Source organism: Brasilonema angustatum (assembly GCF_059505445.1).
The window spans coordinates 126392-184062 of sequence record NZ_JCACKO010000129.1; the positions used below are offsets into that span (position 1 = coordinate 126392).

Genomic DNA, 57671 nt, shown 5'->3' on the forward strand with positions numbered 1-57671 from the left:
CAGAAAATTTACTAGAGTCAGTAGTAGACTCTTCCAGGCAAACAAACGTCTTTCAGTCGTTTCTTAAAAAGTTAGGTGGTTGGCTGCGTCTGATTCGGTCGTTCTTCCAAGGATTATTTAGTTTTGATCGAAGCAAAACTTAGTACGAGAAATCATAAAAAACACACTAATGACTGATGACTAATAACTTCGATTTTCCCCTGGCTTTTTATGAAACAGAACTAGGGAACAGTTTCATGAGCGAAGGATGAGTTTATTTTTTGTTAATTTTATTGTAAATATTTATTGTGAATATATTAAGTAATAAATACTAGTATCAATTAAGTATATTTTTTTGAAGTATCAGTAATTACCCAACTATAAATAGAGAAAGAAATTGAGTAGTACTGCGTCCACACTAAAATGTTGGATTGAAGTTGCAAGGGTGCAGGGGTGCAGAGGCACAAGGAATAAGAAAAACAGACTCATCAACCGATTAATTTTTAGCCAACAAATTAGACTAGACGCGATCGTAGATTAAATTTTGTTTTTGTTGATACTAGGAGAACCATCACATGACTTTACAATCACAAGCCTTTTCGTCTTTAGTGGAAACAGGTGTTGAGCTGACAGATGAGGACAAAGCTGTAGAGAAATCTCAGGGAAAGCTACGTCCAACCCTTGGAGATTTCAATAGTATTGTCTGTTTTAAGTCGGCAGTTATCGGAATAGAAAAAACTTTGGGTGAAAAGGCAGCTGCGATCGCCTTGACTGCAGCTGGGCGTCATCGCGGCAAAGATCTTGCACAAGAATTATGTTTCTCAGGATCATCCTGCTCCTTTGAGGATATTGGCTACAAACTCGAAACAGCTTTAGGTAAAGACGGTACTTGCTTGTGCATCATTAATAACGTCATAAGAGAAGACGATGTTATTCATGTTTACACTTCAGAAACCTTTTGCTCAGCGGGCGAGCCTCAAGGTTCCGAGCGTCAATGTACTTACACGCTCGGTGTTGTTTGGGGATTTGTAGAGCAAGTTCTCGGTAAGCGCTTGCAAGGTAAACACACGGAATCAGTGCTTCGTGGTAGTGATTACGATGTCTTTAAGTTTACTTTTTTGTGAGAGCTAAGAAGACTCACAGAATTTTTTTTCAAGCGCTTGTACTACAACGGGACGGACAGTTTCTCCCGCAGGGAAACCCTCCTCAGATAAGATTTACTTTATAAATGATCTCTGAGTAGGTTGGGATTAATTTTAGCGAAGCATATAACGTTTTGTCAGGGGAAAAGGAGAAGGTTAAAGGTTTTCCCCTTTTCCTTGCCCTTTTAGCGATTGCAATATAGTTCTGTTTCTTTACACCCATCTACTTAATTAATACTATTCTAGGTACAGCTTAACTATAATAGCGACAGCTGTAAAAAGTACTAAAACACCCTCGCTCACAATGGAAAGAGTTATGATTTACGTTTCCATGCTACAAGACGAACTGCAAAACTTTGTCTCAAGCAGCACTGGGGTTCAGGGTGCAATATTGTTAAGCCCTGATGGCTTAGCGTTGGCTTCTGTATTACCAGCAGGAATGGATGAAGGGCGCACTGCTGCCATGTCTGCATCTATGCTCTCGTTAGGCGAACAAATAGGATGCGAACTTGTTCGCGGTAATATTGACCGTATCTTCGTTGAAGGTGAGAAAGGCTATGGCGTGTTAGTTAGCTGTGGTGATGCAATTTTATTGGTTCTCGCTAATGCCTCTATTAAGCAAGGCTTATTATTTCTAGAAATCAAACGGGCTGTTGTTAAAATAACATCCTTAATGGGTTAAAGGTCAAGTAATGCAACCTGAATGACAAAAAGAAAGTCATGGATTATACTTAACATGATTCTGTACCCTGAACCAATCAATACCAGATTATCAGTGAAATTAGCATAAACATGAGTAAAATATGACAAAAATTATAGGAAATTTTAAGGGTAATTTCTGTCAGACAATAAATTCCACATAAACTCAACAGATAGAGGAAACGAAAAGATGATATCAAGTGAACAGACTTGTATGACTCAACAAATGAGCCGTTTGCGTCCGGAACTGGGTGATTTTAGCAGTATAATCTTTTTCAAAGCAATCCTTATTGGTATCGAAGAAACTTTGGGTGACAAAACGGCTGCGATCGCGATGATATCTGCTGGTCGTAGTCAAGGCAGAAATTTTGCTACAGATTTAAATTTAGTTGGCAATGAAACAATATTATCTGTTGAAGAAATCCACGACAAGATTAATTTAGTTCTGGGCAAAGAGGGAAATCGCTTGTGCCTGATCGAGAAGATAGAACAAGAAGGAGATATCTACAAAGTCTATGCCAAAGAAACTTTTTGCTCTGCTGGCGAAGCACAAGGATCATCACGAAACTGTACTTATACTTTAGGTGTTATTCAAGGCTTTTTGGAAGCTATTTTGAATAAGCGCTTGCACGGAAAACAAATTGAGTCTGTTTTGCGTGGTGGTACTTATGATTTGTTCCAATTTTTTGTTATATAGCTGTCGCCAACTCTATTAGGACATATAGCAAGGAACGCTTAACAGGGAACAGGGGTGTGAAAGTCTGGTGATATCCGTCGTATTTTCTCATTAGTTCATGTCCTAATCTACCTGGCAACGGCTATAGCTTACAGCGTTTTTCATCTATTTGAACCACAATCTTTCAAAGGAGCGCAAGGCATTGCGCCTCGGAGAGTGTGGTCTATTTACCCTAAAATTGCTGTAAACATAAGACAGTTATTAATTAAGGAGTCATAAATGATAAACCCCGCAGGTCTTTTGCTCAAACCCTGCGGGGTTTATCATAACCGTGGGATGAGTTAATCTTGATCAAATCTCTGCTGGTGCTGGCTTCCAGAGTTCTCCATATTGCTCCCGCAAAGTCTGCCAAGCCTCTACTTGTCCAGGTTCGTATTCTCCTGGTTTACCCCATTGTAGAAACAAACTCAAAGCTGGCTCTTGTTTGTCATCCAAAAACCGAATGGCATAGGTGGTAAAGTTACCTCGCTTGGCTTCACCCGTTTCAAATTTCACCTGCGTAATTTTATCCATATTCAAGTGAAATTCAAAACCTTCGGTGTGCATGTTGGCGTACTTGCCTTTTGGGAGTTCTGCATAAAACAGCTTTTCCACTCTACCGCGTGCTTCCAAAACAGCGGCGCTGCTTGTGACAATCAGACGTAGTGTTCCCAGAGTTTCGCAAGCTTCCAAAAATTCTTTTAGTGTTTTTGTCATTTGTCAATGAGAAGGGGTGTAAGGGTATAAGGGATATAAGGGTATAAGGGGAGCCAGTGCTGTGGGGAGCCAGTACTGCAGGAGGGTCTCCCTCCGTAGGTATCTGGCGTCCGGGTTCCCCGACTTGAGGCACAAGCGCGTTGTAGGGAATAAATCAGTGCTTGCTCTGACACCTTTGGTGCTTGCGGGGCTTTCTTGTACAAAAATATCATTCTTTCCCCCTACACCCCTACACCCTAGTTTTGGTCATTTTTTCATGACTAGGGACTATTTTTCATGTTGTTCGTATGCAGCGACTATACGCTGAACAAGGGGATGGCGGACAACATCTTTTTGAGAAAATTCGCAAAAGGCTATGCCTTCAACGTGTTTTAGAATTTGTGTAGCTACCGTTAATCCAGATTGTTGGTTGGCTGGTAAGTCGGTTTGTGTCATGTCACCTGTAATCACCATACGAGAACGGAAACCCAAACGAGTCAAAACCATTTTCATTTGAGCTGGTGTAGTATTTTGAGCTTCATCAACAATCACAAAAGCATTGTTGAGCGTCCGTCCCCGCATATAGGCTAAAGGAGCAACTTCTATGACGCCTCTTTCCATCAGTGATGGAACTTTTTCTGGATCAATAAATTCGTTGATAGCATCGTAGAGTGGACGCAAATAGGGATTGACTTTCTGCTGCAAATCTCCTGGTAAAAAACCAAGTCTTTCGCCAGCTTCGACAGCAGGACGAGTGAGAATCAGCCGTTCAAATTGGTTCGCTAGAAGTGCTTGTACAGCAACGACGACTGCGAGGAAAGTCTTACCAGTACCGGCAGGACCAGTGCAAAAAGTTAAATCTCGTTTACGTAGCGCTTCGATATACTGTCGCTGTCGGAAGGTTTTGGCGCGGACTTCCTCACTTTTACGCGTTTTAGCAATAATATCTCGCTGTAAATCTAGCAGTTCCCCTTCACGATGAGTGTCCAAGGCTTGGCGAGCTGTTAATATATCTGTACTAGAAATATTGTTGCCTTTGCCCCAAAGGTCTTCAAGCGATCGCACTAATCGATTTGCCAAGTCAACTTGCTTTTCTGTACCAGAAATATACAGTTCTTGTCCCCGCAGAACTATATTGGCTCCTGTTTGTCGTGCCAAAGTTTTGAGATTTTCTTCCCCTTCTCCTGCTAGTGCGATCGCACTTGGAAGATTCGGCAGTTCAATCGTTAAGGCACCTGCCATCATAAATTTCAAATATCCCCTTCACGCACGCTACTAAAGAACAGAATTCAATATTAAAAAAATAGTTAACAGACTTTAGTTGAACTAAACAATTTTGTTGTTTTCTTGATCTTAAGAACATTTCCCTTTGAATCGGACAAACTTCGGGAAAAGTAGAGGCGGGTGAAATCGCTGCTCTACTTTGCCTTAGTTTCATCTACAACTGCCTTTCAAACTTTAACGTTAATAGCTAGCTGGCATTGGTTAATCGCCATCACCAAAGATATGACTTTGATTTAGTAGCGACTACCTTTGCGTGCGGCTTCCGCTTTGCGCTTACGGCGCAGACTGGGTTTTTCGTATCTTTCCCGGCGTTTGACCTCGGATAAAATTCCGGCTTTTTGAATTTTCTTTTTAAAACGCCTTAATGCCGAGTCAATTGACTCATCTTCACCCAAACGGACTTCAGCCACTCCCTTGTTTCACCTCCTTACAGAGATTCTCTAAGTATCATCTAAAGACGTAGTCAACCGCTGCTTTTTATTTTCTGACTTCTGTGTGAGCGCTTTACTTAGTTTACGAGTGTTATACTCAACCGAGTAAGCGTAAGATAGTAGGAATCATGCTCGGCGCTTACACAACACCTTTGACGCCTTTGGGTAGACCGAATCTACTTTGTTTGCAACTGCGCCAAACCAAGCTATTGCTAACCGGGCTTTTTTTGAAATGCTAGCTTTTCTACTACGAACGCACTTCGGTACAAACTGTGACTTGAATTTCCTAAGTCGATAAAAGCTGCAGTTGCCTAAATACTGAGTGCTAGTATTTACATTTACTTTTTTTGTTACGGACTTGGTGTTAAACCTAGTGGGAGCGTATTCTGGCAATAGGTTTATCTTGTCCGTCTCCACGTTTTTCTCTGGGTTTTGGTGGCGGTAATCGTTCTTCCCTGTCTTCTTCAAAAGATGAGTCATCCCGATTACCAGCACTGCTGCCATAGATGTCCAGGTATACTGAGTGTCCAGCTGTTTGAGCTGCTGCAGTAATCACAGTGCGAATCGCTTGAATATTACGTCCACCTCGACCAAATACTTTTCCCTTATCTGAGCTTTCAAAGGCAATGCGAATCCAAGCACGGTTGAGGGTGTTAGACATTTCACAATCGATGCTTAAAGACTCAGGAGAATCTAAAAACGGTTGCATCAGAAACCGTACCAGTCCAACGTAGTCTGGACTGGTTGTGGGGGATTTTGTTCCGATTTTATGTTGAGGCTTTTCCACTGACCTGTTCAAAGACATTAGCTTTTTGCAGGATGTGACGTACGGTATCAGTCGGTTGAGCGCCTTGTTGTAGTCGCTTGACGATTCCGGGAACATCCAGTCGTACTTCATCAGTTCTGGGGTTATAAAAACCCAGTTCTTCCAACGGACGACCATCGCGGCGAGCGAGGTTGTTGATTGCGATTATGCGGTAACTTGGTTCTCGCTTTTTACCGTATCGCTTCAGGCGCAGTTTTATCATGGTTAAGAAATCATTCTCCTGTTTCTAGGAATCTGTTTGCAGTTAGTTTATTGGGAAGTTAGATGAGCGTGAAGTTTTCTGAAGGCAGTTCCAAGGGGAATATTATTCCTGTTGAAAGCCGTCCCATTGGGTAGGCAGTTTAACTTCTGGTGCTAAAATGCCTATTTTAGCACTTGCCAAGTGTTAGGTGTTAGTCGCTGTTTGTTATTTATGAATTGCGACTAATCACCCCTGAGTGGCTAAAGCGTACCGAAGCCTTTCTTCTTTTTGTCTTTCTTCGGCTTCTTTTTCGAGCCAGCGCCGCTATTATAACCCCGCCAACCAGGGGCAGCTGGACTGTTACCAGCAGCCGGACCACCCATTCCACCAAACATTCCTGGCATACCAGCGAACTGCCCTTGACCCATTTGCTGCATCATATTGCGCATTCTTTGGAAGTCACTGACCAGTTTACTAACGTCTGTCTCTTTATAACCCGCTCCATTCGCAATGCGTCGCCGTCTACTAGGAGAACTTGCCAACAAATCTGGGTTCTGGCGCTCTTGACGCGTCATGGAATTAATCATCGCTTCACAGCGCTTAAGCTGGGTTTCTCCGTGCTTAAGTTGGTCATCTGTTAGCTTGTTCATCCCAGGGATGAGCTTAATTATACCACCCAGTGAACCCATGTTCTTGAGCAGGCGCATTTGCTTGAGAAAATCAGTAAAATCGAAGTTCGCTGACAGGATTTTCTCCTGCATTTTCTCAGCATCCGCAAGGTCAATTTCTTCCTGAGCCTTTTCTACCAAAGTTAGAACGTCGCCCATGCCCAAAATGCGCGATGCCATACGGTCAGGATAAAACGGTTGTAAAGCTTCAACCTTTTCACCCACACCGACAAACTTAATGGGTGCTCCTGAGATATGCCGCACAGAAAGTGCTGCCCCACCCCGGCTATCGCCATCCAACTTGGTAAGAATTGCACCAGTAATCCCAATTTTTTCGTGGAAAGTACGGGTGAGATTGGCGGCTTCTTGACCCGTCATGGAGTCTACCACCAAAAGAGTTTCATTGGGTTGGACTGTTTCTTTGATGCGGGCTAATTCCGCCATCATGTCTTGGTCAATTTGTAAGCGACCAGCAGTATCAATAATAACTGTGTCAACCCCTTCTGCTTTGGCGCGTTCCACGCCCTGCCGTGCAATCTCAACTGGATCAGCATCAGATCCTAGTTCAAACACTGGCACGTCAATTTGCTTACCAAGTGTGATCAATTGGTCAATCGCTGCTGGACGATACACGTCCGTCGCGACCATTAAGCAGCTGCGTTCTAACTTACGTAGATGCAAGGCTAACTTGGCAGTAGCAGTCGTTTTCCCAGTACCCTGCAACCCTGCCATCAGGACAATTGTGGGAGAGTGATCAGCTTGTGCTAAAGGAACGTTCTCTTCCCCCATCACCTGCACGAGTTCATCGTGGACAATCTTGATGAACTGTTGGTCAGGTCGGACGCCAGTAATAACTTCCGCTCCCAGCGCCTTGGTTTCAACTTCGGTGACAAAATCTTTAACTACCTGGAGATTAACATCCGCTTCTAACAGCGCACGACGCACTTCGCGCAAAGCATCTTGAATATTCGATTCGGAGATTTTGTCCTGACCCCGGAGTTTCTTCCAGGCACCTTCTAAACGGTCAGCTAGTGCTTCAAACATAATCAGTTAAGTTACAGGTAGTTAGTCAGCAGAGTTTTCATGCCATATATACAGCTTAGTGTTTTTTCAGTTCGACTGTATTGGAATACAGTCAGAAGCGCTACAAATACAGTGAACAGTAAACAGTGAACAGAGGAAGCGATTTCTTGACCCCCCTTAACTTGGTAACTGATAACTGATAACTGATAACTGTTTTAAGAAGGGCGTGTCATCGCGCCCCCTTAAGCGTTGACAACCAACGGTGAGTGAATTTCACCCAGGAGTACTTCTTGACGCGCTCCGGTTGCGCTTGGTAAGTTGCCAGGAGTGCCCATAGAGCGCCAGTATGCCAAAACTGCAAACGCGATCGCTTCTTTGAAATCAGCACTCAAGCCAACTTCATCTGTGGTAACAACTGGCACAGATTCTAATAGCACCTGTAACCGATCCTTGAGATAGAGATTGCGACTACCTCCGCCACACAAGAGCACTCGCTGTGGCATTTGCGGTAAAAAAGTCCGGTAACTATGAACAATTGAAGCTGCGGTGAGTTCCGTAAGCGTCGCCAGCAAGTCGGCTGGACTGAGTTGGTAAGCTTCGGCGTCTTGTAAACATTGATGCAGGTAATCAACACCAAATAATTCTCGACCTGTGGATTTGGGTGGTGGTAGATGAAAGTAATCTTGGCTTAGCCAGTGCTCTACTAAGGGAAAACAAGGAGTACCACTCGCTGCCCAAGAGCCATTTTCATCGTAAGTTTTCGCACCATCCGTTAAATGCTCCACCGCCAGATCCAAAAGACTATTTCCTGGTCCTGTGTCCCAGGCACGAATTTTTTCTAGCCAGTTGTCACGACGGAGTGGTATATAAGTAACATTACCAATACCACCAATATTTTGAATACAACGTGCTTCTTGAGGATGACTGAGCAAAGCCGCATCAATTCGTGGTACAAGGGGTGCACCATGACCACCAGCTGCAATATCTGCTACACGTAGATTCGAGACTGTTGTTATACCTGTTTGATTGGCAATTGATTCACCACGTCCAAGTTGCAAACTATACCCGATTGGTGTGATAGGTTGTGATGGAGGTTTATGATATACTGTTTGACCATGAGAACCAATTAAAGTGGGTTTTTCGTGACCAATTTGGATATTTCGTGCGGCTTGGGCAAAAGTACAGGCGATCGCATCATCCAATTGAGCCAATTGGGCCATCGAAATAGCTGTCCCTGCACAAACCGCTAAAATGCGTTCTCTCAAATCTGGTGGATAGGGATATGTTGCACCAGCCACCAACTCAATTTTGATATCCAAATCTGTACCAGAAATATCTACTAAGGCAGCGTCTATACCATCTACAGATGTGCCACTTATTAAACCAATTACAAAAGTCATTTAATTTTAACCGCTGATGTTGACTCCCTCTGGGCAGCTTCCCGGAGGATACGCAGATAATTAGCGGTTACTATTTTAAATTAATCCATCGCTCAACGACTGGGAGTATTACTTTTCTCAGCGGAAATAATATGTAAATCAACGTTTTTCAGTAATCGTAGTAATTTATGGGTTAAAGCGCCTTTCAAGAGAATTTGCCAGCGCGATCGCTGAGTTGCCCCGATAACAATTTGAGTGATATGGTATTGTTCAGCAACTTCTGCGATCGCCTTGGCTATATCAGTGCCAGTGGTACGAATGAATGTACCATCAAATTCTTTGCAAAGTTTTTCACAAGTTTCGATGTACAAACTTTCCTCCTTGGTCAGGAAGCGGTCTGGATGAGAAATATATATGGTAAATAGAGGAGCACTCATATAACTCGCAATTCTCGCCCCCCGACGTAACAGTTGGATTGAGTTGGGATAGGTGGATACGCACACCAAAACTCGCTCGTGAATATTACAGAATTCACCTTGCGGGGTGGAAGCTAGGGCATCTTCCTCAACGTTATCTGCTACTTCCCGCAGTGCTAATTCTCGTAAGGCAATCAGATTGCGGCGTTGGAAAAAGTTATCCAGTGATTGTTGAATTTTTTGCGGCGCGTAGATTTTGCCTTCTAACAACCGTTCTTGCAGTGTTTCTGGTGTAACATCTATTACTACTACCTCCGAAGCTTCTTCTAAAATACGGTCAGGAACGCGTTCTCGCACGACCACACCAGTAATCCGTGCTACCAAGTCATTGAGACTCTCCAAATGCTGAATATTCATTGTGGAGTAGACATCAATACCTGCTGCCAAAATTACTTCTACATCTTGGTAGCGTTTTTCTCGTAGGGAACCTGGGACATTTGTATGTGCCAGTTCATCAATCAACGCCAGCTGAGGTAAGCGAGCAATGATTGCATTCGTATCCATTTCTGTTAGAGTTAACCCACCGCGAGGAATTTCCTTACGGGGTATTATTTCTAACCCGTTTGCCTTTTGCCCTGTTTCTTTGCGTCCGTGAGTTTCTAAAAGCCCAATAACAACATCAATTCCTTCGTCTTTGAGTGCATGAGCCTCTTCTAGCATCCGGTAGGTTTTGCCTACTCCGGGTGCCATACCTATATAAATTTTATGCTTACCTCGTCTTGCTGGACTTATGCCAGCAGGAAAGGGTGTAGGCATAGCCCAGGCTTGTTGTGTTTGAGTATTATCAAACATCTGTGTATGATGAATCCTGAGAGTATTTAGAAGTCAAAAATTAAAAGTCAAAAAACTAATAGCCTAAAAATAATTTAGGAGTCAGGAGAAATATAATTAATGTTTGTTGATTTTTTTATTCTGAATACTGAATACTGAATTCTGTCTCCTCCTCATGACTTATTTATTCTGTTGACGGTTAAACTCATCTAAAAAGTCCAAAGCATTATTCAATTTTAGAACATTAACTCCTGGCTCACCAAAAATACCTAAAAATCTTCCCTCTGTATACTTATTTATAAAAGGAAGTATCTCATCTCGTTTAAGTTTACGGGCACGAGCCACTCTATCCAACTGCTCCCGTACTGCTTTGATAGAGATATGCGGATCTAAACCGGAACCAGATGTGTAAATTAAGTCAGCAATAGGTTGAATGTCTTCGTCTTTCAGTAGATTTGCTTGTTCTACAATTCGCTTTAGCAATTGTGGACTGCTAGGAGCGAGATTGCTAGCTCCAGAAACTCCAGTAGGATTGCCTTGTTTTCCTTGGCTATATCTAATTGTACTAGGACGACCGTGAAAATACTGGTCAGATTTGAATTGTTGACCAATCAAAGCTGAACCGATGATTTCTCCTTTGATATTTGGTATGATGCTACCTTCAGCTTTGCCCTTAAGGAAGGGAACTTGAGCGACGAAAAGTATGAATAAAGGATAGATAATTGCCGTTAATAACCATAAGACGAAGGTGATACGAATTGCTTTACTAATTTCTTTATAAATAGACATATCAAACTACAACGGCCTCAGAAATTTACTGTTATGAGTAAAAAAAATGTGTCGGAATCGGGTTTGGTTTATGAATTTACTAGTTGAGCTAGGGAACAGGGAACGCTTAACAGGGAACAGGGAACGCTTAACAGGAAACAGAAACTATACCTAGTTTCGCAAAAATCAAAGAAGAATTCTAGATTACCTAATTAAAAACGTTCTGGCTGAAAAACGACAACAAACAAGTAAATGACAACTGCCTAGTGTTACTAATCCCAAAACACCAATTTTCCAAGCAGAAAAGCGTTCCAAAGTGCTGTCAACAGAATACACTGTAGGGGCAATCACCAAATTAAGGCACAGCAGACAACAATAGCGAAAGGCAACTTTTGAGAGCGCGATGCTCCCAAAGGGAGCCGCCCAAAGGACGATAAGCCAAAGGCTTGACGCTACGCGTATCGCAACCAAATAAAAGAAATTGCCTCAGCCACGTTTGTAAAAAAAAACTTACTGGATAGATGATTTTTTTGAGCATTTTTCTCCCCTTTTTCTGCGCTTAGTACGATTTTTTTTCTAAGCCAACCCCGCCAGAGTAATCAACACGTCAATCAATTTAATTGCGATAAACGGCGCAATCACACCTCCCAAACCATACATAAAAATATTTTGTTGTAAAAGCTGATTAGCCGTCAAAGGTTTAAATTTTACACCTGTTAGTGCCAAAGGAATCAAAGCTGGAATAATCAAAGCATTGTAAATCAAAGCCGACAGTACAGCAGAATTGGTACTCGTTAACTTCATGATATTTAAACTTCCCAAATTAACTGAGGTAAACAACACTGGGATAATTGCAAAATACTTGGCAATATCATTGGCAATAGAAAACGTTGTCAAAGCACCGCGAGTAATCAGCAGTTGTTTTCCAATAGCAATAATATCAATCAGCTTTGTGGGATCAGAGTCCAAATCCACCATATTGGCTGCTTCTTTTGCTGCCTGAGTACCAGTATTCATTGCTACTCCGACATTTGCTTGCGCTAGTGCGGGTGCATCGTTAGTACCGTCACCCGTCATCGCCACCAGTTTGCCCGCCGCTTGTTCGCGCTTAATCACAGAGATTTTATCTTCTGGGGTGGCTTCGGCAATAAAGTCATCGACTCCAGCTTCCCCCGCAATCACAGACGCGGTAATGCGGTTGTCTCCAGTCAGCATGACGGTACGCACTCCCATTCGTCGCAACTGCTCAAAACGTTCACGGATACCTGGTTTGATAATATCCTTAAGATAAATGACGCCGTAAATTTCACTATCAAGGGCTACTGCTAAGGGTGTCCCTCCCAGTTTTGAAATTTTTTCATATGCTGCATCGAGTACCGGCGTTGGCGTATCTTGTTGATTGCGAGAACGGACAAATCCCTTAATTGCCGACACTGCACCCTTACGCACTTGGCTACCATTGGGTAAGTTTGTGCCACTCATACGAGTTTTTGCTGAAAACTCTATAGCTTCAGCCCTGTTGCGGTCAAAATCAATGGTAGCCCCTAATTTTTCTGCCAGTCGAACAATTGATTTCCCTTCTGGCGTATCGTCAAAAATACTTGCTGCTAAAGCAACATTGGCAACTTGCTCTATGGAATACCTGTTGATGGGGATAAACCCTTCTGCCAAACGATTACCAAGAGTGATTGTACCTGTTTTATCAAGCACCAAAGTATTGACATCACCGCACGCTTCTACTGCTCGTCCTGATGTGGCAATAACGTTAAACTGGGCAACTCGATCCATACCAGCAATGCCGATCGCACTCAGTAATCCCCCAATTGTTGTGGGAATTAAAGCAACTAACAAGGCAACTAATATTACCACACTAACTGGACTTCCAACATAGCTGGCGATCGCAGGCAAAGTTACCACAACAAATAGAAACACCAAGGTTAGAACTGCTAGTAACACCGTCAGAGCAATCTCATTCGGTGTTTTTGTGCGTTCTGCCCCTTCCACCAAAGCAATCATGCGGTCAATAAACCCCTTGCCTGGATCTGCGGTGATCCGGATGATCAGTTCATCAGAAAGAATTCGCGTACCACCAGTTACGGAACTAGCCACATCTGAGCCTGTTTCCTTCAGGACGAGCGCAGATTCCCCAGTAATTGCAGACTCATCCACACTGGCTACACCCATAATCACTTCCCCATCAGCGGGGATCACATCACCAGCAGCCACATACACCGTATCGCCTGTCCGCAAGCTGGTGGAAGAAACTTCACTGACTGAACCATCAGAGAGAAGTTTTTTGGCAATTGTTTCTGACTTGGTTGTCCTTAAAGCATCAGCTTGCGCTTTACCCCGTCCCTCTGCGACAGCTTCCGCAAAGTTGGCAAATAAAACGGTGAAGAACAAAATTCCTGTAATCAATCCGTTGAAAAGTTGTAGATTCTTGCCTGGAACTGGACCAAACAAATAAGGGTTGATAGTAGCTACTAGGGTGATAATTGTACCAACCCAAACCAAGAACATTACCGGGTTTTTAATCGCGTTTTTAGGATTGAGCTTGACAAAAGCATCTTTGATCGCTCTGAGGTAAAGTCCTCTAGTGCTGACTTGCGATTGTTTACGTGCTTGGCGGCGATCGCTTTTGCGAGGAGAATAAGAAGGTTTGGGTGAAGGATTTGTGGATTCCATAATCAGCAATTCGCTCATTCGCTCATTAAAAAGCGGACACTTTGCTCAAGTCGGAGAACCCAATGCGAACGAGTGTCCTTTCAAAATTCAAAGTATGGCACGCAGGTGCCAGGCTACGCTATCAAAACCAGCGCTTGCTACAAGATTATTTGATGCGGCTGGCAAGTTTAATACTTTCGGCGATCGGTCCTAAAGCTAAAACGGGGAAGAATGTCAACACACCTAAAATCAAAATGACTCCAGCTGTAATGGCAGTAAATAATGTAGAGTCGGTTCTGAGGGTGCCTGGAGTTTCGGGTACTGGTTGTTTGCCTGCCATGCTTTGCGCTAAAAGCAAAATGCCAATAATTGGTATGTATCTTCCGATCAGAAGGCTAAAACAAGTACTTAAGTTCCACCACAAAGTGCTATTTCCCAATCCCTGCAAGCCAGAACCATTGTTAGCACTAGCTGAGGCGTATTCGTAAATCACTCGGGAGATATTGTGAAATTCGGGGGATTTCGTATATCCCGGCGGTGGAATGAAAAATGCTAAGGTATTTGGAAATGCTAGGCTAATGGCACTGGGAATCAATACAGCAATTGGGTGAACCAGCAGCACAACACTGGCAAGGACAATTTCTTTTTTTTCAATTTTGCGTCCTAAAAACTCTGGAGTCCGTCCCACCATCAGTCCTGTAAGAAATACGGTGAGAATTGAATAAATAAATAAGTAAGCGGTTCCAGTTCCTTGTCCGCCCCAAACTATCTGTAAAAACATATTCAACAAGGTGGAAAAAAGTCCTTGAGGCATCAAGGAATCATGCATCCCGTTTACAGAACCAGTCATAGTTCCAGTTGTCGTTATTGCCCACAACGCCGTTTGTGCCCAGCCAAACCGGAGTTCCTTCCCCTCTAAATTAGGGAAATCTAATCCCAAGGCATTATCAATAATGGGATTTCCTTGATACTCACCAATCGCTGTCACACAAATCAAAACTCCATAGATGGCAAATACCATCCAATAAAGTAGCTTTGCTTGCTTGGCGTTATTGGCAAAAATGCCATAGGTGTGGATCAACGCCGCTGGTATGCAAATCATGGCGATGATTTCTATGAGGTTAGAAATGCTATTGGGATTTTCAAACGGATGAGCAGAATTGGCACCAAAAAAACCACCACCATTCTCTCCCAATTGTTTGATGATTTCAAAAGAAGCAACAGGACCTCTGGCTATATACTGCGTTGCTCCTTCCAATGTTGTCAATTTCAAAGATCCATCTAACGTTTGTGGTACGCCCAGAACTAGTAGTGCGATCGCACCTACAATCGAAATTGGCAGCAATATGCGCGTTATAGAACGGGTAAGATCAACGTAAAAATTTCCCAATGGTCTACCTGTCAAACCTCTGATGAATGCGATTCCCACTGCTAACCCAGTTGCAGCTGAAGTAAACATCAAAAAAGTTAAAGCTGCTGTTTGGCTAAAATAACTTAAGGTTGTCTCACCAGAGTAGTGTTGCTGGTCGGTGTTTGTTAAAAATGAAATGGTCGTGTGCAGCGTGATGTCCCATTTAGGAGCTGCTAATCCCAGAGGATTCCAAGGTAAGAATTTTTGAAGACATATAAGCACAAACACCATAACACCCATGAGCATGTTGCTGCAAAGTACTGCTCTGGCATACTGCCAACCCATCATGTTATCTCTTGTGGGTATACCTGCCAATTTATAAATCATTCCCTCTACAGGGTTCATTATTAAGTCCAGCAGCGTTTTTTTTTCCAAAAACACACGCGCTATGTATCTGCCCAATAGTGGAGTGATTGCTATTACAATACACAACGTTACCCCAATTTGAAAAAATCCTTGTCCCATTTACCTAGCCAAAATTGTAGATAGATCTTGTTAAAATCTTTGCATTTTAAAATTGTTCAGCTATTTATTGATAGCTGAACAATTTTATCCTTTATAAGTTACGAGTTAGCAGTTATCAGTTAGCAGTTATCAGTTATCAGCTAGGAAACGGACTCGTCCACCCCTTGTTCACTGTTCACTGTTCACTGTTTACTGTTTACTGTTCACTGTTCACTGTTCACTGTTTGAAAAGTTGTATGTCGTTCTAGTGATAATCAGCAAATAATAATATGTTGTGTCCAACCTTAGCACAACATATTATTTATTTATTCTTTTTTAAGAGTTCTCATATTTATGGCGTTGTCAGCAATTCATTATTTGTCATAACTATTCTATACATGACATCGGTAAAAGCAAGTGTATATAGGGAGGATTCCAAATATTTAAATTCCTGGGAGCATCCCATTTTTGTAAATTGCCCACACCCTAGTACCGCAAGGCGGTAGTCAAAAGTCAATTGGAGTCAGGGGGTGTTGGTGAGTTGGCTTTGGTGCATCAGCTTTTTGATGGGGGTTGAGGTGAAAGGCGGAAGGCAGTTATGCTGAAGGCAGATTTGACGCGGTGTTCTCGTCCGCCTAGGATTTAAATCCCAGGCTCATAGGCGAAGTCCATTAAAATGGACTGAAACGGGAGGATGTTTGAAAAGTATTGGGCGAATATAATTCGCTACTACACAAGCAAAGTCCACCTCCGTGGACTCCTGAAAAATTAAGAGTTTCAGAACCTGCGGAGGCAGGTTTTGTCTGTATAGCCAAGCCAGTGCGTTGGGCGGCTCTGCCGACTTGAAGCAACTGGCGCGCGATTTCTAATCGCCAGGATACATAAAAATAAGCTTTTAAAACATCCTCTTAAAATTATGACTAGCAACCCAGAACCAAATATTGGGCAGCAAGCAGAAAACTCAACGCTTTCTGGTGGAATGCAAGCGATTCAAGGTGACAATAATATTCAACTTCAAGGAAATAGTAAATTAACTGTACAAAAAATCTTTGAGAATGTTCGGGCTGGTGGTGATATTACAGTCGGGAATATTAGTCAGGTTTACCAAACTGTAAACAATTTGAGTAAGATTCCTAAACCAACAGGTTTCCCCCAAAACATTCCTCCTAGTAACACAGATAAGTTTATCGGACGATCGCGTGAATTAGAACGCCTCCACCAACAGTTACAACGAAATAATGAAGTCGTCATCGCTGCTGTAGAAGGTATGGGGGGAGTTGGAAAAACAGAATTAGCAATCCAATATTCACTGCTACACTTACATTCGCACACTTACCCTGGCGGTATCTGCTGGCTACGCGCAAGAGAATCAGATATTGGTTTACAGATAATAGAATTTGCTCGAACAGATTTGGACTTGCAGCCGCCAGAAGATTTGGAGTTACCAGAACGAATACGCTGGTGTTGGCAGCGTTGGCACCAGGGAAACACACTTGTGGTTGTGGATGATGTTAAGGATTACAGTCAGATAAAACCATTACTACCACCACAACCATCCCAGTTTAAAGTACTAATGACAACACGACTCAAGTTAGATGATCGTGGTTCTCTGTTTTTGGAAGTTTTGCAGGAGGAGGATGCACTCTTATTATTGACTCAATTGGTTGGGGAAGCAAAAGTCACTCAAGAATCAATAAAAGCAAAAGAACTCGTTCAACGTTTAGGCTACTTACCTTTGGCGTTGCAATTAGTCGGGCGGTATGTGAAAAAGCGCAAGATATCTTTGGCAGAAATGCTGCGACGTTTGGAGGAAAAAGGGCTAGGGCATCCTTCTTTAATAGTGAATCAAAATGACTCCACTTGGACTCTCGATATCAAACGTGGAGTAGCGGCTGCTTTTGAATTGAGTTGGAAAGAATTAAGTGAGTCTGCCAAAGAGTTAGGTTGTTTACTAAGTTTATTTGCTAATGCTCCGATTTATTGGTTCCAGGTGGAACATGTTGCTGCGGATCTTGACGCAGAAGAACTGGAAGATGCAAGAGTAGAATTAGAAAACTTGCACTTGCTTACGGGCGAAGAGACTTATCTGTTACATCAGTTGATTCGAGAGTTTCTGAGAAACAAGCAAAAGAACTTAGCTTCAGGCGACGAGCATCAGTCTAGTTTTTGCCAAGTGATGGTAGAAGTGGCAAAGAAAATTCCTCAAAGACCTAATCAGAACGAAATCACTGTCTTAACTATTGTTATCCCACATTTAGTAGAGGTAGCACAAAATCTGATTGATGCAGTCAGTGATGAAAATTTACTTTCGGTTTTTGCTGGCTTGGGTAGATTTTATCAAGGACAGGGTTTTTATGCGTTGGCTCAACCGTGGTTCGAGCAATGTGTATCAGTCGTACAATCGCGTTTGGGTGAAAAGCATCCCGATGTCGCCGCCAGTTTCAACAACTTGGCTTTTCTCTACTATTTCCAAGGACGGTACACTGAAGCAGAACCTCTGCACAATAAAGCTTTGGAACTAAGGCGACGTCTGCTGGGAGAGGAGCATCCTGATGTCGCTCAAAGTTTCAACAATCTTGCTCTACTCTATCGTGTCCAAGGACGGTACACTGAAGCAGAATCTCTGTACAAAAATGCTTTGGAACTAAGGCAACGTCTGCTGGGAGAGGAACATCCTGATGTCGCCACTTGTTACAATAACCTAGCAGAACTCTATCGTGTCCAAGGAAAGTACAGTGAAGCAGAATCTCTGTACAAAAATGCTTTGGAACTAGGGCGACGTCTGCTGGGAGAGGAGCATCAGCATGTGGTCTCCAGTTTCCACAACCTGGCAGCACTCTACGAATCCCAAGGAAGGTACAGTGAAGCGGAATCACTGTACATCAAAGCTTTGGAACTATACCAACGACTGCTGGGTGATAAGCATCCCGATGTTGCCACTTGTTACAACAACCTGGCAGCACTCTATCGTGTCCAAGGAAGGTACAGTGAAGCGGAACCACTGTACAAAAAAGCTTTGGAATTATACCGACGCTTACTGGGAGATGGGCATCCCCATGTCGCCACCTGTTACAACAGCTTAGCGCAACTCTATCAGGCTCAAGGACGATACACCGAAACAGAATCTCTGTACAATAAAGCTTTGGAACTAAGGCGACGTCTGCTGGGAGATGAGCATCCTCATGTAGCCACCAGTTACAACAACTTGGCAGGACTCTATCATGCTCAAGGACGATACACCGAAACAGAACCTCTGTACATTAAAGCTTTGGAACTAAGGCAACGTCTGCTGGGAGAGGAGCATCCTGATGTCGCCCAAAGTTACAACAACTTGGCAACGCTCTACTCATCCCAAGGACGGTACACTGATGCAGAACCACTCTACATCAAAGCTTTGGAACTATGGCGACGCCTGCTAGGAGAAGAGCATCCGGATGTCGCCATCAGTTACAACAATTTGGCAGGACTCTACTCATCCCAAGGACGGTACACTGAAGCTGAACCTCTGTACAAAAAAGCATTGGAAATTGCTGAACACAGTTTAGGGGAAAATCATCCCAACACAATCACTTTCCGTGAAAATTTAAAATACTTGCGTGAGCATCTTTATTGATGGGGTTCCCCTACACCCCTACACCCTTACCCCCTGCCCGAAGGGCGTTGACGATGTGGTCTTATTTGTTGAAAATTAAACAAAATATCTTAACCAGGAATGAACGAGGACTGATTTACTGGTTGATCATCAGTGGATTTGCCATAGTTATAGCGCTAGAATACCTAACGCCGCCTGAGTATGTATTTGGTTACCTCTACACTGGAACGATTTTGTTGGCGAGTTCCCGATTAAGTCGTACCGCAGTGCTTGGCGTGACGCTAGCGGCTACCGGATTAACACTGTTGAATTTGTTTATCCCTGGGGTAGAAACGGTTCATCCGCCAACGGTAGCAAATCGGTTAATTGCTGTGATTGCGTTGGTTGTAACAGGTTACTTAAGCGAACGTAACCACCGCAATAAGGAAGCTATTGCTTACGCGCAAACACAGTTACGCTCTCAACAACAGCTAGCGCAGATGCGGGAAGATTTTGTTTCTACCTTAACTCATGACTTAAAAACACCGCTACTAGGAGCAATTCAAACGTTGAAATCGTTTGAAGAAGGGCAATTTGGTACAGTTACACCGATGCAAGAGCGTATCATACAAACAATGACTCGTTCTCACCGTACCACGTTGCAGCTTGTAGAAACTTTGTTGGATGTATACCGCATCGACACTGAAGGGCTGAAACTTCAGCGATCGCCAGTGAATTTAGTCACAGTAGCCCAGGAGGCGATCGCCACCCTAACTGAAATCGCAAGATCACGTCAGATTTGTGTCTGTGTTAATTATGGAGAATCAGATTTTCGCCGCTCGTTGTGGGTTAATGGCGATTATTTGCAACTTGGGCGAGTCTTCTCTAATCTTTTAATTAATGGTATTAACCATACTCCCCGTGGTGGAAAAGTGGAAGTCGTGCTGGAGACTTCTGCTATTGATCAAATTGTGAAGATTTCTGACAATGGTTGTGGGATAACACAAGAAGAACTACCTTACCTGTTTGAGAGATTTTATCAAGGACATAGCGATCGCCTGTTTGTAGGTTCAGGGCTAGGATTGTATTTATCTCGCCAAATTATTGAAGCACATGGCGGTATAATTTGGGCAGAGAGTCGCGCAAGCAAAGGGGCAATATTTGGGTTTCGACTGCCTGTGTGTCCGCCACCAGGCGATTAACAATTCAAAATTCAAAGTTCAAAGTTCAAAAATAAGATTCAACCTGTTTGAATTCATAATTTTAAATTTTGAATTGCTTAAGGGATAGGGGAAAGCCATTTTCATGGCAAGGTTTGTGAGATTTTCTCGTGAATGGCTGACTTGTGAACCAATAACTAAAAATGAAACCAGGTGCGGTAGTGAAGATATTACTCGTTGAGGATGATGAACTGTTTCGCTTGGGTTTGCGAATGCGGTTACAACAGGAGACGGGTATAGAAATCGTAGCTGAGGCAGAAGATGGTGAGCAAGCTGTAGAACTAGCTAATCGTTATCTGCTGGATTTGGTTTTGCTAGACGTTGGTTTACCAGGGATTGGTGGAATAGAAGCTTGTCGTCAAATCAAGCAGCAGCACCCAGATTTACCAATTTTAGTTTTAACATCTCGTTCGGAAAAACCTTTGATTGCGCGGTTAATTGAAGCAGGGGCGCAAGGTTACTGTCTCAAAGGAATCCCACCAGAGTCTTTAATATTGGCATTGCGTTCGGTAGCAGCAGGCGCTTCTTGGTGGGATCAAACAGCAACCACAGAAATTCGAGCCGCTTTTGGGGGAAACAATACAGCAGCGCCCGTACAAAATAAGCAACCAGCAGAAAATCCCTTAACCAAGCGCGAACAAGAAATTCTGGCGCTAGTGGCTGCGGGTAAAAGCAATCAAGAAATAGCAGAAATTCTCTATATTGCTTCTGGTACAGTACGGGTTCATGTCCATGCGATTTTGCACAAGTTAGAAGTACGCGATCGCACTCAAGCTGCAATATTGGCTATACAGAAAGGATTAGTAGCAAAAGAATTGCTGCAGAATTCCTAACAGTTATCAGTTATCAGTTACCAGTTATCAATTGTTCCCTGTTAAGCGTTCACTGTTAAGCGTTCCCTGTTAAGCGTTCCCTCTTCCCTAAACAGTTTACTTGAGCCAAAATCAGTCATCATAAAAGTATAGGCACTGTTCTATGCTGGGAAAAGTATGACAAATATCCCGCTTTTTGCTAATCGCACTCAAGCTGGGGAACGATTGGCGCAAGCAATTGACGCTATTTTGACCCAGCAAATTGCTGATCAAGTTACAAATCCTGTTACAATTGTTTATGCTTTGCCAAGAGGAGGAGTACCAGTAGCAGCAGCAGTCGCGCGTCTCCTTAACTGTCCGTTGATGATAGAGGTGGCGAAAAAAATTGGTCATCCCGAAAATCCTGAGTTAGCTATTGGCGCGGTTACTGCTTCCGGAAATGTTATTTGGGATGAGCACAACGTGTCTTTTCGCCATACACCGAAATCAGGGTGGCGGGAAGAAGCATTGGATGCAGCTATTAGTCAAGCTAAGTCTGTTCAGGCTCAATTAAGTCCTGCTTGTCCGCAGGTAAATACTCAAGGTGCTACCCTCATCTTAGTTGATGATGGGATTGCCACAGGTATGACAATAGCCGTCGCGGCAACATCTCTCAAGGCACTCTCGCCTGCAGAAGTTTGGTTATGTAGTCCAGTAGCCCCTTTGGAATTGTTACCCTGGTTGGATCAGTGGGGCGATCGCGTGGTTGTCCTATCAACACCAAAACCTTTCTTCAGCGTCAGCAATTTTTACGTAGAATTTCCTCAGCTACAGACAAAGGAAGCTTTTGATTGTCTACTGCAACAAAACCAGGACATAATAAATTATCAAAAAGAAATTTGATCATGTTGAAGTCATACTTGACGGCGGTTAAAACCGCCAATCGTGTTCATCCCCATGTCTGAAGCCACGGGGTTCCCGCTCGTTTTTCGGTGATCATTTTTTGTCTGTAGCTGACGTTTTATGACTTTAGTGTAGTCCGCCAAAGCTTCGCTAACAATCTGCTCCTGATTTTAAGAGTCTTCGAGAAACTTAGCTAACTCCAAACTTTCTTCATAGTAATTAATTGCTTTAACATAATCGCCCAAGGCTTCACAAGCAACTCCCAAACTACTAAGTGATTGTTCTTCACTGTGCTTGTCTTTCATTGCCCTAGCTAATAATAAACGTTGCTCGTAGTAGGCGATCGCTTTGGCAAAATCCCCTTGCGCATAACAAGCATTACCCAGGTTGTGTAAGACCTGAAGTGCATTGCGGTGATTGTTCAGCGAGTAAGCTCTTTTGATACACTGCTCGTAGTAGGCGATCGCTTTGGCAAAATCTCCTAAACCATACCAAGCGCTACCCAAATTCTTTAGAACCTGCTCTTCGCCCCAATGATCTTGGAGTTCTCGCACAATTTCTAGGCTTTGCTGTTTGAATTCAATTGCCTGATGAAGGTCACCTAAAGCTTTATAGACCAATCCCAAATTATTGAGTCCCGCCACCTGGCTTCGCTTATCTCCTAGTTGTCGCGCTGTTTTCAAACACTTTTGTAAGAACTCAATTGCTTTGTTGTACTCACCTAAATGACGGTAAGCATTGCCTAAATGTGAAAGCGCCTGCATCTTTATGACTTGCAAGTTGGCGACATCTTTTGTTAAAAGTAAACACTGATTTGAGTGGGAAATCGCACTTTTGTAGTCTCCTAAGTGGTAAACTATGTAAGCTAAACAAGAAAGTACTTGCGCTTGTTTTTCAATGTCTCCAACTGCTTGAAATAACGCAAGGCATTCTTGGAAAGACCTCATGGCAAGAAGTGAATCTCCAGCTTGCTGCTGTTGAACTCCTTGTCGTAATAACCTGTTTGCTTCTTCATAGTGGTCTTGTTGTCTCTGGGGAACTAGCATTTCCTCATGTGAATCCCTGAAATCATCAGAAATACTGACGTGTTCCCTTTGTGTTAGGCATGCTGTAAGTGATTCCACGGGAACGATGTTTTCGACCTGGAATTCCATTCGTTTTTCCACATCAACCTATCCCTGTTAATAGTGGTGATACATAATAGTGTTCCCAAAATTAGAGTGCATATCTCACGGGGAGAGGGAGAATATAGGAATTCGAGATTGTTTTCAAGGATCAGGGGTTGGTAGGAGTTTCCCTTGTTAAGAAGATTGCAGTGGAGTCGTGAGAATGACGATAGAAAGAGTGTTGGAACCGGAAGTCATGGATAGTTTAGAGGAAGCCATTGAGTATGATGCAATGGACTTCGTCAAAGTAAATACTGCTTTTGCTGAAGAAGCAAGCGCTTTTGGACCAAAGGAACAGGGTTTAGTACTTGATGCTGGTACTGGTCCTGGTCGTATTCCAGTTTTACTGTGTCAAATGCGTCCCCAATGGCAAGTTATCGCTATTGATTTAGCTCAAAGTATGTTACAGATAGCGTCACAACACATTCAGCAGGCTGGTTTACAACAGCAAATTCGTCTGGAATTAGTAGACACGAAAAACTTGCCTTATCAAGATCAGCAGTTTGATATGGTTGTGTCAAATAGTCTCATCCACCATTTGCCCGATCCGTTACCTTTGTTTAGCGAACTTAAGCGTGTCTTAAAACCGAATGGTGGTATTTTCATCCGCGACTTATTTCGACCAGCTGATGAAACCACTATCAATGCTTTGGTGAATAATATAGGAACAGAATACAATACCCATCAAAATAAATTATTTCGTGATTCTCTTCACGCTGCACTCACACTGGATGAAGTGAATCAGTTGATTTCACAGGTGGGGTTGCAACAAGTAAAGGTCTATCAATCAAGCGAGTGTCATTGGACTGCAGAACGCGCTTGGAATTATTGAGTTGGAAGTCGCAAGTCAGAATTTACAAGTCAGAATCTGTGAGTGGGGGATTGAGAACCATCATATGCTCATGATTATCGCTTTACCCCACCCCTTAAGCAATTTAAAATTCAATCATTTTGAATTCAAACACGTTGAATCTTATTTTTGATAGCGCAGCGTGCCGCAGGCATACTTTGAACGAGCGAATCCGTGAATTTTGGAGAAGCCAGTGGGGTCAAATCAACGTGGGTTGAAGATTTGAACGTTACAGCCAGTCGCGCAAAACTTTTCCTCTAGGATATAGGTGTGCCGGAAGTTGACGACGACTTACGCCACGTTCGCCTTAACTAAATTTTCTCCACCTTGAACGACTTTTGCCGACTCAATTTTGTCACCCGCCTTGAGTTGTTGCAAAACATCTTTACCTTCAGTGACATAGCCAAAGACGGCGTAACGACCATCCAACAAGTTGCGTCCTGCTGGAGTCAGTTCCGGTTCAAATAAGAAGAAGAAGACTTGTGATGAACCACCATTGTTATCATATTCAGGACGTGCCAACGCTACAGTACCATAAGCAGAGAAAGGTAAAACAGGTAAATCAGTGTAACGACCAGCCTCCTCTAAAGTGATACCGTAAGTAGGTTCTTTGTCACCTTGTACAAGAAATTCTAGCGGGATGGCGCGGTATTTATGTGTTTTTGGATCAATAAAGCCGACTTCTTTACCTGGTGGATCTCCAGTTTGTACAACGTATGATTCTTCTGAACGGGTAAATTCTAAGCCATTATAAAAACCGCGTTGCACCAAATCCACAAAATTGCCAGCAGTGACAGGGGCACTGTAGCCGTCTACAACAACGGTGAGGTCGCCTTTGTTAGTTTTCACTTCCACTGTGGCACGACCCTTGAGTTGAGGTAAATTGCTGTATTTGGCTGGCACTTCAAAGGGAAATTCTGTCACCATTGACTCTTCTAGTTTGCTGACAAGACTCAGCAATTTGGCACGTTGATCCCGAACTTGTTCTTTATCTTTTGTTTTGACGACTTCTTGCAAGGCATTTACGCCGGATTTTAATTCAGCAATCATTGCTTCAGCTTCGCTTTGGCGTTCTTGTGGAACATCTGCCAAAATTTTGGAGGGTTTATCGAGAATTCGCGATGCTTTGCTGAGATCTTGAGAAATAGCACCCCAACGTCGATTGGCTCGCAGTTGAGTGGTAATGTCCTCTAAAGAAGCTTGCAGTTGCCGTACAGGTTTGTTATCTATTGGAAGCGAGTAGCGCAATAGAGAATTGCCGTCAGTTATGGCATTCCCCGCTGGTAAGCCGGCGCTACTAGAAGGAGTCCATGCGGCTGTACTTATCCCTAAAAATAGAGTTACCAGCAGCAGTGCTATTGGGCTGTTCTTCAGCCAGGATTTCAATATTTGGAACATAAAATGGCTCAAATGCAGCATCAAATTGTTGACTGGGCGTCACCCAACAATCATCTTCCCACAGTACAGGAATCACTTTCGCTTTGATATCAAGTTACATCCTTGATACTGCTGCGGTGGCTAATGAAAATATTCCTCCCAGCCTACGGCAAACTACAGTCCACTAGCCCCCAAAAGGGGCGCTGCGCTAACACTCCCTCACTCTCTGTTTCCTTATTTTCAAGCCAGGGTTTCAACTTTTGGGCGATCGCGTCCCTTGCGCGTGTCCCTTTGGGACTCAGCGGCTCCCTGCTGGAGCATCGCCTGAGATTATTCTCAGATGCTATTTGGATCAATACCCAACTCTCTCAACTTTGCTGCTAGTCTTTGTTGGTGTTGTTCCGCAATTTCTCTTTGCTGTCGTTCGCTTTGAGCAACTTCATTAGCAGTCAAATATCGCTTACCACCCTTATCATGCCAATACAATACTTCTCGCTCCACGACACCAGAAGTATAACTTCCACGTCCAATTCCCAATCCTATTTCTGGCATCCAAAACGGTTCTTGTATTTGCTGTCGATATTCTCCATCTACCAATTTATACAATTCAAAGGGTTGATGTTGGTCGCGTCGCCAATATTGAGGATTATAAATAACGTAATACAAAACTCCTAGTTTTGTATAAATTTCTAGTTTCTTGTCATACTCATCCCCAGGTGTTTTGGAAACCACTTCCAAAACGAACTTGGGTACTACTTCCTCCTCTTCCCAGACTGCGTAACTCAAACGAGACTTTCCTGCTTTGCGTCGTTCCACACCCAAGCTGAGAAATCCATCTGGGATGACTGGTACTAAGTGACTCACTCCTGTTGTGTGGTAAATACCCATATCAATACCAAAAAACCAATCATTGCGATTTGCCCAAATGGATTCGAGGATAAATAATAACAGGTTGGGCAGAAAATTCTGGTCTTCGTTATCCACGGGTGTATCGTCTGAACATGGTAGTTCTTCGGTAGTTGGTAGGGTGAAGCGTGGCTCAAATTGTACCATAGGTAGGACTTTCAAGTAATTTAACCGATGGATGTAGTGCCTCAGATTCTATTCTAGAAAACATCAGGCGATAAAAACACAAGCCTAATGAGACTGCAAAAAACAAAAATTTATATACTGAGCAAAGATGTGCAGAATAACAAACCCACCTGACGCGACTGTCACAGCCGCGTCTTGTCCTCGTTTCCTAATAGTCGTCGCGCCTAAATAACCCCAATAACGGACCAAGAATAATACCAAACACAAAACCACCAATATGCGCCCAGTAAGCAACTCCTCCCGTCTCCACACTCATATTAGCGGCTGCTTGCAGGTTGGCAAGACCAGATATCACATTCTGAACAAAGAAAAGTCCTATCACGACAACTGCTGGAATTCTAATTGTCGTAACGAAAAAACCTAAAAAGATTAATGATAGAACTCTTGTATCGGGAAAGCGGATAATGTAAGCGCCTAGAATTCCAGCAATAGCACCACTTGCCCCCAAGGATGGAATTCCAGAATCTCTACCTATCACCCACTGACATAAAGCTGCTAAAGCACCGCAACTCAGATAAAAAATTAAGTATTTAAAATGACCTAAGCGATCTTCAATATTGTTGCCAAAAATCCATAGATACAGCATGTTGGAGAGCAAGTGCCACCAACCGCCGTGTAAGAATTGCGAGGTAAATAAAGTCGTCCACTCACCAGCAAAGTTGTTTGTTAACTCTCGTGGTATAACCGCATACAACTGGAAAAATGGCTCTATTTGTGCCTTCGATAGACTCACCTCATGAAGGAAAACTAAGACGTTCATGCCAATCAACCCATAGGTAATATATGGGGTGATTCGTGTTGGATTTTCGTCGTACAGGGGAAACACAGGTGTTTTTCCTAATCACTGATTAACTGCAATATATCTTGTAAAACTGGCAGTTGCTAAGTAGCTGCAATGGAAAATTTATATTTGGCAAACTTAATGACGAATCACAAGTGCCAACTCTATTGAGGGCACTTGCTTTGTACTATCTGTACCAAGATTCTTGGCTTGGTTTGTCGCTAAATAAACCCAATAATGGACCGAGAATTGCCCCAAAAACAAAACCACCTGCATGTGCCCAGTAGGCAATACCACCACTTTCCATGCCAACATTAGTCGGTGTTTCTAGACTGGCTAATCCGTAGAACGCTTGTTGGATAAACCAAAATCCCAGAAAGAAGTATGCTGGGACACGAAATGTGGGGAAGAAAATCCCTAGGGGAACGATGCCGAGAATTTCTGCTTGGGGGAAACGGAGAATGTATGCCCCTAACACGCCGGCGATCGCACCACTTGCTCCCAAGGAAGGAATTGAAGAGTTTTGTGCAAAGTACCATTGGGCTAGTGATGCCAAAACACCGCAACTGATATAGAAAAACAAATATTTGACATGACCCAATTTGTCTTCAACGTTGTTACCAAAAATCCATAGGAACAACATATTACCAGCTAAGTGCAGTAAACCGCCGTGCAAAAACTGCGAAGTAATCAAAGTTAACCATTCTGGCACTGGTTGATTGACTGAAATTCCCGCAAAGCTTGCAGTGAGTTCTCGCGGAACAACAGCTGCAAGGTGTAAAAATGCGTCTAATTGTCGTGCAGGTAAACTTGCTTCGTAAAGAAAAGCTAAGATATTAACAGCAATCAGCCCATAAGTGACATATGGGGTTATTGTCGTCGGATTATCATCTCTAATAGGAACCACAGGCGTTTTTCCGGATTTTTGAGGAACCAGCCTCACATTACCTAATTTTTTGTGTTATTTCTTCTAGCCTGTGGAGGTATTTAGCACAGTCAACACTAAATCAGCGAACAGTGAGTCCAGCGCTGGAGGCGAGTTTTCCACGCGCTGGCGACGGGCGTTCCCGAAGCGTTTGAATCCCCATACTTCTGATTCTGACTCCTGGATTCTGGCGTATCTGTTTTCTTCTTCAATAATTCTTCATCGCCCGTTGCATCTCGCGCTGATCTTGGCGTCGTTTGATGTCTTCGCGCTTGTCGTGGACTTTTTTACCTCTGGCAAGAGCTATAGTTATTTTCACCCAACCGCGCTTGAGATACATCTTCAAAGGTATTAAAGTTAAACCTTGCTGTTCTACTTTGCCAATAAGCTTGCGAATTTCCTCGCGATGCAGCAACAGCTTCCGTGTACGGCGCGGTTCATGGTTAAAATACTGCCCACTAGCATTGTAAGGCGAGATATGGGCGTTAAGGAGCCATGCTTGACCATCACGGATTAAAGCATACGCATCTTGGAGATTAACCTTACCCGCACGAATTGACTTCACCTCGGTTCCTGTCAACTCAATGCCAGCTTCATAGGTTTCGAGAATTTCGTATAAATAACGGGCTTGACGATTGTCGGTAACAACTTTGTAACCTTGGCTGTTTTCACTCATTTAGAATTCTACGTATGTCTAATGTGTTATAAAAGGTAGTGTATGGTCGTTTGTCATATGTGGGGATATTAAACCACCATCAATATTCAACTGAATTTCAGTGTTATCCTACTAATTTAGCTTTTTTGTACTATTTTAGGTTATTTGTATTGTTAATTAACTTTTACGATAGTTGTAGCTTATTTAAGGTTGTTTATCTTCCTCTATTTACCTTATTTGTAGTGCGTGGTAGGAAACTCAAAATTGTTAACAAATACAAAACACACAAAGCCTTAGATATCTTGTCTAAGGCTTATTTTAAACCCATAAAGCCATGACAGTCTGGTGTGGAAAAGACTGTCTTGAGCTATTGTAAAAACATTAGCTAGCTGTAGGCTCTGGATTAGGTGAATTTAATTCTGTGGCTCGACCTTGGGACATGGATTTGTAATAGCAGGCAATTAAGCCAACTATCAGCCACCACACGGTGTTGACTTCAGGACGAAACCAAACGGTATCAAATAAGTTGTGGGCTAGTGTACCAGCTAGGGCAGCGATCGCCCCCATTATCCAAAATCCATCCACACTTTTGATTTCTCGTAGCCGTCGTAACTGCACTAAACCCGTATTAAATATCACAATCAGCAGCCAAAGAAAACAAGCTAAACCAACAAAGCCAGTTTCTACAGTCACCTCCAAGAAAATTGAATAGGCACTCAAAGCGCTATAACGGGGAAGTTGATAGATGGGGTAAATTTTATTAAAGGCACTGTGACCTGGTCCAATACCGGTGATTGGATAATCGTGAATCATATTGAAGACAGCAGTCCAAACATTTCTGCGAAAATTATTACTACTATCTTCCCTGTCTGCAAAAATACTGAATACTCTATCACGAACTGGTTCAATAAAGATTACAGCTAAGACCAATACGCAAGTCAAACTAGTCAAAAGAATCCACGGCAAACCAGTGCGCCAAAAAGGAGGCATTTGCAGGCTCCACCAATAATACAGCAACCCTATTAAGATCAGAACTGCTACGACTAGTCCAATCCAGCCACCACGACTAAAAGTCAGAATTAGGCACGAACCATTAACAACACACATGGTTAATGCCAATGCTTTTTTGAACCAGCTAGCCCACGCAAAAACTGCGACTATGCTTAAAACCACAGCAGGCAAAAGGTATCCAGCTAGCAAGTTAGGATTGCCCAAATAACTATAAACCCTTGTGGTCTTTGACATAGTAGATGTTGGATCAACCCACGTCGCCAGTGGTGGTGCTCCAAAAAACCATTGTCGTAACCCGTATACACTCACAATCAGAGATATGTGCAAGTACAGCGTAATCAGCCATTGGCGAATGCGAGGTAATCTCAGAACTCTAGCACAGAGGGCAAACAGGAGCAAATAGAGTGTAAAATTTCTCAAATCGGTCAACGCTGCCATCTTCACAGGTGACAATGCTGTAGCTACGACAGCTATTCCCCAATAAAGCAGTACCAGCAAATGAATCGGGGTAACACTTGAAGCATTTGGTGTTGTTTCATCTGATAAAGTTAATAGCAGCCAAAATCCGGCACAAGCTACCAATATCAATCCCAATAGGTCATTGGACATAAAAGGTGCAAGAGCATACACTAGGCTGAGTAAAACAGCTGCTATTGTTTCTCCCCACTGCATCAATAGACTGCTTTGTCGCCAGGAACCGAACAGCCCCACCAAAGAGCGGTGCAGGTAACTCGTGCCAAGATATTGTCTTAGAGGCAGATAGGATAAAGTGAATCGTTGCCAAACTAAATTCATAGTATCAAGCTGTGATGAATTAGCACTTGCGTGTAGAACTTCGACAATGATGATGATAATCTGGGTATTTTAAAAAGTTCATAACACAGATTGCAAGTTATTATTCATTCGTTCTTAACGGCCATCCGCCATAGTTGATCATTTGAAGAATTTGCACACGTTTAGCTCATTGAACACAGCTAGTTTCGTTTGGCATCAACACGATTCTTTGCCTGAGTCAGACATCGCTCTTTGCTTGTGCTGTGTCTAAATTCAGTGGCAAACTCAGTACATAACGATATCCTGATTGTGATGAACCTTGAATAACAATTTGTCCACCATGTAATTCTGCCACATGACAACTCAGTAAAAGTCCTAAGCTTTCACGAGAAAGATAACCGTGAGACTTGGTTGCACTAGTGTTTGACATATCCACGATTAAGTTTCCTGTTTGCTCTTGCTTCTCTAATTGACCAGTATGAGTTGAATGATTACGTGTCAATTCTTGCAATGGTAATGTTCTGCTATGAGAAAATAAAGGATCAATTTCAGTTATACCTTCACCTAGCCAAGGATGTGACACCCAGACAGTGATGTTTAGTGTGTCGTCTTTGGAAGAAACATGAATGCGAACAGTACTACCTGTAGCTGAAAGTTGAATCACACTGAAAACAAGGTGATATAGGATTTGTCGAACCTTGTCTTTATCCAAGGAGCAAATGCGGTTGCGTTCTGGTTCTATAGACAAACGAATATCTTGCTCGCGGCGGTTAGCTGCTTCTTCTAAAGTACTGATAGCCTGTTGACACAGCATTTCAATATCTATTGGAGTTAAATTTAATGCTGTCGGGTTTTCCTCCATAGTCCCCATCTGAGAAATTTCGTTCACCAATGAGAGCAAGTACCGACCACTATGTTGAATAATATCCACATATTCTCTTTGTTTATTTGTCAACGGACCATAAATCTCACGTCCCAAGACACTAGCCATGCCTAAGACTGATGTTAAGGGAGTACGTAACTCCTGAATGAGTTGTCCTAAGAGTTCTAATTTCAGTTGATTGGTAAGAACTAAATCTTTTTGTATAGATGGGCTGATTTTGATTTCAGTAGTATTAACAACATTTTTCTGTGGCAAGTTAGAAGTACTACCAGGAATACTATTACTTGAGGTTGTTTCCAACAGACGGTTACGCTCAAACTCACTCATACTCCAACGGGCAATAATTTGTATAAATTCAACGTCTTTCTCTGTGAAATCGCGGGGCTTTATGTCCATTACTGCTAATGTACCCAGACAATGCCCACAAGCATCAAACAGTGGCGCTCCCAAGTAAGAACGAATACCATAATCCTGGATCAACTTGCTGTAGGCAGAACTGTCTGCTATCGTCAATTTTTCCGTATCATTAATGACAAGAGGTTGTCCACTTTCTACGACCTTGGTACAAAACGATTCCTGACGTAACAGTTCACGGCTTTGTGCGAGATGATTCATAATTCCTCCCCGCAGCTTTGATAAGCCCAGAGATGATTTGAACCAATGGCGTTCTTGATCCACAAATCCCAAAATGCAAATTTGTGCTTCCAACAAGTGGGCTGCAGTTTGAGTAGCCTCTTCAAAAACTGGAATTGTTTCTGGTTGCTGCAAACCTAAATCTGATAAAACTTTAAGGCGTTGTCGTTCTCCCGTTTCTTGGGAAACCCAGTCATCCCCTGAGGTAAACAATTTGTTTTCAGACTCTACCATTGTCATCGCTACCTTAACAGTCTCTTACTAGAGTAATTTATATAACCACTGTTTCTGGGTTATTTACTATGCTTAAGATTCCCTAATTTGCTCCTAAATGAACAGATTTAGAGGATTTTTTTTTAATGAGCGTATGTTGCATAGTATAAAAACTTACTTTTAAAAAAGTTTGCTTTGATCACAAAGTAATGGAATATTCCTGAATCAGTATCTATAATGAGCTACTGTTAGAATCCCGGTCATTTTGTATAAAAACATAAAATTATTAAGTATTAACACTATCGTACTGAGAAAACCATATCACAAGAAACTACAACACCTGTCATGAATGAAAAGAAATCTCATTTTTATGTTTTTATACTCAACTAGAATTGGATTTGGGCAATCTATTACATCCCAAATTCCGCATATGGAACCGTAACATAGTATAATCACTGTTAAAATTGTTTTTTATTCTGTATGAAATAATTCTTTTTAATAAGTAAGTACCAGTAAAAAGAAAGTTAAGTATATTAGATAGCATTCCTAGTACTAAAAAAGTAGTAAAAACCGATAGTGTCAGTTGAGGGTGCTCAATATCGGTTATATATTAATATCCAATAGCAATATCAATTGAGTTGTCATAATCATTAAATAGCAATCCGATTTGATTCGGTGAGACCAGTGCGAATGACGGCTTTCCCGACCTAGGCATCTGGCGTATGCGCAAAGCGCATGCCCAGATCCGGCACGAGGGAGAACGCCAGGTGCTCTACTTGGGGAGACCCCAAGTAGAGCACTGGCTCCCCTCCCGCAGCGCTGGACTCACCGTAAGGCGTGGCCGTTCCCACTAGGGTGAATCACAAAGTAGAGACTTAACGCTTAACGCTTAACGCTTAAGAAGCAATAAAGGTGTACCTAGGCTAAGCAAAAATCAAATAGCAGCCCTATATAACAAAATGCTTCGGAAAAGCACAACTTAATTCACGCTCCGCTCGTAGAGAAAAGGTTAAAGGGCAAGGGTTAAAATAAGAGGATTGGAGGGTAAAGCGACTCAATCTCAAGTCTTTACGCTTTGCGGACAATGGAATGCGTTAATCATTTAGGCAATCATTTGCAAAAGTCTAAAAATGTCAGAAACATAAAGTTAATCAAAACTTTAACATTTCTTCATAATAAAACTTTGATGAAACTATAGTATTTAGTACAGCAATTGTGACAGAAAATACTAGGGACTTGCCTAAAAATGAATAATAAGACTGTAATGGTTCCTTTTGTAGACCTAACTTTACAGCATCAACCAATTCAAACTCAATTACAACAAGCAATCCAAAGTGTAACGGAACGGGGAGATTTTGTTTTAGGGCAAGCACTCAAAGAGTTTGAAGCAGCTTTTGCTGCTGCGTCTGGTGTAGAGTATGGAGTTGGTGTTGCTTCGGGAACTGATGCGATCGCCCTCGGTTTACAAGCGTGTCATATTGATCCTGGAGATGAAGTCATTTTGCCTGCAAACACCTTTGTTGCGACGTTGATCGGGGTGATACGTGCAGGGGCAAAGCCAATTTTTGTAGATTGCGATCCACAAACAGCTTTAATTGATTTAGAAGCTGCAGCGCGGGCAGTTACACCTCAAACCAAAGCAATTCTTCCAGTACATCTTTACGGTCAGATGGTGTCGCCACGGCAGTTGTTAGATTTTGCCGAGACTTTCAAAGTGCTGATTTTTGAAGATGCAGCACAAGCCCACCTAGCCGAACGAGAAGGATATCGCGCCGGTTCTGTAGGAACTGCAGCAGCTTTTAGTTTTTATCCCAGCAAGAATTTAGGGGCATTTGGGGATGGCGGGATGTTATTAACGCGAGATCCAGATGTCGCTCAAAAAATGTTACGCTTGCGCAATTATGGTGCGGCTCAAAAATACATTCACGTTGAAGAGGGAACTAATAGCCGTTTAGATACAATTCAAGCAGCGGTGTTGCACGAGAAATTACCATATCTGCCACAGTGGAATCGCTCACGCCTCAATGCTGCCCAGCAGTACGATATTGAACTAGCACCTTTAGCATCAAGTGGACTCATTCCCATACAAAACCACACCGGCGAGGGACACATCTATCATCTTTATGTCATCAGAGTAGATGATTCTTGTGCTGTACAACGTCAGCAACTTCAAGAACAACTCACACAAGTAGGAATTCAAACTGGCGTTCACTACCCAATTCCTTGTCATCTCCAACCAGCATTCGCCCACCTAGGCTATCAAGTAGGGGACTTCCCCAATGCTGAAATGCTGTCGAAGCAAATACTATCCTTACCGATGTATCCTGGTTTAAGTCATAGCCAAGTTCAGCAAGTAGTATCGGCAATCACATCATGCCTCAGTGCTGAGCAGCAAAAGATCCTGTGTATTTGACAAATATTTTCAGGGTAAATACTGGGTTATGAATGAAATTAATACTCATAATTCATAACTCAGTATTTATCAGACTCATAATTGATTCTTTATCATAAAAGCCATGCAAATTCGGCACCAGCTGAAAAATGCAAATTCCACACGCCTGATTACTCCAGCTATATTAGGCATTTTGCTACTGCTTTATGCTCCTGTGTTATTTTACTGGGTGCAAGGTTGGCTCAACAAAAGTATCAGTATCGAACACGAATATTTTAGTCACGGTATCATTGGTTTACCCTTTGCTGCATACCTTTGCTGGTTGAACAGAAAAAAATGGCAAAGACTACCAGATATTTCCCATCCTTTGGGTGTGGCGTTGTTAGTACTGGGAGGAGTCTTCTACCTGAGTGGTGTCAGCGAGTGGGTCAACATTTCCTTTCCAACTATACTGACAGGGTTGTGTTTGTGGCTAAAGGGAATTCCTGGCTTAAAATTGCAAGGATTTGCTTTAATATTAGTACTTCTTGCAACACCAACATCAGTTCCCTACCTGATCACTCCCTACACATTGCCTCTGCAAAGTTTCATCGCGGGTACTGCTGGCTTCATACTCAGTCAGATTGGTATGCAAGTCACTGTGGATGGAGTAAATATATATGTCGGGGGAAGAATTGTAGAAGTTGCACCTTACTGTGCAGGGCTGAAAATGCTATTTACGACTTTTTATGTTGGCTTGATGCTGCTTTATTGGACAGGTGCTTTGTCCTCCCGCCGCAAAAGTATTTGGTTTTTATCTATTGCAGTCTTAATTAGTATTTGCGCCAATATCGTTCGTAACACATTACTGTCCTTCTTTCATGGCACCGGACAAGACGGAGCTTTTCATTGGCTGCATAATGGTTGGGGTGGTGATTTATATTCTGCAATGATGCTGCTTTCATTAGTGCCGATTCTAAATTGGATTGAGAAATATTTTGCAGAAGTTTCAGAGTAAAATTTTGTCTAGGTACTGTAAACTTCACTGATGATTTCTTTTTCCAAGTTTCTCAAGGAGCAGCGGTTTTCTCAGATAGTAGCCCTTCTGTTGCTATTAGTACTGTTGCTTATAGGAGCAATTCCTGGTTACCTGACAGGACACTGGCAATGGCAGGAATTACCACGAATCACTCGTCTGCAGGAGTTGAAAGATTTACGTCAAAAGGGGTTGAACCTTCCTGGTTGGCAGACTATAGAACAGCGAGAACAAGAGATAGGGGAAGGCGCATGGTCTTATCAGTTTATTCAGAAAAAAAGCGACCAAACCAAAGCAGTTCTGCTTTTGCGACCACAAACAGGATCTAAAGATCAGCCTGTGGTGGAGTGGACGGAAATAAACAGCCTTTGGCAGTGGCAGATAGCTCAGTATCGCTCTGCTGATTTTACTGTTAAACCGCAAGGAACAAAGTCAAATGCTGCTGAAACAAGAGTACAAGCGAGGTTCTTTCGTGCCTCAACAAATCAGCAGACTTTTGCGGTTTTGCAATGGTATGCCTGGTTCAATGGTGGTAGTTCATCACTTTTCCCCTGGTTTATCGTCGATCAGCTAGCACAGTTGCAAAAAAAACGCGCTCCTTGGGTTGCTGTGAGTATTCTCATTCCTATGGAACCATTAGGACAGGTGGAAACAATTTGGAATGAAGCTAAATCTCTCGGTCAAACAGTGCAAGCTGTTTTAATGGCAGGTCCAGTGTCAAGTCATTCACCAATACAGTTGTATAAAAATAAGAAAAAGTAAAGTTTTGCGATAAAAAAGGTATTTTTTAGCGTCTTAATTAAAGTAAAGTTATGACTCTGTTATATACATTGGCACTTCATACTATAAGTAAGTTATAGTGCCAATGTCTATTGTTCCTGGTTGTCGTATGCGCTTGTTTAACGCCCTGTCTTTTGCTGGTCTGTACGTAGGCGTTTATTTGGTAACAATTGTCCAACCGGTTGTTGCTCAAACATCAACGCAGAAACGAACGCCAGGACAGACTCCCACACCTGTACTTAATACTCCAGTGAAACAGGCTCCCGCGCCTGTACTCAATACTCCAGTAAAACAGGCTCCCACGTCTGTACCTAATACTCCAACAGGACCATTACTACGACAACCTCCCCCAGCTCCGCCCAGTAGTACTGACTTTGTCGCTCCTGGTCTTCGAGAAGGGATGTCGCCGCAATTGAACCGCTACCTTTTGGGACCAGGAGATAGCATTAACATTTTGGTTCAGCGTCCTCCAGGTCCCTATCGTCTAGGACCAGGAGATAGCATTGGAGTTTCAGTTGTACGTTTCCCAGATTTAAGCTTTCAAGCTCTGATTAACCCCGAAGGAAACATCATCGTGCCATTACTGGGATCAGTGTCACTTAAGGGATTGACTTTACAACAAGCACAACAAAAAATTCGCTCAGGCTATAATCGTTTCGTCGTCAATCCAAATGTGACATTCTCATTGCTGGCGCAACGCCCAGAGTTTAATTTTTCGGCTCAAATTAATCCTGAGGGTAATATCATTGTGCCGCAAGTAGGCACAGTATCGCTACAAGGCTTGACTTTGGAAGAAGCGCAAGAGAAAATCCGCTTAGCTTTAGCCCGGCAATTAGTTAACCCACTTGTGTCACTATCATTAATAGGACAGCGACCAGTTCAAATCACTATTAATGGGGAAGTGAATCGACCTGGAGTTTATCCTGTTAACTCAATAACGCCTCGGGTTAGCGATGCATTGCTCTTAGCTGGTGGTTCTGCGATGATGGCAGATCTGCGTCAAGTCCAAGTACGCCGGAAGCTAGTAGATGGATCCGTGGTTTCACAAAGACTCGATCTATATACTCCATTACAAAATGGCGGGGAAATACCTAACCTCCGCTTGCAAGACGGCGATGCGATCATTGTGCCACGTCGGGAAGTTGCAAACGATAAGAGTTATGACCGCGCATTGGTATCTCGCTCAACTTTAGCAACACCACAGATTAGAATTCGTGTTTTAAATTATGCTGGTGGGGGAATAGTCACTGTCCCTTTGCCTAATGGTAGTACTTTTATAGACGTATTGGCAGGAATTAATACTGACAGTGCCAACCTCAGTGACATAGCTCTCGTTCGCTTTGACCCAGAAAAAGGTCGAGCTGTTAAGCAATCGATTAATGCTAAAAAGGCTTTGTCAGGGGATGTATCTCAAAATGTCGCACTTCAAGATAACGATGTTATCGTAGTAGGACGAACCCTAATTGCTAAAATTACTAATATCATCGGTACAATTGCCCGTCCCTTCTACGATATTCGTACCTTTCTCGGCTTCTTCGGTCTTGATGACAACAGATACTAGATTAGTAGTCCTTGCCAGCCGTGTGTAACAGAAGGAAGAGGAATGAACTTATAACAAAATTTATAATTCTCAGACTCCTCAAAACCGAAATTATCTAAAAATTATAGTCGAATTTATACCTAGTTTTGATTTGCTGCTGCCATGACTCCACCAATTGTTAAACGCTACCTCATTGCTTTCGATAAGTACAAGTGGATTGGACTAGCTAGTTTTGGTCTAGTTGTAGCGGGATCAATGGTGGTGGCTTTGCAACCACGACAATCTAGATATGTAGCGAACGGCGCACTGACCTATAATCGCCCAACAGTTTCTTTTTCCGCAACAGGTAGTGAAATTAATCTGCAAGGGCAGGAACTGAGCCAAGATATTTTGTTATCAGAGCCAGTCATTAATGCTGTGGCAGCTAAAGTCAATGTCAAGCCAACAAAAATACGTCAAAATGTCGTGGTTACGATGCCTGACAAAGACTCTAAAACTGGAGGAGATAAACAACTCACACCCACACTCATCGAACTGAAATATAACGATACTAAGATCCAGTCAGCACAAGAGACATTGCAGGCATTGATGGAGGCAATGATCGCCCTGAGTACCGAAATTAATACACGGAGATTAAAAGCAGTTATTGGTAAAGTTAATGAACGTTTACCACAGGCGAAAAAAGAACTGCAAGTGGCTGAGCAGAAGCTAGAAGTGTATGATCGCAAAGAACGACCAGCAATATTGGCAGCAGAAAATGGAAGTTTGCTCAACGCAGTGACTAGTAGCCAAATACAGCAACGACAAACTCAATTAGTTCTTGCTGGAATTGATACTCAAATTCGCAGCATACAAGAAAAGTTGGGTTTAAACGTCAACCAAGCTTATGTCTCTTCTGCTTTAAGTGCTGATCCAATAATTGCTAACGTGCGAGCACAACTTTACCAAATTGAATCCCAAATTGAAGTTCAGAAGAAAGAAGGTTTGCGCCCCGAACACCCGACAATGATTCAGTTGCGCAATCAGAAAGAAGGTTATGAGAACTTACTTCGGCAGCGTGGTGCGGAAGTTGTAGGCGGGAAAGATGGAACAGCGCCGCTTCCAGCTACTATTGCCATTCGCTCCCGAAGCAACCTAGATCCAGCCCGACAGCAGCTGGCAAATCAGATGGTTGCTTTGCAAACCCAGCGCGAAACACTGCAAGAGCAACTTGTTGACCTCACAAAAGATGAAGCACGATTGCGGAATGAGTATTCTCTGATACCCAATAAGCAATTAGAGCGATCGCGCTTAGAACAGGAGGTTGCACTCAAAAAAGCCGTCTATGACCAAATGCAGGTAAAGCTAACAGACGCAAGAACAGCAGAAGCTGAGACAGTCAGCAGTCTTGGAATTGCTAGACCACCAGTCGTGCTTGATGCTAATAAAGATCGTCTGAGTGCGCCAATTACCCTGGGTATAGGCAGTTTACTAGGATTATTGGTAGGTGCCGGAGTTATATTTTTACTGGGATCATTGGAAGCAACCTTCAAAACCAAAGAAGATATCCGCGACAGTCTCAAACAACGAGAAATTCCTTTGTTGGGCGAATTGCCTTTGATGCCAGTTGATGGATTAAATCTAGGTGAAGTGCCAGTGGTTCTTTCTCTAGATTCTTTGTATCTAGAGTTTTATGAAAAGTTCCGCAGTAATCTGCGGCGCGTTGGCGGGAAAAAATTGAAGGTGGTATTAATTACCAGCACCAGCAGTGGAGAAGGTAAGACAGTTAGTGCTTATAACTTAGGAATAGCATCCGCTCGTGCAGGCAAACGAACCTTAATTATCGAAGCAGATTTGCGATCGCCATCTCACTCTTCATCCCTAGGAGTGACTTCCGACCCGGATGCTATCATTGAACCTTTGCGTTATTACGCTAGCTTGGGCGAGTATATTCGCTTAGTGCCAGATATCGAAAATTTATACATTCTTCCTAGCCCAGGTCCTGTGCGTCAATCAGCGGCAATCCTAGAATCTAGTGAAATACGACGCCTCATGGAGGATGCACGCGAGCGTTTTGATTTGGTTATTTTAGACACTCCTGCTCTGAGTTTATCAAATGATGCTCTGTTAATACAACCTTACACCGATGGCATTGTGCTAGTGACAAGACCAAACAATACACAAGAAAATATACTCACTGAAGCGATCGACCAATTGGTGGAATCTGACCTTGAGTTGTTGGGAGTTGTAATCAATGGTGCTGATATCACCATGCCTCTGCCTTACTCATATATGGGTTCAAACTATCCACCTGAAGAACCACAAGCACGAGTGATCAATGGAACTAGGAGATAAGTCGTGCTGATGAAAAAGTAGCAGCTTGACCATAATATTGCTGCTGTTTATCTAAAATATTCCAAACCATACCATTTTCTAGGAAGAAGCGTTTACCAGTACTGGAGATGCGGACGCCAGAATAACTACTAAAACCTTTGCTTAGCCTCTCAGCTAGGAGTTTATTACGTTCTTCCTGTAAGACTTCCTGAACTGCCTTACGCCAAGGCGTTTGCATAAATTCTTCCCAAGAATGCTCCCAAAGTTGCAGCACTTTACGATTACCATAGTTTAAGATTGGATCTGATTGGATGCTGTGAGAGACTAAAACAAACGGTGCTTCAAACAGTGCCTTCGCTATTTCCTCTGGTGATCCGCTAGCATCTAACAAACAACGTCCTGTCCAATCGTGAAAACAAAACTTTGCATCAGGCGTTGACTGTGACGAATGACCGTCTCTTGCTGGTAAGGAAGTTGTTTCTCACGGTTCATAGGTGTAGCCTGTTTATATAAGCATCAGAACCTGCGCAATTTTAACGTTTTTTCATACAATATTGTTAATCTAGCTGATATTTTTGGAACAATGTGAATTCCAGCGTCGGATGATATAAAATATCATCTATCTAGAGGAGTAACAATGAATTCAAAATTACTTTTTGAAACTTTGCGCATCTTGCGGAGGACTTGCACACGCTGACGATTGCAGAGCTTATAGCCTGCCACTAACATCATAATACATTTCACTCCACCAGTTCTTGAACTGGTTGCCTTAATGCAATCTTAAAGTTAAATAATATTACCCCTAGGGCATATATTTGAGCAGTGAGAGGAATATTTACTTAGCATAGGTACGAATAGGTTTATCTATCTACTGTATGTATCGTTTGGTCAGACTCCACACATATAATCAATAACAGTTAAACACGCGCGTCAATGGATACAAATGAGACTGGAAGCATTGCCAGCATTATTGAAAAGCGTCTTCCCTTAGCTAGAAAAGTAATAGATGTAGAGGCGGAACTTAAATCCCTAGACTCAGCAGTCCGACATCTTCAAAAGCATCAGAATCAGTTACTGAAACGATTTGAGGATTCAAGTGTACCTAGCTTTTTGGAGAACATCTGTTTAACCACACTACAATCGAGCATTAATACTGAACTAGAAGCGCTGACAAAACTCAAAGAGCGCTTTTGCCGTAAGACACTTAATATTGGCGTTGTTGGACGAGCAAACCAAGGTAAGAATTGGTTGCTACAGAGTCTAACAGGACTGACGTGTGCTGAGATTCCAGATGGAAACACACATCATTGCACAGATGTTTGTAGTTTTATTTACAATAATAATAATGGGGAGACTTACGCTGAGGTTTGGTTTCACTCAGAGCAGTCATTTCTAGATGAGGTGATCAGTCCCTACTATGAAAAACTTGGCTTGGGTGAAAAACCAAAGACGGTAGACGAGTTTGCCACTAAACCTTTGCCTTTATTGCTCAGTAATCATCCTGAATACCCTGCACAGGTAGCAGCGTATGAACAACTACTACAGTATCACATACATTTAGACAAATATCGCTCCCTTTTGCAGCAATCTTCACCCCGCCACATTTGTGCGAACCAAATTCGGGAGTACGTGGCTCAAGAGACTGCTTCCAGTCAGAGGATCTTTTTTAACCCTTCGGGTATCTCCTCCCTTGGCACTACGCCAACGCTCAGCCTGTGTGAAACAGATACGCACAGCCAGCACGTAAGCGCTTTGCGCACACTTGGTGAACGCGCAGCGTCTGGGATAGAAAAGGGAAAACGCCAGTCGCACGCCACTGGCTACAACGGGGGAGAACCTCCGCAATCGCCACAACACTTAGTAGCCGCGCACGGCGCTGGCTCCCCTCCAAAAGCACCGCAGATTCTTTCGGAGGGAGATCCTCCTTTGAACTCCTGGCTGTCTCACCATCTGGCAGTTAGGGAAATTAAGATTACTTGTCAATTCAATCACGCTGATGTTGGACAAATAGCCTTTGTAAATATACCTGGTTTGGGTGATACGGGTATTTGGGATGAACAGCGTCTGATGAAAATTTTAGCGCAACAGGTTGATGCGATCCTGTTTGTGCGCATGCCAAAGTCAACTGACGACGACTGGAGGGATGTAGATGTGCGTTTGTATAACACGGTGCGTGCAGCACAAGTTGATGTTGTGCCAACTAACTTGTGCTCCTTTATGATACTTAACCGTACAGAAGCTGATTCACGCTTTGGTGACAACTCCAAAAGCTGCCAAAATTTAGCACACGATATTGCTAAAACAAAAATCAGTGTTGTCAAGTGTGTAACGGCTAACTGCGCCGATACTCAAGAAGCGCACAAAGTTCTTGAACAAGTTCTTGATTATTTCAAGGCAAAAATGACTGATTTAGATGAGAAATACGCCTTCTTACGCCAACAACAATTAAATTTACTCCAAAACCAAGTGAAAGCTGAGTTAGAGAAAGTCAGCAAGGCTTTAGATTTAGCAACCCATGATGATATTCATGGGCTTGGGCTGTTTGAGGAAAAATTCAAAGAACTTTGGTTGGCTGTAACAAACAGTCTAGAGGAACTGCTGACAGGGCTTAGGCGAAAGCGAGAAGCAGTTGATATGGACTTTAAAAAGCAAGTAGAAACTGTTTTGCAAACTTGTCGAAGTGATACAGGAATTCCGTCAATTCAAGAAATAGAACAGCGTTTTTGCCTAGAAAAGAGCTACGCAATTATATACGAAAAGTACCTGAATGAAATCCGTGCTCATTTGTCGAAACATCTGTCGTCATTGGATATCGGTTTAGAGCGATCGCTTGACAAAGTTAAATCGCAACTGACTCAGATACTAATGGACAAGGGACAGTTGGAAAAACTGACACAAGCCAAAGGAGGTGAATTTATGGAGGCGATCGCCAACCAAATACCTGACGAACTCATACCAGGGATACCGAGTAAACTTAAATATGGATTCCAAACCCTAGCTAGGTTTAAGCTTTCTTACCGAGGATTTCTACAGTATCGCATTCGCAAATGTTTAGATGGATTGACTCCCAATCAGCCTGCAACCCTAAAGCTTTCCGCATCGTCCTCTGCTGAGCAAGTGCTGCTCAATCTCAAAATAGCTTACGCAGAAGCTGTGAGTAAGTGTGAAAAAGCTTTGAAAGAACTACTGTGCGAGCCAAGTCAAGTGATTTATGCCATTGTAGAAGAATTTGTAGATTCCATACTTCGCGCAACAGATGTAGAAAGTGAATGGCGAATCTTTCTACAAGATGTTCGACGGCAAATTTGGCAGGAATTTCAACACCTGGGCGATACTCCTCCAAATCCGTCCCTAGGTGATACTCCGAAGGGAGTCATCCAAAGTAATCGCACCCAACTGCAGCCTCAGGTATCTCCCACTCAATAACTGTTAACTGCCACTGGCATGCTATTTGCACTTAATGAGAGAACCAACAGTTGTTCTGAGCCTCGCTCTTTGAAGAACTGGCGAACTTCAGAGGAAACCGGAGTACAACACACAACTGTTGGTAACGCAGTGCCTCCTCAAGTGAAGACAGCATGTACCTACTACCTGCGGGTTACCCTCGGTGCATACCACTCGCTGCCTCACCCAGGTGCTGGTTGTTTTTGACAAACGCGCTCAGGGTGTGAATGTACTCAAATGTGAGATGTTAACAGCTTAGAAGTGAAGCGATACCAGGATTTAGGCATCTGTCATATTGTTTGGGAGACGCTACTACAGGCAAGATACTATTGAAGTATTTCTTGTGTTTTAAAAGAGTCAATATTTTTTGATTGTTTAGACTTTTCAAGAATTAAAGAGAGAAAATTTTTCTATACTTTCAAAGGCTCCTTTAGCTCAAATGTAGAACAAAATACCGCTGATTTTATTTGATTTTGAAAACTTCGCGGTCTTTGTAATCTACCTATCCGAAAACTCAACAGATAAGGTGATCAACTGATTTCTTTAAGTATATTGTTTCTTCTTATTACAGGAGACTAACATTTTTGTTGTGTATGAATAGTCTGTTCTCAGCTATCTACCAATAATTTCAAATTAGCGAAGACTTATTTGACTTCCACTATACCACCCTCTGGACTTAAAATTTCTCTCATGATATAGATTTTTTATAATTATTTACAAGGTAAAAAAGGTTTTTCATGAAAGTCTAATTTGTTACTTAAGTGGATGACTGTAAGTACGATAGTACTTATTATCTATGATGTAAATTTAAGATAAAGTTATTTTTTTGCTAAAATGAAGTTTTGATAAATCTATTTTAGAGAAGCAGTGAAAGACAAAATTTCAACTTTTAAAATAACTTTAGGATTGTTTCATCTCTATATCTCCGAAAATCACTTAATATAAATATATTGAAAAAGAGTTATTTTTGTTTTTTGAAAATAATTAAGCTTGAACTTGAAATATAGATACGTTTAGTTATTTTTAGTTAGGATGAGAATAATGAATGTGTCTTAGACTTGGAGGTTTTTAAAAAAAAAATTAAGAATGAAAAGATGAATTTGCTAAAAATTACAATTTTCAGTTATCTATTCTATCCATCTCTAGGTAAAAAAATCTACGCCTGACTAACTTAATGGAAAACGAGAAAATGCTTATCCTAAATACTTTAAAAAGAGTCAATTATGAATATAAAAATGTGAACTGGATTGCCTGAGTGCTAAGGTTTGTAAGCTATTGTGCTTTTAAACCTACTTAGAGAGTTCTAGATAAATACTGAGAAATATAAACATAGTTAACGTCTTTAGAAAGGTGGTACTACGATCATAATGAGGAAAAATAACTATTATGAAATGTTAATACCATATACTGGGATGAAAATAGAAGTTCTATTGTCAGTAAAAATTAGGCTATCTTCTATGAATTATGAATTTATTAATATAAGATAGCTTGAGCAGATTATACATAATATGAAAATATCTACACTGACTCAATGACTTCTAATGTTTTTTCTGTAAGTAGATAGACTAGCTTTGAGAGATTTTTCTTCTGAATAGAGGTGGTAACTCGACCACAGACAGGTAAGTCTTCATTTCATTTAAAATATAAGATACTGTAAAAATGGAGGCGATTAAGATAAAAATGCACAAATCTTGAAAGCTATATTATTAATTGTTGAAGTGCCATTGAGAGGATATAAGGCAAATAATTCTAGCAAGAAGTTGACTTTTGTAAACAGTGACTTATTGATCCAAACTTTCAAATCGTTGATCCTCACCAATAATTCTTACTAAAACATACAGAAAAGGTAGCTATCAAGGATGATTACTTTAAACAGAAAATATTTTGTGAGCATGTGTTATGGGCAAAGAAAAAGGCTTTGATAACTACAATTTTCGAAAATCGTGATTTCGTTTACAAAAGATGGTTCAATCAAATGTATAAAATTGATAGTCAAGTTTTGTTCATGTTGTTAAAAACTTTATTCTCACAGCAACGACTCTACAATTAAATTCTTTTTAGATATAAAAAAATTTTTTTTTCTTTTTCTGTTTGATAAAAAAATGAAGCATACTTTTACGAAACAAAAAAAAAGTTTAGTGTTAACGAAATGACTTGTTTCATGACAAAAACTCTGATAATCTTATCGTTTCTATACCCTAGTTAATTTCTTTTGATGATGTTAACGACCAGCAGATAGTAGAACAAAATGACAAATAAGAAATGGGCTGTAAAACGTATCACTGTGAATCTAGCCGCACAGGAAGCGGAAAAACTTGACAAGTATTGTCGGCAGACAGGTAGACCTGCAACGGATGTTATCCGAGAGCTGATCCGTAGACTGCCACTCTCCTCAGAGGAGGCTACAGAAGCAAGCACATAAATGGGAGTAGTTAATAGTTAGTCAAACAAATCACCTCAGAAAAATACAGATGTCAGTCGCCAAAATTAAGCTTGGGGATTGTGTGCGACTGGTGAGACAGCACTATACACGAGGGTCTCTCTAGGTGACTGCGCTCTATGCCTGCGGCTGGCCATTCGGCTATCGCAGCGATCTGCGGAGGGAGGTCATCCCCGATAGCCGTAAGGCGTGGCGGAGCGCCATAGGGTTGATGAATATTGGTCTCACGCCCAGGCCGCCACTTTGAAGTCGCGGCGCTACGCGTTTCAAACCCGCTTGAAGAAAGAACATTTCACGTGCTTGAAAACCTTTACTTCAAGTATTGGGTATTTTGACTCAAGCAATTCTGATTTCTGAGTTTTTCTGACAACTGACAACCCAGCACTTGAGGTGAGTAGCAAATTCCGACACCAACCCAGTTACAATTTGTAATGAAACTGAAAAGGTAAAGACGGAATGCGCGTTGCGATCATAGGAGCGGGACTAGCTGGACTAGCAACTGCTATCGATTTGTCTGATGCTGGCTGTGAAGTCCACATTTTTGAGTCTCGTCCGTTTGTTGGAGGGAAAGTGAGTAGTTGGCTTGATGGTAATGCCAACCATATTGAAATGGGGTTGCATGTCTTTTTTGGCAACTACTACCAGCTTTTGGAATTGATGAAGAAAGTGGGGGCGTTGGAAAACCTGCGCCCAAAAGAGCATAGCCACATTTTCATCAATCAAGGGGGAAAAGTTGGTGCTTTAGATTTTCGCTTTGTCATGGGTGCACCTTTTAATGGATTAAAAGCGTTTTTCACCAGTTCCCAACTTTCGTTACTGGATAAATTCCAAAATGCGATCGCATTAGGAACCAGTCCGATAGTACGCGGTTTGGTGGACTTTAACGGCGCGATGAAAAACATCCGCGACTTGGATAAAGTTAGCTTTGCTGACTGGTTTCGTAGTCACGGCGGTAATGAGGGTAGTATTAAGCGAATGTGGAACCCCATCGCCTACGCCCTCGGCTTTCTCGATTGCGAACATATTTCTGCCCGTTGTATGTTGACAGTCTTTCAGCTATTTGCAGTGAAAACCGAGGCGTCGAAACTGCGAATGCTGGAAGGTTCCCCCTATGAGTACTTGCACAAGCCGATCTTGGAATATCTGGAAACTAGGGGGACAAAGATTTACACTCGTAGGAGAGTACGAGAAATACAGTTTATTGAGGAGGAACACCAAACCCGTGTTAGTGGTGTTGTCATAGCTGATGGTGATAGAGAAGATATCATTACTGCTGATGCTTATGTCGCTGCCTGTGATGTTCCAGGAATTCAGCGTTTGTTACCTCAACAGTGGCGCAAGTGGCAGGAATTTGAGAATATATACAAGTTAGAATGTGTGCCAGTGGCAACAGTTCAATTGCGGTTTGATGGCTGGGTGACGGAACTGCATGATACTCAAGAGCGCAAACAGCTTAATCGTGCAGCGGGAATTGATAATTTACTTTATACTGCCGATGCTGACTTTTCTTGTTTTGCTGATTTAGCATTAACTAGCCCTGGTGATTATTACAGGGAAGGGCAAGGTTCACTATTGCAGCTTGTGTTAACACCAGGTGATCCGTTTATTAAGCAAAGTAATGAGGCGATCGCCCAGCATGTCCTCAAGCAAGTACATGAGTTGTTCCCCTCCTCACGAGAGCTAAACATGACTTGGTACAGTGTAGTGAAACTTGCTCAGTCTTTGTACAGAGAAGCACCAGGAGTGGATATTTACCGTCCTCAGCAAAAGACGCCAATTTCTAATTTCTTCCTAGCAGGTAGTTATACGCAGCAGGACTATATCGATAGTATGGAAGGTGCAACAATTTCAGGAAGGCGTGCGGCGAAGGCAATTTTGGACAATGTGAAGAAATGAACCGCCTTAGCAAAGCGTGTCTGCAGGACATAGGCGCTAAAAACGCCAAGGAATAACAGATATGGCAGATTGGTTGGAGCATAGTGTGCAGGTTGAGGTAGAGGCTCCCATAGACTTAGTTTGGAGCTTATGGTCTGATTTGGAACAGATGCCCCGTTGGATGAAATGGATTGATTCGGTGAAGGTTCCAGAAGATAATCCAGAAATATCGATATGGAAGCTCAATACTGGGGGTTTAGAGTTTACTTGGAAATCCCGCATTCTTAAAGTTGTCCCTAACCAAATCATCCAGTGGGAATCGGTGGATGGTTTGCCAAATCGAGGGGCAGTGCGTTTTTATGACCGCCACAGTAGTAGTATTGTTAAACTGACTATTGCCTATGCTATCCCTGGTATTCTAGGGAAGATTATGGATAATTTGTTTTTGGGACGGGCGGTTGAATCAACTCTCAAGAGTGATATGGAAAAGTTTCGAGAATACGCTCTTCAGGCGAAATCGAATGTATCCCAGTAGAGTAGTGCTTACGGTTGTGGCTTCTAAAAAAATCTATAGCAGGGAACAAGGAACAGGGAACGCTTAACAGGGAACAGGGTTGAAAATCTCGTGATGTCCGTATTTTCTCATTCGTTAATGTCCTAATCTACCTGGCAACGGCTATAACTTCCTAGGCCTTCATGAGTAAGCGCGACTTTCCGCCCACGGCTATAAGCCGAGGGGCTTTCTGCTTTAAATATTGTCAAATTTTGTCAAAATAACTATGACTTACGCACTATACAAATTGACCATCATGTGCATAACGTCATTGTGTCGTTTTAGGCTGTTGGGAACAACTCAACAACAGATAGTGTTCGCTCTTCATAGTGAAAAAATCAAACCTCAAGTGTCTGAAAAATCCAATTACATATTTGATTGTTTATGTCAATGCGTAAATCCTAATAACATAACGCTAGGTATCGCAAGTTCTCATCTCGAACAGCACACTTTGCAAAACTTCATACAAGCATGTCAGAGGTAGAGTACAGCTAATTATTTCTATATCTAGCAAGGTATAGATAAATGACAAATCCTTTTGTAAGAAGTCAACTTAAGACAGAAATTGAGCTACCAGAGTTGCTAAATGTAAAAGGCGCATCCGATACACCTTCAATATTTGCCACAATAGTATAAGTCATTTGCTGGAGTGGCTGAACCAGCACAGTCTAGGATATATTTTATCCCAATACAGTTCAGTTAAGGAAATTAATCTGTTGAGGCAGGCAGGGGGGCAGAGGAGCAGAGGAGCAGAGGAGCAGAGGAGCAGAGGCGAAAGAACTAATGGTAATGGACGTTAACTCTTCATCTCCCCTGCTCCCCATCTCCCCATCTCCCCTGCTGTCTCAACGAATAAATGTCTTAACTGAACCGTATTGTATTTTATCCCACAAGATAGTGTTGGATTATAGGTTTTGCACTGAACATTATCGCCCTAACTGAATTTAGGTAACGGGCGTTGTTGATGATAACTGGTGTGGGGCAATCTTGATAGCATGATTTTTACCTCTAACTCAAGTCAAGCTTTGACTTGGGTTGCTATGCAAGCAAATGTAAGAGTTATAAAACAAGTATCGTAGGCAACAAGAACTCATGAGTGATTGTTTTAGACTGTTTGAAGATAACTTGCGATAATCGCTCTTGTCACGTTTTGCACTTAGAATTAAAGTGAACTTAACAGGAATTATCTTCAACTATCTTTTGGTACTGAATTTTATTTAACTCGAATGACTACTAACACCAATTGTTGCTAGTTTTTCTCGTATATCCTGAATACTACAACCAACACACTTACCGCTAACCGAATGTAGTCACAACTGTTTCCCACCGTATTTTCTCCCACCAATTCTGAGCAATGTCATCCCTTGATCAGCCCTTTGCCAGTTATCACCTTTGGTCTTTAGTTGCCCCAGCCGCATGGCAACAACGTTGGCATTGCCAGATGAGAAGAGGTTTTATTAAAGCCCGACAACACGAACCAGAAGTCAAAGCGCTTTTGACAAAAGCGACAGCATCGCAGCGTATTGGTTTACTAGCACAAAAAGGCGTTTATGAATTTCATCACCACATCCATCTGTTGAACCAATCTGATGGTGTAGAAAAAGTTGCACAGCTTTTGAGATTAAGCAACTCAACTGATGAAGTTAAGCAACGCGTCTTACAAATTTTGAAAAAATATTACGATGAACCCTTACTTTTAGGCAAACGTATCATCCTTTTAACTCGCGGGGATGAGGGTTTTCCCAAACCGATTTTGATTTCACAACAACGTTATCACTTTCGTTTGTATGCAGTGATGGACTGTGTATTTGTTGAGTCTGATAGCATTTTGCATATTATAGATTTTAAAACTGGAAAATCCGCTTTTGACCGACGACAGGCATTAGTTTATTTACTTGCGGCTCGTTATCTTTACCCTAGGTATCAGGCGGTAGCTTCATTTTATAATTTGGAACTTTGTAAAAAATCTGAGATAATTAGTCTTTCTAAGGATGAATTAGACATAATAGAACGCGAATTAGCTGAGATTGCCAAAAAACATCAGCAAGATTTACAAAAATATCAAGAAAAAAGCGGTGACTTTAGTAAAATTTTTCCACCAAATCCTGGGTCTCACTGCCGCTTTTGTCCATTTCACGAAATATGTGAATTTTCTACCTTCAAAGATTTACCAATGCAAAACTAGAGAATGTAAATATAACAATTTATCAAAAATTTTTAAACAAAAATAAGAGTTTTACCTAATCTTGACGTTGATTCCTGATTCAGTGTAGTATCTGTTACCAGAAACATCATAAAAAAAGGAAGGGGACTCCATGACTTCTGCTGACGCGTCGCTACAAATTCCTTCCCAAACCTCAAACTATACAACCAATGATGTTGTACTTAGTTTGAAAACAAACCCTCAATTAGACGCAGATAATACTCAGCAGGGAGCATATACCAACATTGTTAATAGCTTCATAAAACCAGTCAACACGAACAACCTTAATTCGCCGTCTACCAACCTATCTGCTGAAAGTTTTAGCAGGTTGCCTGTTGTGAATGAGAGCGATACACTGCTCAATAACTCCGAAGACTTCGAGAACCAAGTAGGTAGAAGCTATTATGACTTTGGACTAGCGGGCGACTTGAGCAAGGGCAAGGATGAATTACTGAATCATAACGCTCAAGGAAATCCACCGCAAAAGGTGGCTCAAGAGAGTTTGGTTTTTATTGACCCTCATTTAGAAGATTATCAAAGTCTGGTTGCTGGTATCTCACCAGAAGCGAAGGTGGTTGTGCTAGATCCCTCCAAGGATGGTATCGAACAAATCACGAGGGAATTGTCCAACTACAATCACGTCGTTTCCAAAGTAGAAATTCTTTCTCATGGCGCATCAGGGCGTCTGCAATTGGGACAAACTTCCTTAGATTCTGCTGCCCTTAACCGATACAGCCAACAATTACAAAGTTGGGCAGAAGCCCTGACTGATAATGCTGATATCCTCATCGATGGCTGTAACGTTGCTCAAGGCGAACAAGGTAAACGTTTTGTAACAAAGCTGAGCGAATTCACAGGGGCTGATATTGCTGCTTCCACCGATTTAACTGGGGATGCTGCTCAAGGAGGCGATTGGAATTTAGAGTATAAAGTCGGTCAAATAGAATCAGTGTCATCGTTGCAACCCCAAACGCAGCGAACATACCATGCAACTTTGGGAGAGGCAATTAATTTTCCAGAAGGTTTCATGAAGAGCATCGAGGACTACGGGGCAAAACCTGACGATGGTATCGACGATACTGCCGCTATCCAAAAAGCGCTTGACGATGATCGGCGCGATGTTAACGGCAACTCTCTATATGGTGCACCCGACCAGTACAACGGTCGCCCTAAAGTACTTTACTTGCCAGCAGGTACTTACGATGTGAGTGGTACACTCAATTGGATTGGCAGCGACGTCACTCTTCAAGGTCAGGGCAATGGCGCTACCACTATCCGCCTTAGGGACAATGCATCTGGCTTCGATAACCCTAATGCCCCCAAGCCAGTCATTCAAACCCAAGATGGTAATATGTCTTTCCGCCAGTACATTAGGAACCTCACCGTTAATACTGGAAAGGGGAATACTGGGGCGATCGGCATAGACTATATTTCCAACAATGTTGGTTCAATGCGTGATGTCACAATTAAATCTGAAGACGGCAAGGGTTTTGCAGGTCTAGCAATGGATCGCAATTGGCCAGGTCCGTGTCTGATTAAGCATGTCCAAATTGAAGGCTTTGACTATGGCATTCGGGTCAGCCCAGGTGAATATGGTCCAACTTTCGAGGACATCACCCTGAAAAACCAACAGGTAGCAGGTATTAATAACGTGTACGGGGCGCTCACGATTCGCGGACTGCACAGCACCAACAGTGTACCAGTGATTAAAGGAACGAGCTGGGCTGGTATGGTTACCTTACTAGACGCTAACCTCCAAGGGGGTGCACCCAACGTTAGCGCAATTGAAACCGAAGGCGAACTCTACGCGCGCAACCTTACTACCAGTGGCTACCAGTCAGCAATTAAGTACAAAGGTGTGGTGGTTCCTGGTACAATGCAGACCGAATATGCCTCAAATACCTACCAGTTGTTCGATGGTCCTAAGCAGTCTCTGAATTTGCCAATCAAGGAGACTCCGGAGTACCACGACAACAATATGGCGAATTGGGGACGCTTTGAGTCCAAAGAGTATGGCGATATGAGCTCTTTGCAGTCGTTGCTCAACTCCGGCAAGTCCACAATTTACTTCCCCTTTGACAAATACTTCTCCTACAACGAAACGGTAGTTACCGTACCCGCATCGGTCAAACGCATCGTCGGCTTTTCATCAGTGATTAATGAGCACCCTGATGGTAAAAACGGCGGCGGCATTAAGTTTGTAGTCGAGGGGGATAGTTCAGATCCGCTCATTGTTGAGCAGTTCGGCTATGGAGTCAAAGTGGAGCAAAAGTCATCGCGACCAGTAGCGCTCAAGGATGGCATCTATCAGTACACCTCAAGTCCTGGTGCAGGCGACTTGTTCCTTGAGGACGTAGGTATTCAACCCCTCCGAGTTCAACCTAATCAGAACGTTTGGGCACGACAGTTAAATGACGAATATGACGGCACCAAGATCCTGAATGACGGCGGTAATCTTTGGATTTTGGGACTCAAGACCGAACGTACTGGCACCGTGATCGAATCGCAAAACAGCGCGAAGACTGAGTTGCTAGGAGGGGTTATCACTCCGGCGCGCTCGTTTTCTGCTGAAGAAAAGCTAAAACCAGCCTTCATTAGCAACAACTCTCAAACCTCGCTAGTGTATCGATCAATCTATTACGATCCAGCACAATATTACGACGTTCAAGTCGAGCAGACGCGTAACGGGGAGACACGTCGATTGTCAAGCAGTCAAATTCCGCAACAGGTGACGCTGTTTGCAGGGTAGTGTTAACGATGCAGAGTATGAGGGTAGAGTGAGGAATACCCCTCTACTCTATGCCCTCATACCTTTGTTCGGTCATAAACTCGGCAATTCCTCCAAAATCGTAAACCGAATGTGATTAATTGCTAACTCACCAATTGAAAGATCTTCTTTGGTGAGCCTAGCCCCCTGACTCATCAAGGTTTCAAAGGAGATTCCTTTGCCAATTTCAATGTGATACCAGCATAAGCCCATAAAAAACCTTGCAGGATAAGGTCCACCCCTACCAATATCATCAGGGTTGGATTCCATCGGTAACCAGCCGAAGCCAGGTATGTAAAATTCCAGCCAAACGTGATTATATTGAGGTTGCAGAGGAACTTGCTGGTATTCCGCGTAGGGAGGACATTTGTAGCGACCGACTGTACGACAAGGGATACCATTTAAACGGCATAGAGCAAGTAAAACGCCCACATACTCGCCGCAGGAACCAACACCTCGTTCTAAAACAATATCCGGCGTGTCAATATGGGGTTTAATACCATAAGACAACTCATCGTAGACGTAGTTGCGGATATTGTACATTTTCCGCAGCACATTAGTTTCAGTTCCAATTGCTTCACGAGCAGCGCGGCGAACGATGCTGGTATCCATTGCCAAATCATCATCATCCACTAGGTAGCGGGATTTCAGTTCTACTGACAATTCAGGTACATTCTCTACATCTGTAGGTGTTATGCGATACTTGATTCCCCGGACTTCCAAAACTGCTTTCCAGCCAAAAATATGTCGTTCGCCTGGAGTGAGGGCATCAAATTTGAAAAGAGCGACACGTTGCCCTTGTACGATTTCTTCTGTAAAAGGTAGACCAATCGGTTCAATGTGTTTGATCTTTTGACGCTCAGTTTCTGAGGGCAAAGCAATACGCCATTCTACCTCTGGTAAATACACATCCTCTAATGGCGCTATCTCTTCCATATAAGACATTTCTATCAGATAGCCATTGGAGAGGGTATAACGTTTATCAGGATTGTGATAGTAATTCAGCGGGTGAATGAAAGTGCGATCGCGGTAAGATAACTCATGATTCGGGTCAGCATTGGGATTATCCCGGACATATGGTTCTTCAGAGGCATAGGCAACGTAGAGAGTTTTTTTGCCCGTCTGACTATCTTTATGTATCGCTATCCCCGTGGGAGAATCAAACGGTGTCAGTACACCAAATTTAACTTCCCCAGTAGCCCTGTCGATACAGTACACAGTTTGTTCCACTGTGTCGCTGACCCAAAGTGTTTCTTCATCCACTGCCAAATTTTCTACCCCAACCCCAGGGGCAAAAAATTTAGTAATTTGTTTTCGCGTATCGCGATCAAAAATCAGAATACCTCCCTGCTTTTGGCAACTAACGTAGATAGTTGATTCCCAAACAGCAATCCCATCAGCTGTATAAGGTAAGGTTACAAAATGTTCCAAACCCAACGAATTTAGGTTGCACAGATAAACATGATTGCCTCTAGTCAGCCAAAGAGTATCTTTCCAGACCGAAAGCCCAGTGACATCCATAAAATCTTTGACTTGATGGGAATTGAGAATTTGGGCGTTGTCAGAGTGGGGGTTAATTTGCAACAAATGCCCTTTGACAGTATCAATAGCGATGAGTCTATCTTCAATAAAGGCAATGCCACAAAGGGTAGCAGCACCAAGGGGTCGAATTGTCCTTTTCCCAAGCATTTGGCTGGTAGATGGAAAACTGGGAAGTGTAAAAGTCATATATAAACTAGTTTCATCAAGGGTATAGCACACTTATAGCACCGGAGCAGGGAGCACCGGAGCAGGGAGCAGGCTGGGAATTGTCCCATGGTTTCCGTCTTTTCTCATTAATTGATGTCCTAATCTACCTGGCAACTGCTATAGTACACGTCACTATCAAACGGGTTCAGAATTGGCTTAACAGAGAATTCATTTCCCTGTTTTGGCATAATTTTGATTTGCGAACCGTATTAATGATGAGTCGTACTTAGAATCGAAGGAGATAATGTCTTGGTGACGGAGTTTTCTACTTGTGTTACTCATAATTATCAATATTCTTTTGTGTGATGGAATTCTTCGTGACCGAGTAGCACACCCATATTATCCGGAAGATTATCCGCAAGAAAAAATGCGCAATTGTCAAGAATTCCACGTGCATTGTACAACTTGGTGCTCAACCTAATGTAACCTTGTGTTGATGGTTTTCCAGCCATTGCTAAATTATGATCGAATTTTGTAACCATTCCCTGTGACCTATCGCGATGTCTGCTCACTCTCTACCTGAAAAAGCCGCCGCTGTTTGGCATAGTTTGGAAGTTGATAAATCATTGGAACTGCTTAAGACAAACGCAGACAGTGGCTTAACACCCCAAGAAGTACAACAGCGGTTGCAAGAATATGGTCCCAACGAACTAGAAGAAACTGCTGGACGCAGTGCTTGGGAAATTTTGCTGGACCAGTTCAAAAACATCATGTTGTTGATGCTGATTGCCGTAGCCATAATTTCTGGGGTCATAGACCTGCTAGATTGGCGAGAAAAGCTGGCAAAAGGTGAGATGCCATTTAAAGACACAATCGCCATTTTAGCGATTGTTATCCTCAACGGCATACTCGGTTATGTCCAAGAAAGCCGTGCAGAAAAAGCCTTAGCAGCCCTGAAAAAACTTGCCTCTCCCAACGTACGAGTCATACGAAGTCGCCAACCAGTTGAAATAGCTGGTAAGGATTTGGTACCAGGAGATGTGATGCTCGTGGAAGCAGGGGTACAGGTTGCTGCAGACGGACGCCTCATAGAACAATCTAACCTGCAAGTACGAGAATCGGCACTCACAGGAGAAGCTGAAGCGGTTAATAAACGGGCAGAACTTGTCTTGCCTGAAGAAACTTCCCTTGGCGATCGCCTTAATGTAGTCTACCAAGGTACTGAAGTCGTTCAAGGACGCGCCAAGATTCTGGTGACAAACACTGGGATGCAAACAGAACTTGGCAAAATAGCTTCTATGTTGCAGGCGGTGGAAAGTGAACCAACTCCATTGCAACAGCGGATGACTCAACTTGGTAATGTGCTCGTCACGGGTTCTTTGATTTTGGTTGCGATCGTCGTTGGCGGCGGTGTCATCCAAAACATGATCCAAGGAAAAGGTTTTAGCAACCTTAAAGAGCTTGTGGAAGTTTCTCTAAGTATGGCAGTCGCTGTCGTGCCAGAAGGTTTACCCGCAGTTATTACCGTTACCTTGGCACTGGGAACCCAGCGCATGGTACGTCGCAATGCTTTGATTCGCAAACTCCCAGCAGTGGAAACCCTAGGTTCTGTCACGACTATTTGTTCTGATAAAACTGGCACTTTAACTCAGAACAAGATGGTCGTCCAATCCGCTTACACGAACAACAATACTTTTCGTGTAACAGGAGAAGGTTACACCCCCAAAGGGGAGTTTCAGTTGGATGGTCAAACAATTTCCATAAACCAATCTCCAGAAATCCAAACTTTATTAGTTGCCTGTGCGTTGTGTAATGATTCATTTTTGCAACAGGAACAAGGAGAATGGAAAATTTTGGGCGACCCAACAGAAGGCGCTTTGATAACCCTGGCGGGGAAAGGAGGAATAGAAAAAGACCAGTGGGACAGCAAGCTGCCCCGCGTTAGCGAGTTCCCCTTCTCCTCAGAACGTAAACGAATGAGCGTGATTTGTCGGGTTGAAGGAGTGAACGATGGTGTATCGGCGTTAACATCACCAGACCCTGCAATCAACAACTTATTGCAATCTGAAAAGTATTTAATGTTCACAAAAGGGTCGCCAGAGTTAATTTTGGCACGTTGTACCCACTTTTACGCAAGCACTGGCTCAGCAGGTTTGGATGATCAGCAACGCCGCTATATTTTAGCAGAAAATGACCAAATGGCGGGCAAAGGTTTGCGAGTGCTGGGTTTTGCTTACAAACCCCTCACCGAAATTCCG

Annotated in this window: 42 protein-coding genes (1 of these 42 cut by a window edge); 21 read left to right on the plus strand and 21 right to left on the minus strand. The window is 42.6% G+C overall.

Features of this window, described 5'->3' with window-relative positions:
• Positions 1-554: 554 nt before the first annotated feature.
• The 3 genes from AC5JM2_RS22495 to AC5JM2_RS22505 all read left to right on the plus strand — a co-directional run bounded on the left by AC5JM2_RS22495 (position 555) and on the right by AC5JM2_RS22505 (position 2517).
• Positions 555-1103 (plus strand): hydrocarbon-binding protein, encoded by a 549-nt coding sequence (locus AC5JM2_RS22495; protein ID WP_495837045.1) that lies wholly within the window; start codon positions 555-557, stop codon positions 1101-1103.
• A 334-nt stretch (positions 1104-1437) separates the two neighbouring features.
• A complete protein-coding gene (locus AC5JM2_RS22500) occupies positions 1438-1803 on the plus strand; it encodes a roadblock/LC7 domain-containing protein (RefSeq protein WP_495837046.1) in 366 nt (121 codons plus the stop codon).
• A 207-nt stretch (positions 1804-2010) separates the two neighbouring features.
• Positions 2011-2517 (plus strand): hydrocarbon-binding protein, encoded by a 507-nt coding sequence (locus tag AC5JM2_RS22505; RefSeq protein WP_495837047.1) that lies wholly within the window; start codon positions 2011-2013, stop codon positions 2515-2517.
• Positions 2518-2847: 330 nt separating this feature from the next.
• Here AC5JM2_RS22505 and AC5JM2_RS22510 read toward each other — a convergent pair whose 3' ends face one another.
• The 11 genes from AC5JM2_RS22510 to kdpA form a co-directional block, all read right to left on the minus strand.
• On the minus strand, positions 2848-3252 hold the full coding sequence (locus AC5JM2_RS22510; RefSeq protein WP_210617663.1) for a ChuX/HutX family heme-like substrate-binding protein: 405 nt from the start codon (positions 3250-3252) through the stop codon (positions 2848-2850).
• Positions 3253-3519: 267 nt separating this feature from the next.
• Positions 3520-4473, minus strand: a complete 954-nt coding sequence (locus AC5JM2_RS22515; RefSeq protein WP_495837088.1) for a PhoH family protein — start codon at positions 4471-4473, stop codon at positions 3520-3522.
• 275 nt (positions 4474-4748) lie between these two features.
• Complete coding sequence (gene rpsU / locus AC5JM2_RS22520) at positions 4749-4925, minus strand: 30S ribosomal protein S21 (RefSeq protein ID WP_495837048.1); 177 nt, start codon at positions 4923-4925, stop codon at positions 4749-4751.
• 391 nt (positions 4926-5316) lie between these two features.
• The gene (locus AC5JM2_RS22525) at positions 5317-5751 is read right to left on the minus strand and encodes a KH domain-containing protein (RefSeq protein ID WP_495837049.1); all 435 of its coding nucleotides are present in this window, start codon (positions 5749-5751) and stop codon (positions 5317-5319) included.
• The gene (gene rpsP / locus AC5JM2_RS22530) at positions 5714-5974 is read right to left on the minus strand and encodes a 30S ribosomal protein S16 (RefSeq protein WP_495837050.1); all 261 of its coding nucleotides are present in this window, start codon (positions 5972-5974) and stop codon (positions 5714-5716) included. The genes AC5JM2_RS22525 and rpsP overlap by 38 nt, the downstream gene beginning before the upstream one ends.
• Positions 5975-6213: 239 nt before the next feature.
• Positions 6214-7665 (minus strand): signal recognition particle protein, encoded by a 1452-nt coding sequence (gene ffh / locus AC5JM2_RS22535; protein WP_495837051.1) that lies wholly within the window; start codon positions 7663-7665, stop codon positions 6214-6216.
• Between the two features lie 221 nt (positions 7666-7886).
• A complete protein-coding gene (locus AC5JM2_RS22540; protein ID WP_495837052.1) occupies positions 7887-9044 on the minus strand; it encodes an anhydro-N-acetylmuramic acid kinase in 1158 nt (385 codons plus the stop codon).
• Positions 9045-9136: 92 nt separating this feature from the next.
• A complete protein-coding gene (locus AC5JM2_RS22545) occupies positions 9137-10291 on the minus strand; it encodes a sensor histidine kinase KdpD (protein WP_495837053.1) in 1155 nt (384 codons plus the stop codon).
• A gap of 159 nt (positions 10292-10450) precedes the next feature.
• The gene (gene kdpC / locus AC5JM2_RS22550) at positions 10451-11059 is read right to left on the minus strand and encodes a K(+)-transporting ATPase subunit C (protein WP_495837054.1); all 609 of its coding nucleotides are present in this window, start codon (positions 11057-11059) and stop codon (positions 10451-10453) included.
• A 555-nt stretch (positions 11060-11614) separates the two neighbouring features.
• Complete coding sequence (kdpB, locus tag AC5JM2_RS22555) at positions 11615-13723, minus strand: potassium-transporting ATPase subunit KdpB (protein WP_495837089.1); 2109 nt, start codon at positions 13721-13723, stop codon at positions 11615-11617.
• 145 nt (positions 13724-13868) lie between these two features.
• The gene (kdpA, locus tag AC5JM2_RS22560) at positions 13869-15578 is read right to left on the minus strand and encodes a potassium-transporting ATPase subunit KdpA (RefSeq protein WP_495837055.1); all 1710 of its coding nucleotides are present in this window, start codon (positions 15576-15578) and stop codon (positions 13869-13871) included.
• Between the two features lie 895 nt (positions 15579-16473).
• Here kdpA and AC5JM2_RS22565 point away from each other — a divergent pair.
• From AC5JM2_RS22565 to AC5JM2_RS22580, 4 genes are all read left to right on the plus strand, one after another.
• On the plus strand, positions 16474-19170 hold the full coding sequence (locus AC5JM2_RS22565; protein WP_495837056.1) for a tetratricopeptide repeat protein: 2697 nt from the start codon (positions 16474-16476) through the stop codon (positions 19168-19170).
• 53 nt (positions 19171-19223) lie between these two features.
• A complete protein-coding gene (locus AC5JM2_RS22570) occupies positions 19224-20330 on the plus strand; it encodes a sensor histidine kinase (RefSeq protein WP_495837057.1) in 1107 nt (368 codons plus the stop codon).
• A 161-nt stretch (positions 20331-20491) separates the two neighbouring features.
• Positions 20492-21181, plus strand: coding sequence for a response regulator (locus tag AC5JM2_RS22575; protein ID WP_495837058.1), 690 nt, complete (start codon positions 20492-20494; stop codon positions 21179-21181).
• Positions 21182-21337: 156 nt separating this feature from the next.
• Complete coding sequence (locus AC5JM2_RS22580; protein ID WP_495837059.1) at positions 21338-22042, plus strand: phosphoribosyltransferase; 705 nt, start codon at positions 21338-21340, stop codon at positions 22040-22042.
• A gap of 170 nt (positions 22043-22212) precedes the next feature.
• Here the strand turns inward: AC5JM2_RS22580 and AC5JM2_RS22585 are convergent, their stop codons facing one another.
• Positions 22213-23196 carry a tetratricopeptide repeat protein gene (locus AC5JM2_RS22585; RefSeq protein ID WP_495837060.1) on the minus strand — a complete coding sequence of 328 codons (984 nt, stop codon included), beginning with the start codon at positions 23194-23196 and terminating at the stop codon, positions 22213-22215.
• Positions 23197-23377: 181 nt separating this feature from the next.
• On the opposite strand from AC5JM2_RS22585, the gene AC5JM2_RS22590 reads away from it, so the two are divergent.
• Positions 23378-24040, plus strand: coding sequence for a class I SAM-dependent methyltransferase (locus tag AC5JM2_RS22590; protein WP_495837090.1), 663 nt, complete (start codon positions 23378-23380; stop codon positions 24038-24040).
• 309 nt (positions 24041-24349) lie between these two features.
• Here AC5JM2_RS22590 and AC5JM2_RS22595 read toward each other — a convergent pair whose 3' ends face one another.
• The 7 genes from AC5JM2_RS22595 to AC5JM2_RS22625 all read right to left on the minus strand — a co-directional run bounded on the left by AC5JM2_RS22595 (position 24350) and on the right by AC5JM2_RS22625 (position 32423).
• On the minus strand, positions 24350-25477 hold the full coding sequence (locus AC5JM2_RS22595) for a peptidylprolyl isomerase (protein ID WP_495837061.1): 1128 nt from the start codon (positions 25475-25477) through the stop codon (positions 24350-24352).
• 294 nt (positions 25478-25771) lie between these two features.
• Positions 25772-26488: a Uma2 family endonuclease gene (locus AC5JM2_RS22600; protein WP_495837062.1), complete on the minus strand. Its 717-nt coding sequence runs from the start codon at positions 26486-26488 to the stop codon at positions 25772-25774.
• A gap of 187 nt (positions 26489-26675) precedes the next feature.
• Complete coding sequence (locus AC5JM2_RS22605) at positions 26676-27353, minus strand: rhomboid family intramembrane serine protease (RefSeq protein ID WP_495837063.1); 678 nt, start codon at positions 27351-27353, stop codon at positions 26676-26678.
• 142 nt (positions 27354-27495) lie between these two features.
• The gene (locus AC5JM2_RS22610; RefSeq protein WP_495837064.1) at positions 27496-28215 is read right to left on the minus strand and encodes a rhomboid family intramembrane serine protease; all 720 of its coding nucleotides are present in this window, start codon (positions 28213-28215) and stop codon (positions 27496-27498) included.
• A gap of 226 nt (positions 28216-28441) precedes the next feature.
• Entirely contained in the window at positions 28442-28909 is a 468-nt protein-coding gene (gene smpB / locus AC5JM2_RS22615; protein ID WP_495837065.1) for an SsrA-binding protein SmpB, read from the minus strand.
• A gap of 360 nt (positions 28910-29269) precedes the next feature.
• Entirely contained in the window at positions 29270-30694 is a 1425-nt protein-coding gene (locus AC5JM2_RS22620; RefSeq protein WP_495837066.1) for an IctB family putative bicarbonate transporter, read from the minus strand.
• Positions 30695-30911: 217 nt separating this feature from the next.
• Complete coding sequence (locus AC5JM2_RS22625; RefSeq protein ID WP_495837091.1) at positions 30912-32423, minus strand: GAF domain-containing sensor histidine kinase; 1512 nt, start codon at positions 32421-32423, stop codon at positions 30912-30914.
• Between the two features lie 1225 nt (positions 32424-33648).
• Here AC5JM2_RS22625 and AC5JM2_RS22630 point away from each other — a divergent pair.
• From AC5JM2_RS22630 to AC5JM2_RS22650, 5 genes are all read left to right on the plus strand, one after another.
• Complete coding sequence (locus tag AC5JM2_RS22630) at positions 33649-34815, plus strand: DegT/DnrJ/EryC1/StrS family aminotransferase (RefSeq protein ID WP_495837067.1); 1167 nt, start codon at positions 33649-33651, stop codon at positions 34813-34815.
• 103 nt (positions 34816-34918) lie between these two features.
• Positions 34919-35791, plus strand: coding sequence for a cyanoexosortase B (gene crtB, locus AC5JM2_RS22635; RefSeq protein ID WP_495837068.1), 873 nt, complete (start codon positions 34919-34921; stop codon positions 35789-35791).
• A 30-nt stretch (positions 35792-35821) separates the two neighbouring features.
• Positions 35822-36571, plus strand: a complete 750-nt coding sequence (locus tag AC5JM2_RS22640) for a cyanoexosortase B system-associated protein (RefSeq protein ID WP_495837069.1) — start codon at positions 35822-35824, stop codon at positions 36569-36571.
• 103 nt (positions 36572-36674) lie between these two features.
• A complete protein-coding gene (locus AC5JM2_RS22645; protein ID WP_495837070.1) occupies positions 36675-38150 on the plus strand; it encodes a polysaccharide biosynthesis/export family protein in 1476 nt (491 codons plus the stop codon).
• Positions 38151-38291: 141 nt separating this feature from the next.
• Complete coding sequence (locus tag AC5JM2_RS22650; RefSeq protein WP_495837071.1) at positions 38292-40463, plus strand: GumC family protein; 2172 nt, start codon at positions 38292-38294, stop codon at positions 40461-40463.
• On the opposite strand, the gene AC5JM2_RS22655 is transcribed toward AC5JM2_RS22650, so the two are convergent.
• A complete protein-coding gene (locus tag AC5JM2_RS22655) occupies positions 40453-40833 on the minus strand; it encodes an MEKHLA domain-containing protein (protein WP_495837072.1) in 381 nt (126 codons plus the stop codon). The two genes, AC5JM2_RS22650 and AC5JM2_RS22655, sit on opposite strands and share 11 nt — an antisense overlap.
• 542 nt (positions 40834-41375) lie before the next feature.
• Between AC5JM2_RS22655 and AC5JM2_RS22660 the strand changes: the two genes are divergently transcribed.
• The 7 genes from AC5JM2_RS22660 to AC5JM2_RS22690 all read left to right on the plus strand — a co-directional run bounded on the left by AC5JM2_RS22660 (position 41376) and on the right by AC5JM2_RS22690 (position 53706).
• Positions 41376-43868, plus strand: a complete 2493-nt coding sequence (locus AC5JM2_RS22660) for a hypothetical protein (RefSeq protein WP_495837073.1) — start codon at positions 41376-41378, stop codon at positions 43866-43868.
• An 18-nt stretch (positions 43869-43886) separates the two neighbouring features.
• Positions 43887-44093, plus strand: a complete 207-nt coding sequence (locus AC5JM2_RS22665) for a hypothetical protein (RefSeq protein ID WP_495837074.1) — start codon at positions 43887-43889, stop codon at positions 44091-44093.
• A 2041-nt stretch (positions 44094-46134) separates the two neighbouring features.
• A complete protein-coding gene (locus AC5JM2_RS22670) occupies positions 46135-46308 on the plus strand; it encodes a ribbon-helix-helix protein, CopG family (protein WP_169263442.1) in 174 nt (57 codons plus the stop codon).
• A 474-nt stretch (positions 46309-46782) separates the two neighbouring features.
• Complete coding sequence (gene zds / locus AC5JM2_RS22675) at positions 46783-48222, plus strand: 9,9'-di-cis-zeta-carotene desaturase (RefSeq protein ID WP_495837075.1); 1440 nt, start codon at positions 46783-46785, stop codon at positions 48220-48222.
• Between the two features lie 61 nt (positions 48223-48283).
• Positions 48284-48736 carry an SRPBCC family protein gene (locus tag AC5JM2_RS22680; protein ID WP_495837076.1) on the plus strand — a complete coding sequence of 151 codons (453 nt, stop codon included), beginning with the start codon at positions 48284-48286 and terminating at the stop codon, positions 48734-48736.
• A gap of 1372 nt (positions 48737-50108) precedes the next feature.
• Positions 50109-50939 carry a PD-(D/E)XK nuclease family protein gene (locus AC5JM2_RS22685; protein WP_495837077.1) on the plus strand — a complete coding sequence of 277 codons (831 nt, stop codon included), beginning with the start codon at positions 50109-50111 and terminating at the stop codon, positions 50937-50939.
• A gap of 130 nt (positions 50940-51069) precedes the next feature.
• Positions 51070-53706, plus strand: coding sequence for a DUF4347 domain-containing protein (locus AC5JM2_RS22690; protein ID WP_495837078.1), 2637 nt, complete (start codon positions 51070-51072; stop codon positions 53704-53706).
• Between the two features lie 72 nt (positions 53707-53778).
• Here the strand turns inward: AC5JM2_RS22690 and AC5JM2_RS22695 are convergent, their stop codons facing one another.
• Positions 53779-55452, minus strand: coding sequence for a transglutaminase domain-containing protein (locus AC5JM2_RS22695; RefSeq protein ID WP_495837079.1), 1674 nt, complete (start codon positions 55450-55452; stop codon positions 53779-53781).
• Between the two features lie 521 nt (positions 55453-55973).
• On the opposite strand from AC5JM2_RS22695, the gene AC5JM2_RS22700 reads away from it, so the two are divergent.
• A protein-coding gene (locus AC5JM2_RS22700; RefSeq protein WP_495837080.1) for a cation-translocating P-type ATPase crosses the window boundary here: on the plus strand, positions 55974-57671 show its 5' portion. It continues 1176 nt past the right edge of the window; 1698 of the gene's 2874 nt are visible here — the first part of the coding sequence; the start codon lies at positions 55974-55976; its stop codon lies beyond the right edge, outside the window.

Excerpts from the sequence above, each read along its gene's own strand:
- AC5JM2_RS22495 (WP_495837045.1), top strand. The coding sequence starts at position 555 with ATGACTTTACAATCACAAGCCTTTTCGTCTTTAGTGGAAACAGGTGTT.
- AC5JM2_RS22500 (WP_495837046.1), top strand. The coding sequence starts at position 1,438 with ATGATTTACGTTTCCATGCTACAAGACGAACTGCAAAACTTTGTCTCA.
- AC5JM2_RS22505 (WP_495837047.1), top strand. The coding sequence starts at position 2,011 with ATGATATCAAGTGAACAGACTTGTATGACTCAACAAATGAGCCGTTTG.
- AC5JM2_RS22510 (WP_210617663.1), bottom strand. The coding sequence starts at position 3,252 with ATGACAAAAACACTAAAAGAATTTTTGGAAGCTTGCGAAACTCTGGGA.
- AC5JM2_RS22515 (WP_495837088.1), bottom strand. The coding sequence starts at position 4,473 with ATGGCAGGTGCCTTAACGATTGAACTGCCGAATCTTCCAAGTGCGATC.
- AC5JM2_RS22525 (WP_495837049.1), bottom strand. The coding sequence starts at position 5,751 with ATGTCTTTGAACAGGTCAGTGGAAAAGCCTCAACATAAAATCGGAACA.
- rpsP (WP_495837050.1), bottom strand. The coding sequence starts at position 5,974 with ATGATAAAACTGCGCCTGAAGCGATACGGTAAAAAGCGAGAACCAAGT.
- ffh (WP_495837051.1), bottom strand. The coding sequence starts at position 7,665 with ATGTTTGAAGCACTAGCTGACCGTTTAGAAGGTGCCTGGAAGAAACTC.
- AC5JM2_RS22540 (WP_495837052.1), bottom strand. The coding sequence starts at position 9,044 with ATGACTTTTGTAATTGGTTTAATAAGTGGCACATCTGTAGATGGTATA.
- AC5JM2_RS22545 (WP_495837053.1), bottom strand. The coding sequence starts at position 10,291 with ATGTTTGATAATACTCAAACACAACAAGCCTGGGCTATGCCTACACCC.
- kdpC (WP_495837054.1), bottom strand. The coding sequence starts at position 11,059 with ATGTCTATTTATAAAGAAATTAGTAAAGCAATTCGTATCACCTTCGTC.
- kdpB (WP_495837089.1), bottom strand. The coding sequence starts at position 13,723 with ATGGAATCCACAAATCCTTCACCCAAACCTTCTTATTCTCCTCGCAAA.
- kdpA (WP_495837055.1), bottom strand. The coding sequence starts at position 15,578 with ATGGGACAAGGATTTTTTCAAATTGGGGTAACGTTGTGTATTGTAATA.
- AC5JM2_RS22565 (WP_495837056.1), top strand. The coding sequence starts at position 16,474 with ATGACTAGCAACCCAGAACCAAATATTGGGCAGCAAGCAGAAAACTCA.
- AC5JM2_RS22570 (WP_495837057.1), top strand. The coding sequence starts at position 19,224 with ATGTGGTCTTATTTGTTGAAAATTAAACAAAATATCTTAACCAGGAAT.
- AC5JM2_RS22575 (WP_495837058.1), top strand. The coding sequence starts at position 20,492 with ATGAAACCAGGTGCGGTAGTGAAGATATTACTCGTTGAGGATGATGAA.
- AC5JM2_RS22580 (WP_495837059.1), top strand. The coding sequence starts at position 21,338 with ATGACAAATATCCCGCTTTTTGCTAATCGCACTCAAGCTGGGGAACGA.
- AC5JM2_RS22585 (WP_495837060.1), bottom strand. The coding sequence starts at position 23,196 with ATGGAATTCCAGGTCGAAAACATCGTTCCCGTGGAATCACTTACAGCA.
- AC5JM2_RS22595 (WP_495837061.1), bottom strand. The coding sequence starts at position 25,477 with ATGCTGCATTTGAGCCATTTTATGTTCCAAATATTGAAATCCTGGCTG.
- AC5JM2_RS22600 (WP_495837062.1), bottom strand. The coding sequence starts at position 26,488 with ATGGTACAATTTGAGCCACGCTTCACCCTACCAACTACCGAAGAACTA.
- smpB (WP_495837065.1), bottom strand. The coding sequence starts at position 28,909 with ATGAGTGAAAACAGCCAAGGTTACAAAGTTGTTACCGACAATCGTCAA.
- AC5JM2_RS22620 (WP_495837066.1), bottom strand. The coding sequence starts at position 30,694 with ATGAATTTAGTTTGGCAACGATTCACTTTATCCTATCTGCCTCTAAGA.
- AC5JM2_RS22625 (WP_495837091.1), bottom strand. The coding sequence starts at position 32,423 with ATGGTAGAGTCTGAAAACAAATTGTTTACCTCAGGGGATGACTGGGTT.
- AC5JM2_RS22630 (WP_495837067.1), top strand. The coding sequence starts at position 33,649 with ATGAATAATAAGACTGTAATGGTTCCTTTTGTAGACCTAACTTTACAG.
- crtB (WP_495837068.1), top strand. The coding sequence starts at position 34,919 with ATGCAAATTCGGCACCAGCTGAAAAATGCAAATTCCACACGCCTGATT.
- AC5JM2_RS22640 (WP_495837069.1), top strand. The coding sequence starts at position 35,822 with ATGATTTCTTTTTCCAAGTTTCTCAAGGAGCAGCGGTTTTCTCAGATA.
- AC5JM2_RS22645 (WP_495837070.1), top strand. The coding sequence starts at position 36,675 with ATGTCTATTGTTCCTGGTTGTCGTATGCGCTTGTTTAACGCCCTGTCT.
- AC5JM2_RS22650 (WP_495837071.1), top strand. The coding sequence starts at position 38,292 with ATGACTCCACCAATTGTTAAACGCTACCTCATTGCTTTCGATAAGTAC.
- AC5JM2_RS22660 (WP_495837073.1), top strand. The coding sequence starts at position 41,376 with ATGGATACAAATGAGACTGGAAGCATTGCCAGCATTATTGAAAAGCGT.
- AC5JM2_RS22665 (WP_495837074.1), top strand. The coding sequence starts at position 43,887 with ATGCTATTTGCACTTAATGAGAGAACCAACAGTTGTTCTGAGCCTCGC.
- AC5JM2_RS22670 (WP_169263442.1), top strand. The coding sequence starts at position 46,135 with ATGACAAATAAGAAATGGGCTGTAAAACGTATCACTGTGAATCTAGCC.
- zds (WP_495837075.1), top strand. The coding sequence starts at position 46,783 with ATGCGCGTTGCGATCATAGGAGCGGGACTAGCTGGACTAGCAACTGCT.
- AC5JM2_RS22680 (WP_495837076.1), top strand. The coding sequence starts at position 48,284 with ATGGCAGATTGGTTGGAGCATAGTGTGCAGGTTGAGGTAGAGGCTCCC.
- AC5JM2_RS22685 (WP_495837077.1), top strand. The coding sequence starts at position 50,109 with ATGTCATCCCTTGATCAGCCCTTTGCCAGTTATCACCTTTGGTCTTTA.
- AC5JM2_RS22690 (WP_495837078.1), top strand. The coding sequence starts at position 51,070 with ATGACTTCTGCTGACGCGTCGCTACAAATTCCTTCCCAAACCTCAAAC.
- AC5JM2_RS22695 (WP_495837079.1), bottom strand. The coding sequence starts at position 55,452 with ATGACTTTTACACTTCCCAGTTTTCCATCTACCAGCCAAATGCTTGGG.